Below are 57,671 nucleotides of genomic sequence, written 5' to 3'. Positions count from 1 at the left end.
TATTTGATGGGGAGCTGGCTGATCAACAATTCGCAAATGCGTTCCATGCACATTGACCGCATCATCATGAGCTCCTTCGAAATGGCTGTTCTCGATGCTCACGATCCCTCTGACACTCGATAGATGCATAAAATCAGCAAAAGCAGCACAAGTGCGGCCGGCTTCCAGTCGCGGTGCCAAGCGCAAGTGATTAAACAGCAAATTTTCGCTGAATTGCCCGACAATTCCTAAACCATGCATATAATGAATATTCAAAGAGGTTCCCTTGATGTTCGTGCTTTGATGAATAAATATGCCCACTTGATCCCGAATTCCATCGCGCATTTGAAACACGCGTCCAACTTTCGTTGCCGGCAAGCGATCATAGTGAAGCCGCAGTTTGCAAGGCTCAAGCTCCTCTATACGAATGGCTTCTGTTATCGGGTTAGGAACACGATACGTCGTATTAGTCTCAGGATCATATTCTTGTGCGGGTCCATCTGTATACCGCCAGCCTTCGCCAATCCAGCTAAGCGCTCCCGCTTTGAACTCATACCAGGAATCCGCATGGGTTCGAACGTCCAGATGCTGGCTCCCCACCGCTTCAACTGTAATCTCTGACATCGTAGGACGTTCGAAATCCGTGCTAAAATTATTTAGCGCTATATGATCGCAATCATCCAGCACGATCATCGTCATTTTCCCGTGAAATAGGAACAGCGAACCGTGCCCTTCCACCGTTAAGTGACGAATCCCCTTGAATAGCAGTCCAATTGTTTTCGTAATGTCAGGGTTTTCTTCTTCCGTTGTGGTGTTCGAAATATAGTAGGGAATTGGGGCAGCATATTGGGGGAAAAAGTCATACCGGCCTTCGGGGAACTCAAGCACGGCAGCCCCATCAACAGCTTTAACAGCATCTATCGCTTTCCTCACAGCAACAACAGCATCTTGCCCTGAATCGGGAACTGCTCCATAATCGGTAACACGGATTACCGTAGGGGTGGAACCGGTGTTAAGCTCGTGAATTGGCATTGGCATAATCCTCCCTGATCTAGATCTATTCGCTTCCTCGATGCGCAACCAAGGAAATGTCCTGCTTGAAGCTTGCAGAACATTCCCTTGGTTATCTCGTCTTCTTTATTTATTTTGCTTAGCCATTTCTGCCGTTACTTCCGTAATAGCTTGCTGTAAGCCTTTGCTGTCGTAGCCCTTCAGGATATCATGCCACATTTTGACCGGGTCGTCTTTGCCCAAAATGACTTTGGTGAAATCATCGTCGAAGTTGATCGCAGAAAGCTTATCTTTGGCTGGCGTGGACATTGTGCTAATTTCGAATGCGGTCGGAATCGGTTTCGCATTCGCCATTTGCCACTTCAACTCATTTTGAATAAACTTCACAGGCTCTTCTCCAAAGGTCGTTCTGTTCGCTGCGTTATCTTCTATCGAGCTGGCATTTCTCCAAGAAGCCAGCTGCGAGATGATATCAATCGAAGGATATTCTTTCTTCAAATCGATAAACTGGCCCTTCTCGTCTTTGGGCCGAATGACCGTATAGTTATCGCCATCCTTCGTGTAATCCTTGCCCGCAATGCCATAGTCGAACATCTCTTTGCCCGCAGGAGATAGCAGCCAATTATAAATTTGTAAAATACGATCCATTTTTTTATCGTCGACATCCGCGTTGATCATGCTTTCAGACCACCAAGAAGTTGTGGTATGACGATACACATTGCCGTCTGCGGCAGGCCATAGATGAAGAAGCTTCACATGATCAAAGAAATTTTGGCCCGGATTATTTTTCTCCCATTCAGCTTTGACCCCGCTCGACCCTTTAACCGAATCTACATTAAGCGCCAAGGCCCCTGCTTTATTCTGATAAAACTTTTGGTTCCCCTCTCCCGCTTTCTCCACCGCAAAGTCTTTATCCATCGCACCATTTGCATACAGTTTACGCGCTTGTACAACGACAGCATCCATTTGCTTGGAAGCATAAAATGGTATCCATTTCCCGTCTTCCTTCAGCCAGCTTTTATTGCCGAACTGCGGGAACGTCGGAACGAAGATTGAATTGAAATAGCCGAGCGTATTCATGACAATCCCCGTCTTGTCTTTCTTGTTGCTGCCATCCACATCCTGTTCAGCGAACGCTTTCAACATCGTTTCAAATTCATCGAAGTTTTGCGGGTCCTTGATCCCTAATTTATCCATCCAGTCCTTCCGAACATAAATCGCGCGGTCTACCGCCCATAGATCCGTATTGGGATAAGTCATACGCGGTATCGCATATAGCTTCCCGTCTCTATAAATGCCTTGAACGTCCTTCGCTTTGGCTATCGCTTGCACATTCGGATATTTGCTTAAATCATCCGGCAAGGCATGAATCAGCTTCTGTTTGATCCACTCGTTGTAAGTTGCCGGAATATCATTGGTCATACTGTGGGTAATAATATCTGGCAGTTCGCCAGCCGCAGCCCATACTTGCGATTTTTCCTTATAATTGTCCCAACCGATATCCATGGCCTTGAACGTCACATTGAAGTCCTTCTCCAGCTTTTGCAAGATTTCATCATGTTTCTCAAAGCCGACCCCAATGCCCCACCAAGAAAGAGAGATCGTTAGATGATCTTTCGAAGATCCGTCTTTGGCTGTGCCTGCTGCCGTTGAGGAGGTTGGGCTCTTGTCCGGTTTCTGACTGCAGCCGGTAACGAGCGATGTGAGCAACACCGAAACTATCGATAAGGTGCCAATCAATTTTAAATGCTTCATAGTTTTGTTATCCCCCTATTTTCCTGTTTTATAATAAAAGCTTCATGGCTTCTACTACCTACCCTTTAATCGAACCAATCATGACACCTTTTGTAAAATACTTCTGCAAGAACGGATATAAACAAACAATCGGCAGCGCGCTGACAACCAAAACAGCCATTTTGAGCATCTCGGGACGCAAGCTCGTATTCTGCGATACAACTGTGCTTGCATTGATATTGGTCAACAGCTGCTGATAGTTCGTAAGAATTTCTCGTAAAAGCGCTTGCAAAGGAAGCAAATGGACATCGGTCATGAACAACACTCCGAACCACCATTCATTCCATCGATCTACCGCGTAAAAAAGCGCGATGGTCGCCAGCATCGGTCTGGATATCGGCAAAATAATTTGATAAAGAATTTGAATATCGTTGGCACCGTCTATCTTGGCTGATTCCTCCAGCGCCGCTGGCAATGTCCGGAAAAAAGCCATACAAATAATCAGATAGAATGTATTGACTGCCACCGGCAGGATCATGACAAGCAAATTGTTGATTAAGCCATAGTTTTTCATCGTCAAGTACAGAGGAATTAACCCACCGTTGAAGAACATGGTGAAAATAATAGCCGACATGATGAATTTCTGTCCGGGAATTCCTTTTTTAGACAAAACATACGCACCAGAAACCGTAACAATCATATTGATGCAAGTGCCTACCAAGGTGACAAAAAGGGTGACATACAGCGCTTGCAGAAACCGCGGTTCGTGAAAAATATAGCTGTACGCCGAGAAATCAAAAGTCGTTGGAATTAAGTAGACAATTTGCTTCGAAACCGCAACCGAATCGCTGAACGACATCAAAATGACATTGTAGAAAGGAAAAATCATACAAAAAGTTAGAAGAATAAGAACCGCATGAATTACGATATCGGCGATATTGCCCTTTCCTCGCCTTTTGGTTGCTTGCTTGACGCTTGCAGCTGCTCTCTGTTGATCCACCGTTGTTTCCATTACAGCAGCCCCTCCCCGCCAAGCCTTCTCACCATGAAGTTAGCCGAATATAAGAGCGCAAAATTGATGACCGCTTTAAAAAGTCCAACGGCCGCTGTTACCCCGAAACTTAATCCCCCGCCAAAAGCTGAGCGATACACATACGTATCGATAATATCTCCGGTTTTGTAAACACCTGGATTATACAAATTAAAGATTTGTTCGAATCCGCCATTCATCGCATTGCCTACAGCTAATATGAGCAAGATTGCAGCAGTGCCGCGGATTGATGGCCAAGTAACGGCCCAGAGCTGCTGGTAACGGTTCGCGCCATCCACGTAAGCGGCTTCATACACTTCCGGGTTAATTCCAGCAATAGCAGCCAAATAAATAATCGCGCTCCAACCGACTTCTTTCCAAATGTTAGAAAGGAACAAAATGGGTCGGAATAAACCGGCATCTGTCAGAAAGGTATATTTCTCGAAACCCAAAGATGAAACTAGCTGATTGAGTACCCCCGAATCGCCTAAGAAGTTAAGCATGATGCCGCTTATAATCACCCAGGAGATGAAGTGTGGAAACGTATACACAGTTTGGTAAAACTTCTTAAACTTTTCTCTCGTGACCTCATTAATCAGCAAAGCAAGAATGATCGCTACCGGAAACTCGAGTACGATTCTGCCTAAACTGATAAGGATGGTATTGTTGAATGCCTGCCAGAAATCGCTCTGTATCATCAACTCATTGAAATTGGCTAAACCAACCCAAGGACTATGCAGCATGCCTGCTTTGATATGGTATTCTTTGAATGCAAGCACAACCCCATACATCGGAACATATTGAAAAAACACGTAATAAAGTAAAGTAGGAAGAAGTATCAAGTACAAATACCTACGTTTATAAATTTCCTTCCCGACTAACTTTTCCATCGCCATCCCCCTCGTAAGCGCTACCATTTAGCATGTATTTATTATCTCTGAGGGAGGCCGCAGCGTCTATGCACGCAATTTATGCCTTTTATCAGAAAATAATCCGCTCACATGACTCAACAGAAATGTTACGAGGATACTTCTATAATTCATCCATAGGAATGCTAAAATTTGTCCATACCCTTTTACACGAGCTGTTCATTGCGATATTGCGTAGGTGTTTTTCCCATTATTTTTTTGAATAAGCGAGTAAAGTAAAAATAATCATGATAGCCAATTTTTTCGGAAACCTCTTGAATAGACAAACTGCTGCCATCTAATAATTCGCAAGCATACTTGATTCGCAGCTTGGACATATACGTGGTAAATGTCTCCCCTACTTCTTTCTTGAATAGTTGGCTGATATAACTTGGATTCATATAAAATTGCTCAGATAGGTCCTGTAAAGATATGTCCTGCTGAAAGTTTTCTGTGACGAATTGGAACATCGCGTTAAAGGTTTGGTTCTTGGTCTCTGCCAATGCCAGATCAGGTGTTTTCAGATAGCGGGCAGCCAGAGATCTCAGCTCGGCCATCATATCGAATACATGATCGAACGATTGTGCCAATTGCTCGTAGCTGTACAAGATATTTTCCGTCTGGCCTAGCTTGAATAGAAAAGATACGGTCATATTGTACACTTGGAAAGCATGACGTATGGATAATACCTGCTCCCTGAACAAGTCCTCTATGCTGCTAAATACAAGCTGAGCGCTTTTGTGATCTTTATCGCGGATGGCATCGCTCATCCTAAGCATATGTTGGTTTAATTCAGCATCCTTGAACAGCTGAGGTTCATACGCGCGATTGTCCTTAGTGACAAAAAATTGATAAGCCATCACATCGGCATTGGCGATTTCACCTTTAATTCCGCTCAGTTCGCAAACTTTATTGCTTACCCCGATTCCCATCATGCCCGCCGGAAACTGAAGCGTCCATTTTGTCCGCATAGCTTCAGCTTGCCTTCCGCTTAGTAAATATGCAGTTTTGGAGGTGCCGGTTTTGAGCTTAATTACACGCTCATGAATATCTGGAAGTTCTCCTGAGCCAACAGAAACGACCATTACGATGCCATCTACAGCCACATCCGAGATACCGTGCTGCATCAATTCATCCTCGAGTTTCCGCTCGTTCGCGGCGCTTGGGTCCTCTATCCAAGGAATCAGGGATGAGTCGTCGGAAGGCTTGCCAGCTTCCAGCATTTGATTTAGTTTCATCAGAACTCCGGCTATTTCCAATTCATCAAACGGCTTCAAACAGTATGCGACCGCACCGTAATTCAACGCTTTCTGCACATAGGCAAACTCCGCGTAACCGCTGACTACTACATAATGAACCGGAAAAGGCAGTGATTTGCCTCTTTGAAGCAGCTCCAAGCCATTCATTTCCGGCATCCGTATATCTGTAAAAACTACATCCGGCTTGTACCTCCATATGGCTTCCAAAGCATCAGTTCCGTTGTAAGCTTGACCTACTACCTCGAAGCCATAGCGCTCCCAATCGATCAAATCCTTAAGACTCTCCACGACCCAGCTTTCGTCATCTACAAGCAATACTTTATGCATCCTGATCCCTCTTCTCACCGATTATCAGTTGAATGTGTGTCCCGTTTCCAAAGCTGCTTTCAATCTGTATACCGCAATCATCACCAAACATCAACTTAATCCGGTTGTTGACATTGACGAGACCGATGCTCTTCTGTTCTTCGAAATCCGCTAAGTCGGAAGCAGGCGCTGCCAGCCTGCTGCGCAGTTCTTCCAATCGCCCAGGGGCTATGCCTGTCCCATTATCCAGCACGGCTACGACCAGCCTGCCTTGATCGTCGATAGACGCTTTGATCCATAACTCGCCTTTTCTGAGCGAAGGCTCGAAGCCATGATAGATCGCATTCTCGATTATCGGCTGCAGGATCATTCTGGGAACTCTATAAGCAAGCGCTTCCTCTGTGAACTCATGATGTACCGAGAATCGATCCGCAAAGCGGATTTGCTGAATCTGCAAGTAGGCGTCAATGATCTTGGTTTCCTGTATGAGGGGCACAATGTCAGCCCCTTTAATGCTGTATCGGAAAATGCTGGATAGTGCCCGCGTCATTGTTTTGATTTTACTTTGCCCTTCTACGACAGCGAGGCCCGTAATAGCCTCCAGTGTATTGTACAAGAAGTGCGGATTGATTTGACTCCTCAGAAAGGCAAGCTCCGACTTTTTCTTTTCCAACTCGATATTATATAATCTCGTGTTTGTTTCAAGCAAAGTCTCTGTCAAATGATCAATCTCATCCAGCATGCTGTTGAACTCGGAAGCCATAATACTAATTTCCATGTAGCCTTGCAGCGAAATTCGCCGCTTGAAATGAAGAGAGTCCCCTCTTTTGAGTAAAGTCATGAAAAAAATCAATCTTTTGATCGGCCGCAAGATGTTATTAATAATGAACATGAAGGGGATCGATAAAATAAATAAACAGATGCTTAAAATAATTAATTCTTGCTTTCGGATATCGAGCAAATCCCGCAGCAACTCATTTTTGGGGACCATGCTCAAAATACTTCCACGAATATCCGGCAGCTTTTCCTCCTGCATGACGTAGGGCTCGCCCTTCCATCTGATCACCTTGCCTTCTTCAACGTGATCTTCCAAAGAAATACCCGATAATGGACTGCCTACTTGCTCATTTGTATTGCTTGTAATGACCTTTTGATCCCGATCCAATAAATAAATTTGCGTATTCGTCTGCTTTGTCGCATATTCCTGTTCGCCAACCAGCGCTTTCGGATTCACAATAAAGTACAGCGTCCCCACATGTGTATTAAACAGGTCGCCTTGTTTCAAGTAATAAATGGTTGTAGCAAAAATAATCCCTTCCGCCGTTCCATAAAGGCTGCCAAATTGTTGGATCCCTGCATAATAAGCATTCACTTTAGGCGGAATGAATTGTCTCATTTGGGATACATAACTGTGACCGCCATTCAGGTCTACCCAAGCGCCGTCATCTCCCGAGATGACAATGTCCATAATGCCTTCTTTTAGCTCTTTTTGATTGCTTAACAAACTATTTAGTTTTTTGAAGAGCTCATATTTGGCCAAGTTATTGTTTTCAACCAAAAAGCTTTGTACATCCTCGCTGTAGGATATATTTTGCATCAATCTATTAATGACATCCTTGTTGGAAGTCACATTTTTCTTGATTTCTGACACCGTTTGCTTGACGTAATCTTCATGACTTCGTGTGACCATCCCGGACATCATAGAATAAGTATGAAAGATAATACTGAGGATAACAATAATCGTTGTAATCGCCAATATCACTAATTGTGAGCGAATGGATAATTTCCTTAAAAAGGCCACTGCAGTTCATCCCCTTCTCCAACATTTACGACTTATCCCTGCTTTGATTATACGAGGAATTTATTTCTGTACACTAGCTATCCCAACATTTACATAATACTTTCAATTCCTCGCGTAGTAAAATTACCCTTAACAAAAGAGCCCGAAACCGCCATTGGGGTTTCGGGCTCTGATTCATTAACTACATCGTTTTTTCACTTTGTGCGCTAGCATAACGCTCATTTATCCGGTACGAATTCTGTAATAAGAAGAAACCGATAAAACCGCAGATCGTGATGCCAAAGCAAATTTGGTACAACACGGCTGCTCCTAGATTCTCGAACATCCAGCCGCCGAGTATCCCTGCTATGATTCCGGATATGCCTCCCCATGTCAGACCATAAACCGCTTGCCCGCTGGAACGGTATTCCCCCGGGACAAGGTGTGAAGTAAGCTGTGTCCCAACGTAGTAGTAGCCACCGAATGTTATGGCATGCAGCAATTGGATGAATATGACCTGGATAGCCGAACTCGCGACAGACATCAATAACCAGCGAGCCGAAAAGAGTAGGCTGATCACGGTCAACCAGCCCAGCATGGTGCGCGAATTTTTCTTCAAATACCGGTCCAGCAGCAAAAATACGGGCACTTCCAGAATGGCTGTGGCGAAGGCAGCCCAACCGACAACCGTATTAGTTCCGCCTAAGCCCCTAATGTAGATACTGAGAAAGGTCGTATTCATCGAGTTGGGGATCGATATAAGCACGCCCAAACAGACGAAGATCAGGAAATATTTATTTTGAAATACCGTGAAATAGCCTTTGTTTGTAAACTTCGCTTTCTGCTCCCTTTCGTTGCCGCTGGGCATCAGGAAGGTAAAGAATATGGCGAATAGCAGCATCGCATCGAATACAATCCAGAGCTTGTTAATTCCCAGCCAGCCAATGATCGGACCCGCAATGACCGCAATAAGCGCCCATCCCAGCGACCCCCACGCACGGAACTCTCCAAATTTACGATTAGTCCCCTCAATGACGTTAAGGATCAAGCTGTTGCTTTGCGTGAACAGCGGGCTTTGAAACGTGAAATAAAACAGCATCAGACTGTAAATCAATGGGTAGGATTCCGTCATAAACACAAATTGCATGACACTAAAGTTACCGATTAGGCAAATAATTAGAATGCGCTTGTTGTTGCGAAACCGATCCGCACAGTACGCCCAGAATGGATTAGCTACCAGTCCGATGAGCGGGCCACCGGCTACCAGAAGTCCGATCTGCACATTTGAAAACCCGATATCCTTCAGATATAACGCGAAGAATGTGCTATAAATAGCCAGGGCCCCATAGAGCACAAAGTTGAACACCTTCAGCATTCCAAGCATATTGCGGCTAATCGTATGATCCGGCATGTTTCCTTCATCCCTTACAATTTGACATTGGTTGACTCAGAATACGCGATGATCTCCTCTTCCGTTACTTCACGTCCCAGTCGGTCGGACAGGTACACGCCTTCGCTGATGAGCATGGTCTGCAGCGCAATCTCCGCAGTCGGCAGAAGGGGTACTCTTCCCTGCAAGGCCGCGATCCAATGATGCTGCGAGGAGCTGTACGCATCGTAGTTCGCCTTGAGCCTGCCCCAGCGGAGCTCCATGTCGTCCAGGTTCACGTTGCTGTCCATATCCATGTCCGCCATGGTCGTATGAAAGCTAAGACCACTCGTCTGAGATATGGACGAATACGAAGGAAGCCGTATTCCGCCCTTGCTGCCCATCATACTTGACCCTTCGAAACCTCCCATATGGATCGACCATGCCTCGATGAGATCAAGCGTTGCCCCGCCTTCGAATCGGATAAACCCGACACCAAGCTCTTCGACGTCGAACTCGGATTCGATTCTTCTCGCCTCGTCCATATCCATCTCTTGATAAACTTTGCCGGATACGCTCTTCACCTTCGGAAGATCCAGAAGATATAACATCTGGGCAATGTGATAGACCCCCATGTCGAGCAAGGCGCCTCCTGCTGCAGTTTCTTTCCGGTTGAAAAACTTGGTGCCATAGCCATCTACGAACGGACGTCCTCTGCGGCGGAACCCTGTTGATCTGGCATGGTACAACTTGCCCAAGCTTCCTTCTTCAATTAACGCTTTGGCTGCTTTGGTCTCTTTCTTATACAGGGTGTTCAGTTGGATTTGTAGCATCTTGTTGCAAGCTTTGGCCGTCTCCAGCATCGTATTGCCGTCATAATAGGTCCCGGCAATCGGCTTCTCGCAATAGACATGTTTCCCTGCTTCAAGAGCTTCAATGGTGACTGGAGCATGGAAATTGTTATGGAGGCAGACATCGATCGCATCAATGTCCGCCCGTTTCAGCATCTCCCTGAAATCGGTGTATACATCCTTGATTTGAAACTGGTCGGCTACATGCCGGGCGGCTTGCTCATTAATATCACAGACAGCGACAACCTCAGCATGCTCGATCTGAGCATAGTTTTTCAGATGCGTAATACCAATCAATCCTACGCCAACAATGCCAATTCGAATTTTACTCATTTGTATTCGCTCCTTTGATTTCTATTCTTTTACATGCAATAATACTTTTTTCATTGCGGCAACGGCCCACTCCACCTGAACATATTGATTGCCCGGCGCATTATCCTCAATTGCCCAATAATCTTTAAATCCTCTGTCATGCAGCGTTTGTGCAATACGAATGGCTCGATCTTCCGCAGCCAGCGTTTTGCCTCCAAAATGAACATGGCATGCCCATGGCGCGATAATGGAATCTCCATGCTCGGGATCAACCTTCCAGCGGTCAACATGCAGCAAAATACCGAAATTAGGATGGTTGACCGCCTCGGCGATCTGCTTCAGAAAATGAGGATTAAGAGAAGGCCCCATATGATTCTCCGGGCCAACCTTACTGCCGAAGTCAGCTGCGATCCGGCAATACTCTTGATATCTTTGTACGATATGCTCAAATTGTTCTTGGCTCATCTCGAAGAAATCGCCTTTGGGATCATTCGAATACGAGCCGCCTGTATCAATTCGCACCGTCTTAGCGCCTAGTATGTCTGCTGCACGCAAATGCTTTAACGCATTGTGATATTGCAGCTCGCGTTGCTCCTTGTCCAGATCCCATAAAGAAGCGGTATCGATGGCAAAGTTAACGACTGTCATTTCTTTCTCATCGAGGGCTTCACGAATTTTATGAAGATAATCATCATCGGCCAATTCCCACACAGGCTTGCTTTTGTCCACGAAGAAACCGTTATACAAATCAACCGTGTTCAGACCGTAACGATATTTCACCGTTTCCAAATAACCAAAAACGTCCATTTTACCTTGTACAAATGTGTTCTGGAACGAATACCCGCCAATAGATATCTTCATTTCGCTCATCTCCCTGACTTTTTGTTTTTTGCTGCCCATTCATCCAATTGCTTCTGCTTCTCAGCAATGACCTTATCTATCCCTGCCGCATGTAGCGCAGCATTGAATTTAGGAAGATTGACTTCTGGATCCAGAGCGCCATTCTCTAGACCGCTTTGGTATTGACGAACAACGTTTGTAATCGCTGCCAACTCCGTTTTTACCGGCGATGGGTTGTAGCTGAAACCAAGGGCTGCAGACTTTTTGGATTCTCGATTGTATTGATCCATCTCGTTCCACAGATCAGGATTGTCTGTTATCCAAGTGTGCGATAGAAGCTGATTGCCAAACATCCACCCTTGCCGCATGTTGTAGCCGCTGTTTGTAGCATTGACGCCAGGCGGGAAATCAATTGATTTGCCAACCTTTACATAGTGCTTGCCCTCAATCCCCCAGTCGATGAGATTAATCAAATCTCTATCCGAGTTGAGCAAGTTCAAAAACATCATGGCCCGCTTCGGATCTTTGGAATTGGCAGGGATACCGAGCATAATAGCTGTAATATTGGTTGTACTTGTGACTTGCTTGCCGATATTGACCAGCTCAAGCTTCGTATTCGTACGCGTTTCCGTCTGGGCCAGCGCACCCGGCTTGCCTTTTTGAATGACGCCGAAACCGACGTTAGCCTTGATTAAATCGACTGCTGTTTCTTTGCTTGTCGAAGCATCTTTGCTAATATAACCTGCTTCATACCAGCGTCTAACCGTTTTTAACAGCTTCGCGTACTCCGGCGTCTCAAATAAATTGACGACCTTGAGATCATCTAAACTATTTAATACGCCAATATTGTCACCCAGAATGTCCCAGCTGCTTTCCAATATACGATTTAAGATAGGTGCAGAAGCACCTGGCTTGCCAAGCGGAGTTATCGTAGGCTCATTCTTCCGAATCGTCTCCAGAATCGGATCCAAATCGTCAAACGTTTTCACCTTGCTTGCATCCAGTTGATATTTTTCCAGTAGATCCTTGCGCATCATAACGTTGGTATTGGAGGCAAAGTCTCTAATACTTGGAATGGCATAAATTTTCCCATCAACTTTGGTTGCTTCCAATATCTCCGGTTGGAGGGCTTTAAGAATGTCTTGCCCTTGGGATTTAAGCAAATCGTCAAGCGGCAGCAATTGTTTTTGCGCTACTTGCCTTGAAAATTCCGTGCCTCCTGTTACGATTAGATCGACTTGTTCATTTCCGGTGAGCATAAGTATGGTTTGCTGATCCCAAGCGGCTGGTTCAATTCTTTCCAATTTAACTGTCGCATTGATTTTTTTGAGCGTGATTTGGCTCATCTCTTTTTCAACCAACTCCAAATCCTTCTGAGCCGGTCCATAAAATACTAACTTAACCTCATATGGCGGCAGCTTCTCATCACCGGCTTTAATCGTTCCCTTATCTCCCTCAACCACAGTAGACTTAGTCGATTCTTTGCTGCAACCTGCCAGTATCATCGACAACAATGTCATGATCAAAAGCATAATATTTACCCTATTACGCATAGTAGATCCTCCCATTCTAATAGTTGCGACCCTCTTGGAACTCATTATTGCTTTATCCTTTGACTGCACCTACGGTAAGTCCCTTTGCAAAATACTTTTGAAAGAATGGGTAGGTCACTAGGATAGGAATCACGCCGATGGCGGCAATCGCCATTTTCAAACCATTATTAGGAATGCCGTCTGGTGTCCCCATGTCAGCAACAAAATGCGAGTTACTGGCCAAGTATTGCGCATTCAAGAGAATGGTGTTGAGCAATACTTGAATACTGTACAGCTTGCTGTCCGTTATATAGATGAGCCCATTAAACCAGTCATTCCAATAATTGATCAATTGAAATAGGCCAACCGCTCCCAATACCGGGGTAGACAACGGCAGAACGATTCGAGCAAAAATTGTGAATTCGCTGGCGCCATCCATATAAGCTGACTCGATTACCTCGTTTGGAATATTCATGGTGAAAAATGTGCGAATCAGAATCACAAAGAATGCGCTTACAAGTAATCCAGGAATCAGCAGGGCGAATAGCGTATTTTTGATCTGGAACACATTCGAATACATTAAGTAGGTAGGAACAAGTCCTCCATGAAACAGCATGGTGAAGAAGATAAAGAAAGAAATTGCGTTTCGTAGCGGCATATCTTTTCGAGAAATCGGATAAGCAAGCAGCGTCATCACGATCAAACTAGTAACTGTCCCGATTACGGTTACGAAAATCGAGATGCCATATGCCCGAATCAGCATAGCCGGCTCCTTGAACAAGTATTTGTAGCTCTCCAGACTGAATTCTGTCGGAAACAACGTGTAACCGTTCTTGATAATCGAATTCTCGCTTGATATCGATGATGCAACAAGCAGGATGAAGGGGATTAAACAAAGCAAGGAGATTGCGATAAAGATACCATGCATCACCCACTGTTCCGTTTTCCTAGGCATCATTTCATCTCACTCCTTTTTTAGAACAGTGAATTATCCGGATTAATTTTCTTAACGACATAGTTCGAAATCAGGATGATGATAAACCCAACAATCGATTGATATACCCCTGCCGCAGATGACATGCCGATGTCTCCGTTTTTGAGCAGAGCCCGATAAACATAAGTATCGATAACATTGGTTGTTGGCATCAGAACACCGGAGTCAAGCGGGACTTGATAGAACAGACCGAAGTCTGAATAAAAAATACGGCCAATTTGGAGTAAGGTCATGATGATAATAACTGGCATAATCAGGGGAATTGTAATTTTAAAAATTTGCTGCAGTTTACTGGCGCCATCGAGCGTTGATGCCTCATAATACTCCTGATCAATACCAACTACAGCCGCGAAATAAACGACACTCAAGTACCCTGCTGTACTCCATACTTTGACCAATGTCAAAATGTATGGCCAATACTTGGGATCGTTGTACCACATGATTCCATCATGGCCCAAGAGCGGAAGGATCGTGTTGTTAATGAGTCCCGTTTCCATACTGAGCAACGAATAGACGAGATAACCAATAATGACCGAAGACATTAAATAAGGAAGCAATAGGATACTTTGATAAAACCGGGGTAAGAAACGATTTTTCAATTCATTCAATAATACGGCCAATGCGACTGCGACAGCCAAATTAAGGGCAATAAAGACCAGGTTGTACAAAATTGTATTCCTTGTAATGATGTAAGCATCTTCTGTTTTGAACAAATACTCAAAATTTTTGAACCCGACCCACTCGCTGTTCATAATGCCCTTGGCGAAGTTAACATCCTTAAAGGCAATCGTTACCCCGAACATGGGAACGTAATTATTGATGAGCAAATAGAAGACTCCCGGTATTAACATAAGATAAAGCATTTTGTATTTCTTCATCTTCTTTAAGCTCGCATTGCTTACCCATGATGACATGGTTGTGGTCCTCCTTTCCGCAATGTACTGGTGATTTCATCGCTTGATTACATTGTAATCTTGGAGTCCCCTGCCGGGCCACTACTAAACTGACATGTTAATAATACAATTCTGACCTTTGGGATTTACGATACTCATTTGGATTCATGTGCACCCCATGCTTAAATATCTTTGAGAAATAAGAAAAATTCGAATAGCCCACACTTAATGCGATGTCGCTTACGGACATATTGGTGGTCACGAGCAGCTCCTTAGCCATCGCAATTTTCTCTTCCACTATAAACTCCACAAGGGATTTGCCCGTCTCTTTTTTGAATCGTCTGGACAAATAGTCCGGATGCCAATTGACATGCCTTGCAATATCCTCTCTAGAGATGGCCTCGTCAAGATGCTGCTTAATAAAGGTTAAGATTCTATCCATGATCGATTGGGTATCCTCCGTTACATAACAAAACTTGATCGTCTGATCCAGCGCATACTTCACCCAGATCTGCAGATCAGTCACAGAGCGTATAGCCTGCGACATTTGCTCGATCGCTATCGCTTCCCCAAGAACCTGATAGGCTTGCCATTCTTTGAATTGAATAAAAGAATAAATCATCTGCAAGAAATTTTGGAAAAATTGTTCCAGAACCTCTGCTTTCAATCCAACGACTTCCTTAAGCGAGTTCAAATAGCGCTCTGCTTCGGAAAGAATGGCGTCATAGGCGCCTTGCTCGAGCATCTTTAACCAGACGTTCATTTGCAGGACATCGATCGATTCCGAGCTCTTCAAATCCTCGCTTAAGAAGAAAACGTGATTACTCCGATTCAGGTTGCTATCCTTCATACAGATCAAGCTGTTATATCGGATCGCCATCTCATGGATCCATCCCTGCTCGCCCACATAACACGAAAGATCGCAGCGGAAATATTTGTTGCACGACTCGATGTACATTTCACACAGCTGTCTCATATCCTCCATAAGATTCTCGGTCTGTTCACGTACAGGAAGGATCGCTACAAACACGTCACTGCTCATGCGTACCAATTGGCCATGTTCATCGCCGCGAAAGATCATATGGTCCGCGGCATTCAGAAGCGCATATTCCATAAGCTTCTTATCTTGAGCATTCAACTTCTCCGCCCAGCGCTGAACGAAGATCAGGATCGGCAGGAAGGATTCCGTCTCTCGGATTGGCAGGTTCTTTCTGTGCAGAACATCCCGTATCCGCTCCGGACTCGATAGGCTCTGATCCATCACTTCCTGCCAGAACCTCTCCATCAAAACAGATCGGTTCGTATGCCATAGATTGGCGAAATATTGGTTCTCTATCATGCTGATGTGCTGTTCTCTTTTTTCACTAATCATCTCTATCCCTTTTAGAACAACTGCTCTCAGTTCATTGAACTTAACAGGCTTGAGCATATAGTCAAGGCTTCCCAATTGGAGAGCTTCCTGCGCGTAGGCAAAGCTTGAATGGCAGGTTAGAAATATGGATTGCGTTAACGAATGTTGCTCTCTTACCCATGACAACAATTCAAGTCCGCTGCTCTGAGGCATCTCAATGTCGCAAATCATAATGTCAATGAGATGTTCACCAAATATCCTCATCGCTTGCTTCGTACTATGAGCCACATGAATATGGGAGATCGACAATTCTGCCCAATTCACTCCAGCTTGAACGGCTCTCACCGCATGGATCTCATCGTCAACGATCAGTAATTGATACATAGTATCCCTCCTCAATTCTCATTTTTAAGAACGAATGGGAGCCTCACCGCTACCCTTGCACCCCCATCCGGATGATTGGATATTGTCAGTTGAGCCCTACTTTGGTAGATCAACCGTAATCGACGTCTGGAATTCCATATGCCAATATACCCGTTGTTCTCATCCGCCAAGTCAACTTCAGATTGCCACTTCACCAACGCCTCTTCTGAGAATCCTCTCCCGGTGTCTTGGATTACGATGCATAGATAAGGCTCCTGCTCCCCGCAAAGCTCCATGTCCACGGTTAACCGAATCGGTTCCTCCATCGTAATGGCATGTTTAATCGTGTTCTCTACGAAAGTTTGTATGATCAGCGGAGGAATCAATGCCTGAGAAAGCGAATCGTCACCGTTAATCTGATAAGTAAACCCATCCTGAAACCTCATTGCCTGGATCTGCAAGTAGTTGCGGGTGTGAGCGATTTCATCTTCCAATTTGACGAACTCCAGGTTGTTCTGAAACATGAATCTCATATAGTTGATTAAGTACTCTGACATATCCTGTATTAATTGATAGTTTTGAAATTGGGCAAGGTTATAAATTGTATTCAGTGCGTTCAGAAAAAAGTGCGGATTGATTTGCAGTTGCAAATATTTAAGCTCCGCTTTCTGAATAAACAGCTGCTCTTCATAGACGGTAATTTTTAATGCTTTGATCTCCGAAACCATGCTGTTAAACACATCATTCATCAGTTCAAACTCAAAGGAAACAGGATATTGCTTGACCCGTTGGTCCAGATTGCCGTCGCGCACTCGTCTCATTACCTCTACGATCCGGTTAATGGGGAGTAAGATAATATGCCGCAGGAAGATATAAAAAATCGGCAAAATGATCAGGGCTCCTAAGATCACTAGATACCAAAGGCGCTGAAGAAAAGGGAGATGTTCCAAGATGACGCTATAAGGGATCAAGAACAACAGGGAGAAATTACCTTGCTTGGAATGTGTACTGACTTCTAAGTAGTCATTCTTGTTAGCTATGGCAGCATTGTCACTCATCGGTTTGAGATTTTCTGTGACAAGCAAAGATTTCCCTTCAGGCCCCATATCCAGCAAGCCAAAAGGAATCATCAACTTCGATGCTTTCACCCATGCGCCGACATACACATCCCCAATTTTTTGTATTTTAACGATATAGTATTCTTCGTTAATTTGGTACGGAAACCATTTGGCGAAGTCCTGCTTCTGGAAATCTTCCCTTTCCCGAAGCATCCGAATTATCCCTGACTGAATCGTTTTCAGTTGTTCCATCGTCGCGTCGGACGGCTGATTCGTGATAAGTTCTTTATTAACCGATGAATAAATGAATAGATAATCCATCTCTTTGTAAGTATGGATATCTCTTTCCAATTTATTGAATAGATTGATCTTCGCCAAGAAATAATCGTCGCTATTCACTTTTGCAGATATATCCAACTTAATTAAATCGTTCTCAAAAGCGACCATCGTTCGTAAATACTTATCGATCTCCTCCAAATTCCGGTCAATTTGATCCATGTATAACGCTACCAAATGGCGATTGGAATTGGCTACTTGCTCGCGAACAACTTTCATCCCGTAGTAATTATCGAAAATAAGCAGAAGCTGCAGAGGAATGACAAGCAGAAGAAAGCCCACGATCAGCTTGAATCGAATGGACTTATTCGAGAGTCTATGTATGAATGTCATGATTCATTAACCTCCTAAGGCAAAGCGCCCATATTCCAGAATTCGGAATATATTCGATACAAGCGTCTGTTTACCTTCCAAGAGATTAATAAAATACAATGAAAGGTCTGCACATCTTTGACGGAATTATAACTCTAATTAACGTAAGAGGTTGTCCCTTAAGCCAGATTTAGTAGGTAAGCGTCGATAGATGACGGGGCTTCCAGATCAGATCAGATCAGATCAGATCAGACCAGACTAGACCACCCAAGCGTAAAAGCCTGCAAAATTACAGGAATTTCCGGGCAAATTGGGTTAAAAAGTGGAAATGCCTGCAATTGTGCAGGCATTTTTAACTTTTTCAGCTGATCATCCAAAAAAAGCCTCAAAAACCTGCACAAACGCAGGAATTTAATAGCTGAGGCTATTCCAAGAGCAAAAAAGATGTATAATTGCAGGTTTAGAGAAAGCAACTGGAGCAAAGACACTTATGGGGCAGCCCCTTAGCGGTACACTTGCCCGCCTGAGACTTCGTTCCAGATAGGATGACCTGAAGAGCTGCGCAGCATGAGAAAGATATTCAGGCAAGTGACGGCGCTGCATGATCGCTCCGCAGCCAATGAGTCCTACTTTCAACACTTTCTTCATCGCGCGCTCCCCTCAGCTTTCTTCCCCAAGTCGAGTCCAATCAAAAAGCACACCCATCGCTGAGCTTCGATTGTGAATGAGTAAATCGTACGCCTGAGGTGCATCCCATGGTGAGAAGAGGTGTGTCATTAACGGTGTGACATCCATTCTTCCTTGCATGAGATAGGTTAAAAACAGATCCGCCATCTCCGGATGGTGCCATCCTTTATAATTCATTTGCGCATGAATGCCTAAGATGGAGATGGAGTTAGAAACAACATTACGCCCCATTCCCTGTGCGGATGGCGTAGCCGTATCTCCCAACAAAATGACGCGCCCCAGAGGTTTAACCAACTGCGTAGCTTGTGCTAATACAGCTGGATGCCCGGTAATGTCAAACACAACATCCAGCATCTTGCCCTTGGTCTGCTCTGCGATTTGCGCCTTCGCCGTACCCGCATCCATCGCCAGCCGGTGAATGCCCGGCTTATCCTGCACAAGCTGGACGCGGCTCTGCGCAGGGTCCATGGCGTAGATTTCTTTGGTGCCAGACAGATGCAGATATTGCGTCACCAGTTGCCCAAGAAGCCCGAGCCCGATCACGCCAACCGTTTCCCCGAGAAACAGCTCCGCTCTCCTCACGCCAAGCTGTGTCGTTTTGGACAGATTGATCCACACGCCTTGTTCCGGGCTGATCTCCTTTGGCAGAAGTACAGCATGAGCTGCCTCGGCTTTGAAGAATTGCGTGTGAGCATTCTCCACAAAGACGCGGTCACCTTTTTGAATGTGCTGAACGGCCGCCCCCACTTCCATCACTTCAGCAACCATGGAATAGCCGGGATGGAACGGATACTGCACCCAGCTTGACCAATTAGTATCAGAATCAAAGACGCCTCTCAAGCACTGAAGCTCTGTCCCTGTGCTGATTAAAGAACGAATCGCGGCGCATAAAATCTCTGTCTCGCCAAGCGCCGCGTCAAAGGTTATCTTGCTGACCTCCACCTTTTGCTTTTCTGAAAAAATAATACTGACAGTTTCCATCGACTTACCTCCTTAGGTGGGAATGACTTCCCTTGAGATAAGTGTAGATGCGACTGCTACTAGAAAACAGAACAATCGTTTGTTGAAGTTTAACACTTTTACAGGTCATATCCTTGAGTTATCCGCTTGAAAATGTCGGGAGAAATGTAAAGCCATAGAGCATGCAGCGCGAACGATCGTCTTCCTCATGCTCGGCAGCTAACCCGACAACAACTTTATTCCACTAAACCCAAAAAAGCCGCGATTTACGCGGCACTTAATGAGATAAAATTGTGACAAGTCAAGTTAGAGATCCTGAGCTCATCACGTGAATAAAATCAAAAAGTATTATATACATTTTCACATTCTTTCGCGGTCGGTTCATAAAAACAGTGCTTCTTCCAACGTCCTGCAAGCGGCTGATTATACCAAGTTGATGGACATGGTCCGGGATTATCAAACGTTCCTGGACGGAAATACCATAGGGAGAATTTCCCTGGCCAATCCCGCTCCCCATTCACAGTCCGTTGGGCCAGACGGCGTTCCCTCTCTCTTGCGTTTTGATAGTACGTACCATGTTGCAATGCTTCGAACGCATGCGGCTGGTTAATCATTTGGGGAATTGTGCGGATTCCTTTAAAATCGGAGCAATTCGCTCTTATTCGGTTAATGCCAACATTTCCAACAAGGAGCATACCCTTTTCACCTTCGGTCTCAGCTTCAGCTCGAAGCAACCTTGCCAACATATCAATATCCTGTTTCCTGGCTTTTACGACTGCCATTGACTCACCTCTTTAGATTTCTATACACATCATATTGTAGGTGGGGCGGATGTGTTACTCTGGCAAATATATTCTTGAACAACTGAATTCGGGAGGAAGCCCCAAAAATATAAAACCGCTACTGACACACTGTTGTCAGTAGCGGTTTTATATAATCGGGATAAATAATCGTAAAGGAGTGGAAGATAAGTGCAAAGGATTTTGACTCAAAAGGATATGATACGGTATTGTATCATTTATTATAGGAAGGATGGTATCTCGTGAATTTTGCTTCTGTACGCATCATTACAGACGACGTGGATCGTCTCGTTCAGTTCTATGAGAAAGTCATGGGTGTTTCGGCGGAACGCCCCGCGCCGGTCTTTGCCGAGCTCGTTGTGCCATCGTGCACTCTCGCGATCGGCCACTCCCAGACGGTGCAACTGTTCGGCGTTGGTTCCGCAGAGGCGGCCAGCAATCGCACTGTTATCATCGAGTTCCGCGTCCACGATGTGGATGCCGAATATGAGCGCTTAAAGCCGTTTATCGACGAGTGGGTAAAGGAACCAACCACGATGCCGTGGGGGAACCGTGCTGTGCTGTTTCGTGATCCCGACGGCAACCTGGTTAACCTCTTCACGCCGGTAACCGAGGAAGCGATCAAACGGTTCAGCGGTAGGCGTTGACGGACAGTTGAAGTGAGTGAGGATAAAAAGAGACCAATAGAAAGAGACCATAGCAACGAGCTATGGTCTCTTCATTTTATCTAGGTTATTCATTATTAAATGACCGTACCGAAGGTATGTCGAATTTCAGATGGGAGTGTGGAATTTCCGTGTGCATGGTGCCGATCGGATTGCCTTTCAAGGGAGTTTCGGAAAATCAAGCAGTGCAGCCTAAGTCCCAAATGTGAAATTACCAGAAGTCATACTCATGCGATTCTTGTTAATTCACTGTTAATTACCCGATGTGCGGCGACATAACGATCTTTCGGACTAATCCCAAACGAGGCAAATTGCACCTTCAATTGATTGGTAATGAATTGGACTTCATACTGCTTGGCATTTCCCACAAAAAGGCTATTGTATGTGGATGCATTCGGTTTCACTATAAACGCAACATTATGAATCAATTTCTTCTTTCCGTTTAATGCATACACTTTGATTCTTACTTTGGCATTCTTATGTTGATGCTGGTTTAGCGAGTTCACAACAATATCTTTGGATACAGTCTTGTCTTTCTCCGTTAGGTTATTCAGAGGTCCCGTCGTATATTTACGAATCATACATATTCCCCTCTCATCAATAAGATATTACGAAAATGTCATGTCACTGTAATATCTTATTCATTCAAGGGTTTATCTGATTGGACGAAGCCATCTTCTTTAATCTCCAAAACCAGAGATCCAGCCAATTTTTGATAACAGGCTCATTGGCACCATCATCCGAGTACTCGCCAACCTGGTCCAGAATACATACGTTATCTCCCTTTTGTTTATCTATCATATTGATTTGCTTATTCTCTAGCAACCACTCCGGTTTAATGTTAATAACGACAACGCCATCCGGCTTAGCCACAGATTGTGCGAATTAATGTAAACAATCTTACCACGAAACATGAATCGTTCCCGTTATGCCGACAAGTAGCAGCCGATTGTCTTCCTGCAAACCGCTCCAATCCAAAATGCTGCTATCTCCTCGCTTGATTTCAATAGCTCCCGATTCTAGCATCTCTAAAGGCGGATAAATGGTCACTTCTGCGTCCAGCAAATTACTGATACTGAACGTGCGGACCATTCGCTTCATCTTCGACGGAGTTGGCTGGTTCTCGCGGCACGATACCCGGCTGCGTTCCCGTTGGTTCACGAAAACGCGGCACTCATCTCGAAAGGTTCGGTCTAGCGAATACAGCCCCGCTTCACCGTCGCCAAGAACGACCGTTTGGCCTGGGAACAGCGGTACGCCATCAGGGAACCGCAACTTAAGCTGTACCGACGAATCCTGCTTGCAGCCGGTCATGATGAAACCATTCTGATGCCGCGAAACGAATAGAAGGGCAGATTGGGATTCCGAATCTTGCTTTACTTGCTGCAGCGAAAGGCCGAAGTCCTGAAGCATATACCTTAGTAAAATGGACGTATCCATCCATTCGCTATCCTGCCCAACTGGCAGATGGGTGACGCCTGCCTTAACGAAAGGCAGCGAACCTCGTACCCAGCCAATGCGCCCGCCTTTCCATTCAGGCAGCGAACGAGAAAGGGCGAAGATCCGTTCTTCACCATCCTGTGCAGCGACTGCACCGATCCGTGTCCCGGCTTCTTCTTTATTGCGCAGTGCAACACCCAGTGTGCCGTCACCGATGTCGGCGCGATGCCGCAGCTTGCGTTCACCTCTATCACCGTAAACCTGATCTTCCTCGAATGAAAGCTCGAGGGCCAAATCCCCCTCTAGTCCGCCTCCTTCGGCAGTTTGCAAATTTAACAGCTCCAGCAGCCCAGGCTGCCGCACATCACCGTACAGCAGCACCTTGCCGCCACCTTGGACGATGTCTGCCAGCTCGGCGATCCGTTCGTCGTCCAGCCACATTGACGATACGAACAGTATCGTTCCGTTGAGCTTACGCCGAGCTTCGGCTGACATCGCACGGAACGTGTCTGTGCCGAGTACTGTGTTGACTGGGAAGCCGTGATTGATTGCGCAGCGCACGAACCAATCATGGAAAAACACGCGGCCTGAAGCTTCGTTGTCTCCTTGCACCGTCTCATGAAGCTCACGGAACGGATACAGCCAAGTGACGAGCCCCGGTTCATCGGGTGCTTCGCGGAACGCTTTTTGGATATGGGGAATCACCTCGGCAGGTCCGTCCCCCCACAACTCACCCTTCTCCGTATCAATCGTCAGAATTTCTACGATACCAGGCATCTGGAGCGCTCCGCCCACATTGACGCGCGCGACCGACAACGGACCGTAAATGTCGTGCGGCTCACGATCATAGTAGTCCCACCACGGATTTTGCCAAAACCAGGGATCATTCACATAAAAACGATAAGGATACGTTTCCCCCGGCAGCTCGGCAATTCTGGACATGTATCCTGTCAGCTCCAACCCAAAATCGTAATTAAGCGCTCCCCAAGGGGAGTTCGGCGGCGGGAAGTCGAGGTACTTCTTCTCATATAGCTCAAGCAATGGAATGTAATCTTTGGCAAGGTCCATACCGGTCCCGTAATTGGTTCCTCGCACCTCTGTCCTCACACCCGGACATTCCCGCTTGAACAGGTCCCAGAATGACATGATTTTGGAGGAAACCTCGCTATAGTCAGCTAATGGCAGATCTGTCCCATTATAATTAGCACCTAAGTAAGTCCATGGGAAATAGGACAAGGCGAAGCCATTCGAGAACCAGATATAATCGAAGCCGATCGCGGGAAGAAAACTTGCGCATTGGCGCCCAAGGAACTCCCCGAACGGAGTGCCCTCTGGAATACCGCCGGGATAAGCTGCATAAGCCGAACTATCCGCATTCAACTTGGACCAGGAACAGACGACGGTATAATCCGCCTTCAGAGATACGTATGTACCGCCAAGCTCCGCGCGATTGATTTCCGGATGATCCTTATACTTGAAATCGGAGTAAGCAAACTCCGGGCCCGCATCGAAAGGAATGCCTACCTCTAGGTGAACGCCGAACTGCTCCTCCGCAATTCGTTTGAAGGAATCGACAACTCGGCGCAAATCACCATAGGTGAATCGAACTGGATTCTCTGTATACAGACGGGCAATATGAGGATCGCTCTTGTCCTGAACATGACTGAACATCTCTTCGTTTGCAAAACCGATATACCGAGCCCACTCGAATTCGTCTTCATACTGATCGTTCCAGGTCAAAATCTCACTGCCGTCCGATACCCACAGCAGAAGCGAAGCCGATTCAGCCATGCCGATAAGCGGCTGCCATTGCCGTAGTGCTTCCATGCAGACTTCCTCAATCGCAGACTGTTCGAGACTCTTGAACGGCTTAAGACTCATTTCCAGCGTAGCCCGTTTCAACTGCTTGCCACTGCCACTTGTCTTTTGTGTCACCTTATTCATGCGAGTTCACTCTCCCTTAAACGATTTGCAGTTCGATGCCCAGCACTTTGGCAACGTTGCGGATTTTCGGGGCGACATGCCCGACGCCCAGCGCGAAATGGTGAGTCGGGCCAGCCGAGCACCATTTTTCAACGAACTCGGCAACCGAGCAACCGAAGCTGCAGCGCGTGTTCGTGTTGCCGGTTTGGGGAATTTCACCCTTGATCGACTCGCCTTCTGTAGCGATCATCTTGAATTTGCCGTCTGCCGTTTGTGAGATCCCTAGCAAGGTAACCGGACCTGACTTGATGCTGAACTCAACACCGATGCCAGAGCCGCGCTTGCCGTGGAACAAATCCAGCCCACGAATAATCGGTCGGCCATCGCTGATTTTAATGTTATGCGGTCCATCATGACCCACCAGCACGATGTCGTCTACGAAGTCGCATGGATGAAGCTCCGCGAACGAGCCTCCTGCGTCGAGCCTGTCCATAATTAGCATCGCTGCGCATGTCTTGAGATCCGCTTCGCCCGCAAGCGGAATCCCTTTGCCTGTAAGTAGTGAATTGCCGAGCACCAAATTCGAACCGATCCGCTCGTATTCATTACCATCCACACCTCGGTAATAATACGCAAGTCCAGTTAAACCATTCTCCGCCACGAGTTTGTCGAGCCCCACAGCAACCTTTGCCGACCACTCCAAGTCTTCTTGCTTTATTGGTCTCGTTACAGGATCAATAAACGGATCGGCGATCGTAAATACACTCTTGATCTCGTCGATTTTGTCCGCAGTTTCGGCAGCGCTTACACCGTTCACCAGCTTAGCCAAATCGCACATTTCCAGCATCTGCACATGGGAGCCGAATGCGGCGGTGAATGCCGTCGGGTCCGAATTCATGTCGTACATTCCTTCGTAAGTGTGACCCAAGTAGCCAATTCGTGCATGCTTGAAAGCACGACGCGCGTTCGCGACCTGACACCATGACCTCAGCTCGTTCGCAGCCCGCGGATCGTCATGCAGCGTACCAACGATCATGCCGGCGGCAGGTTTTCCCGCACGGATCAACACCCCGCCGATTTCCGGAAGCGAACAAATATTATCGTTGGCAAGCTGCATGTACGTTGTCGTGTTGCGGTAGTCAAGCCGTTGTCTTGGCTGAAGCGCAACCAGAACAGTTGGCACGCCAACGTTCAGAATGGCGGTAGCTGCCGATGATGAGGTTACATATGTGCTCAAAAAACAAAACAGAAAATCGATATCTTGACGTTTCAGATACGAAGCCGCCGCGAATGATTTGTCGACATTGTCTACAAAGCCAGCGGAAATGACCTCGACCTCATTCGCCGCCAACATCGCTTCGAATTCCTTACCGTAGCCGATCAGTTCTTCCCGAAGCCCGGGAAATTGCTCCCAATAGGGCTCATGCCCTACCGTTATTACGCCTACGCGCGCTGATGCACGTTTGAATGATACACTCATTTTCAGTTCTCCCTCCGTTGTTAAAGAATACATTAATAGATTAATAAATATGAGGTTTCCAAACAATGAACGGTGCAATAATAATTAGTAAAATTCTACGAATCCTTGGCATATGAAAAACAACCAACCTATCTCTAGGCTGGTTGTTTGGTGTTCCCCCTTTACCCCGCGTCAATTTGAAAACTGAGCGTCTTGCTTACTTCAACATTTCCGACGCCATCCTTTGACCGATAACTAACCACATACTGGCCAGGATATGCAAACGTGATCGGTCCCATATAAGGCTGCCAGGTCGTCCCGTTATCCAGACTATACGCTGTCGCAGCTACACCCGTCTTGACATCCGTTGCAGTCAGGGTGACGGTAACTGGACTGACATACGCCCCATTCGATCCGTCCGGCTGATCCGGCGATAAGGATGCCGTTGTCTCCGGCGCTTGCTGATCCCATTCAATTTTGCCGAAGAGACTTGTATCCTTTGCATTGCCAATCCCGCTTGCCCACTCTAACCAGCCGAGTCGTCCAGCGCCATCATTATCATTCACGAGGAGCGAGATATACATTGGTTTCGTTACATCTGCAATATAAGGATATAGTTCAGACCATGCGACATGAATCTTATAGGTTCTCTTTCCGCTTTGCGTACTATCGACAAGCAAGCTGCCGTTCTGTACGAGTTGACCTGCCGGTGTCCAGTTTGACGGCAAATCCCCGCCAATATACGGAGAAGAACCCTTATACAACTTAGGACCGCCTGCGGTGAGTGCTGCCTGAAACTCCACTTGAGCTCCAGCTAAACCTATACCTGACGTATCCAAGGCGAATTGGACACTGTCACCCATCCAATAATTCCCAACCGACTCATTTTGCACAAACGTTGGATCCGACACGTCGATGACCAGATCGAGTCCGTCATTCGCAGCGCCAACCGCAGCTCGAGCAGCAAACCCGGAAGGTTGCGAAGAATTAATAGTAACGAAATTCCAATTCTGATCGATCCAATGAATATCCGTGCTCAATTCACCCGTCGTACGGTTGAATAACATCCCTGCTTTCCCTGAATCAGAGGCTGTCACATTTTGTCTGGCTTTCTCGTAATCCGACAAAAGTACATTCATGGTAGGTGTCAAACCGGCAAGATAGGTCGCGTTTACATGGCTGATAAAGTACATCTTCTGAGGCTTTAACTGCATGTTGGACAAGGAAGACTCTGTTCCCCCCGTCCAATCGCGTACAACGGTTCCACTCGTGAAAGCTCCAGAAAGAGCAGAAGCAATCGGAGCAGTATTCGCATCCTCAGACCATACAACGAGAAGAGGCGCCCCGTCACTTTCAAAATACACGGCTTTCTGGTTTCCGCTAAAGGAGTATTCCCCTTTGTACACAACATTCTTCCCTAACGTCTCTATAAATCGATGCATGACGACGGATTCCAGCCTTGGCTCGATTTGCGGTGTTTTTCTGAACAATCCGGCCGCCTGCGTGAACCAGCCCTCTGCATGAGCGAAAGGAATGGCCTCACGTTCTGTTAAATTCAGCATATCGAAGTAGGCAATCTGCTGAACGCCATGCTTCATTTGGAACATGTAATCAAGCAGCATCGTTCTTGCAATCTCAGGATCAGAAGGAAGAACCTTTAAGTCGGAAGCATTTAAGAGCCCTGCATGGCTTTCCGAAGTCACCCATGGTTTCGACGCTACGCCATACATTTGATCATACTTTGCATAATCTCTTGGATCCGGAAACTTGCCATGCAGCGATAGCTTATCGAAATATTGGTCTCCACCGAGACGCAGCAGCTCATTGTAAAATGGCAAATAGCGGAAGCCACCCATGCCGCCAATCCAAATTTCCGAGTCGGGCTGGATACTTTTAATCGTCTCATAGCCCGTCTTTAACAGTTCAACGAATTTCTCCGGCGTATCATTCCAGAAAATGCTTCCCCCTTTGAGATGGGGTTCATTCCATATCTCCCATTTCTTAATCCGATCTCCATAGCGTGTCACGAGTGCCTGCAGAAAAACAGCAAAATCGTTCATATCCACGGGGGCGTAAGATGCATACCCTGGAACAGCAATATAGATCGTTGTATCTTCCGGATGCGGAGAAGCCCATTGCGGCGTGAATACAATATTGCCGATCATTTCCATGCCATAGCTTTGCAGCTTATTAATGTGCTCATCAAATGCCGTCCAGTTGAATGTACCGCGACTTGGCTCCAGCGCTAAACTGGCATCACCAAATTGCGTCCCCCATGGAACCGTGTGAATTCTCGCAAAATCAAAACCTACCATATCCGCGAGTTGCATGGATTTATCTCCATCAAGACCGTAACTAAAGCCAAACAATGGATTTCGATCCGCCTTGCTTTTGGATTGGCTTTCAACGACGGCTACCGCGTATCGATCACGAACAAATTCGGCCGGCGTTCTTTTCGGGTTAGATAAGATGCGATAAGATTGCTGAAGCGGTAATGAGCCGGGAACCCCTTTTTTGGTGTAGTCGAAAGCGACTTCATAATAGCCTTCGCGATCCGGTGTCCAAGCCCAACCAGCCGTTAGTAACGTTTGACGATCCACCGTTATTTGCGTAACAGCCTGATTATCCGAATCGTATACCGTACCGGTTACTGTTTGTACGGCAGCTGGCAGTTGTCCTTCAACTCCCTTAAACACAACGTTCTGGCCAAGCTTCCACCAGTTAGCGAACGTATTCGCCTGAAGCGGAAAGGATTCAACAGCTTCCATTGTGGCGTCGTCATAGTAAATCGTTCCTTGATTACTGACACCGCTCACTTTGGATGTAGCCAAATTCAACTGAATTTGATTCGTGCCTGCCGGAAACTGACTATTATTAATCGTAAACGCAATGTCAGTCCAATCATTGCTGCTCAAATTAGGAGGGTTAGCCGCAGCCGTTCCCAAGAATGCCCCATCTTTAAAATAGCTAATGAACACCCACGGCCCATTGCCAGCGTAATCGACCGATTTTTTGGCTTTTACGGACGTTTTGATCGTTTGTATGCCGCTGTCAATCGGTATAATCTTGGAAGACCAACCCGCTCCGCCCATACCCGTGGCGTTAATATAGAGGCCGTTGGCGCCACTGAATTTGGTTGCGGTCGTTATCCCCATATCCACGTTCTGCGCTCCACTCCACAAAGAAGAACTCCAGTTGAGAGGCACCAGCTTCGAATTGCTCAGCTTCGTTTCTTCAAATCCCGGATTCACTAAATCATAATACCGAGAAGTGAGCACACTAACTTCATTACTTGGAGCTGAAAGATTACCCGAACCATCTCTAGCTCTGACTGTAAAGGTATATCCACTATAGGACTCAAGACCGTTCACTGTATACGTAACCCCAGTAACCGTCGCTACTTGAATCGAATCTTGAAAAATGTCGTAGCCCGTCACACCGCCATTGTCTGTCGATGCATCCCATGATAGCGTGACACTTTTCATCTTAATGGCGGAGCCGGTTAGATTAGCTGGTATTGTAGGCGCTTCCATATCATTGGTGACGAAGGCATTGCTGGCTGCCGATTCGTTCCCGGAGGCATCGAATGCTTTCACTGTAAAAATATCACTGCTATTGGAATTCAGTCCACTTGCGGTAAAGGCAAGCCCTGTCACAGTGCCCACTAACGTCGTTCCTTTGTAAATATGGTAACCGGCCACAGCAATATTGTCGGTAGAGGCATTCCAAGCCAAATCAACGCTTTCAAGGGTTTGACCTGTTGCATGGAGATTCGTTGGCGTAGTGGGCGCTTGCGTATCTGGCAGCACTTCCATTGTTACATCATCATAATAGATTGTACCTTGGTAAAGTGCGCCACCAGCTAACGTAGCAAGATTCAACCAGATCATATTCGTTCCAACCGGAAACTGGTTGCTAGTAATCGTCAAGGTTATTTCAGTCCATGCACTGCTACTTACGCTGACAGCCGGCGCACTTGTAGTACCAAGAAAAGTCCCATTATTTCCATAACTGATGAATACCCAAGGACTGTTTCCGGTATAATCACTTGACTTTCTTACCTTTACTGTACTCTTGATGGCAGGCATACTACTGTCAATTGCAATGGATTTAGAGACCCAACCGGCGGCACCGGAATCCGCTGCACGGATATAAAGAGATTTGGTACCGCTGCTGTAGACATCTGTCGTGACACTACTGTCGACAGCAACTGTTCTCGACCATAGGGCAGACGTCCAATTCACGGGCATTAGCTTTGATTGACTTGTCGTTGTTTCTTCAAATCCAGGATTGAGTATGTTGATCATGGCAGCTGCTTGCGCATGCGCTGACACGGTGGGAATAAACGTGATCATCAGGGTGCAAATCATCAGCCAGATCACCGTTTTCTTCATTCATTAATCCCTCCTTTATAAGCTTGTGATGTTGGTTGACTAACATTTCTACTGTCTGTAGTCTATGGCCTACTCCTTCACACTACCCAACACAATCCCTTTCGTGAAATACCGTTGAAGAAATGGATAGACAATCAAGATTGGCAACGCCCCAAGAAAGATTTGCGCTGCGCGGGCCGTTCTATCGGAAACGAGCGCGATCACCTCCAGATCGATATTACTCTTAACCAAGGTATCGAGCCCGACCACCACCGTGTATAAATAACTTTGCAAAGGATAGTGTGTCGGCGAATTCATGAAAAGGATGCCGTCAAACCAAGCATTCCAATGCGAGACAATGGCAAATAGCGTAAGCGTCGCTAAAGAAGGCGTCGAGAGCGGTACATAAATACGCCACAGAATGCGCCAATGTCCGGCGCCGTCCATCAAAGCGGCTTCCTCCAATTCCTTGGGCAAACTGCGGAAGAAATTGAGCAGAATTACAACGTTGAATACCGAAACAGCGTTATGTAGTACGAGTGCCCAGACAGAGTCAAGCAGCCCAAGCGAGCGTATCGTCATATAGAGCGGAATAATGCCACCGCTGAACAGCATGGTAAAAACGAATAGCCAGACGTAAACCGTTCGCCCTTTCAGCGCAGCCCCTTCTTTCGAGAGCGGATACGCGACCATGATCGTCAATACCATATTCAGCGTCACGCCGAGTGCCACCCTCTGAAGGGTGACGATTAAAGATTTCAGAAATTCCGGTTTACTTAAAATAAAATCGTATGATTTCCAGGTGAAATCAACCGGCCAAAATCTTACTTCGCCTGCTGCGACGGCGTTATTCGAACTGAGCGACAACGAAAGCAGATGGATCAGCGGCAAGATACATAAGATGGATAAGCCCAAAAGAACCGTGTAGTTCGAGATAACGAACACTTTTCGCGGCCAGGATGTAGAATCGAGCATCACGAGTCCTCCTTTTAAAAGATACGGTAGTTTGCAAATCGGTAGGCTAAGAAGTACGAAGTAGAGATGAGGATCAACGATACGAGTGACTTGAATAGCCCCACTGCCGTTGCGACGCCGTACTGCGCATCAATCATCCCGATGCGATATACAAAGGTGTCGATGATATCCCCACTCTGGTAAACGATAGGGCTGTATAAATTAAATACTTGCTCGAAGCCGGCATTAAGTACGTTGCCAATGCTGAGCGTAGCTAACAACACGATGATCGGCGCCATGCCGGGCAATGTAATGTGAAGTGTTTGCTTCCAGCGGCCTGCCCCATCAACCCTTGCGGCTTCGTACAAAGCCGGATTGATCCCGAGGATAGCAGCTAAATAGACAATCGTGGAGAAACCAAATTCTTTCCACTCATTGGAGATGACCAGCGTGAACGGAAACCAACGGTTGTCGCCAAGGAAAAAAATAGGTTCAATTCCGAGACCCTGAAGCCCCGCGTTCACGATCCCCGTTTTCGGTGAGAGCACATCGAGTAGAATGCCGCTCAGGATGACCCATGATAAGAAATGCGGCAAATAAATGAGCGTTTGCATGAACCGTTTCATTGCTTCTTTGCGGATTTCATTCAGTAAGAGTGCTACGACGATCGGTATGACGAGTCCGGCGAGAATTTTCATAATGGCGATATAGACCGTATTCCAAAGCACCTGATAAAAATCCGGAAGCTCCATGACATAGCGGAAATTGTCCAGTCCAATCCATTTCGAATGAAATAACCCTTTTGTCGGAATAAACTTTTGAAACGCAATGGCCGCTCCTGCCATTGGGTAGTAACTAAATATCAAGATAGCTGCCAGGCCCGGAATCAACATGGCATGCAGGGGGATCTGGATTCTCCACGTTCTGCTCTTCAATCTGTCATCCCTCCGTATTTTGTAATAAAGACGCAAAGGGACAGAGCTTGAGCTCCGCCCCCAGTTGTTTCCTATTTGTTCTTGTTGTACCAATCGTTCACTTCTTTCTCGATCGTTTCGCCGCCCAGCTTCTTAAACTCGTCTGCGAATTTGTCAAAATCATCGATGGGCGCGTCGCCCATAATGATTTTCGTATACGTCTCGTATACCTTTTTCTTCAGTGTAGGCAGCTTCTCCGACATCGCAGGGGTAGCGGAACCAAGGAACAGATTATATTGACCAATTTTAGCTTGGTCGTACTTATTGATCACGCTGTAGGTACCATCGGCACCCATGACCATATTCGAAAACCACATGGTATCGTCACCAGCTTTAAACTTTGACATGCGATCGTAGTGAATGTTCGCTGGAAAATCGAGCTTACTTCCGTCGCCTTTCTTGAGGGCTTCCTGTACTTTGCGGAACGCATCGAGATTCGTATTAAGCGGATCGATCACGACTGGTGCGTACTTACCCGGGAATATCCCCGTTTTGCTGTCTGAAACGAACGGATTCGGATTAGGCGCATAGGACGTTTCGTAAAAACGATTCAAATAAATATTAGCCAGCTGGATGACGGCCTCCGGATGCTTCGAGCCTTTCTTCACCACATAGAACGTGTTGGCCGTATCCCAAAGCTGAGGATTGGCGGGCTTCGCATCAATGGAGAAGAGTGGATACACTTTCCACTGCGCCTTCGGATCCTTCGTATGGTTTTCTTTTTGAATAAATCCTCCGTCAGCGACAGTTCCAAATGCAAGCCCTACACGTCCCGCTGCCACATCCTCTTGAATTTTCGACGTCGGTTTTACCCCGAACTCCTTGTCAAGCACGCCGTCCTTATAAAGCTCCTGCAGCTTTTTAAGAGGTTCCTTCATCTCTTTCTGAACGCTGCTGTATACGAGCTTGCCTGCCGAGTCCTTGACGAAAATATCTACGTAGGCATGATATCCGTTAAAGAATCCATTTAGTGAGCCGTGACCTCCATCCATGAAGTCCTTGTTCAGCGCAAGACCGATTGTGTCTGCCTTGCCGTTGCCATCTGGATCCTGTTTAGCAAATGCCGTTGCTGTTTTGAACAGATCATCCATTGTTTTCGGCTCTGGTAAGTTCAACTTTTGCAACCAATCGGTTCTTACATAGAGCATCGGCGCTGTACTGATACCACCGTTGGCATATGTCTTGGGAATGCCGAGAAGTTTGCCGCCGATCGTTGCAGCTTTGAACCCTACGCCTGCATCCTGATTTAACACGTTCTTTAAATATGGTGATGCCGCTTGTTCCCATACTTTCGTGAGATCCTCCAGCATGTCAGCATCAGCGAGCCGTTTCATCTCTTCCTTGTTGACCTCCAGGAAGTCGGGGATATCCCCAGATGCAACCGAGACGTTCAGCTTCTGATGATATTGCGAAGCATCGACTGACCATACGTTTTTCACTTTTATTCCGTATTCGTTTTCAAAAATTTTCGTCCAAATGTTGCTGTCAATCGAATCACCTTCTGCGTATTTAAACGTTGCGTCGACAGAGCGAACTGTGGAAACCTCGATTGACGGACTGTATTTGCTTAGCGGCTGAGCGCTTGTCGCCGGCGAAGACAACGGACTTGTCGATGCACTGCTCGTTGCAGCAGGCTGATCTTCTGACTTGCTGCAGGCGCTTGCGACGAGCGATAAGGCGAGGAACGCCCCCAGTGAAGCAGCTCCAACCTTTTTATTTCCGATGTTCATTTCCGTTTCCCCCTATTTGGAAAATCGTTTCTATTCGGTACAACTTTATTATAAAATCAAATGAGCCGTCTTCGAAACGGGACATTTTTGCGGCAATTGACTTTTTTTAACTAGTTTCTTGAAGCTTCTCAGAGAAATCATGAAAAAAGGCGGCCAAGAATTTGGTCGCCAATAACCGACTATTTAACTGTGGATTCGCGGTATTCCTGTGGAGTTACCCCCGTCTCCTTCTTGAAGAGTCTTGTGAAATAAGCCGCAGAATCTAGTCCGACAAGTGCAGCAATATCTTGAATTTTGTGATCACTTGTCCTAAGCAGCTGCTTACTTCTGTTCATCCTAACTTCCGTCACATATTCAAGTAATCCTTGTCCCGTTGTCTGCTTATACATGCGCGACAAATAAGGAGAACTCAGATGGACTAGCTCGGAAATCTTCGTCAACGATAGTTCCTCATTCAGGAATTCGTTGACATATTGCCTTATACGTCCAATTAAGTCAGTCGTCCGCTCAGCCTGCTTCCGTCCATTATATTCCGCCAGTGAGTCGGCTATTGCAGCCAGATGCCGTACGGTCAAACTTAGATCAGCTTGCACAGGCAGCTGAATCAACGCTTCTAGACTAAAAGCCGCGCCAATCAGCGAAGCTAAACGCCGCTTATTTATGTAAGTAATAAAAAAGGCCGTCATTGTGGTGATTAACTCCAGTTTAAGCAATTCGCCTTCTTGACCGTCCGGCAGAACAGACCCCTTTACCGCGAGTTCGGCAAACAAGTTGCGACAAGCTTCCCTCTCGCCATTGTCAAGATAGGTTTCGAGCAAGTCGAGATTACGAAGGTACGCCCGCATGTCGTTTTCCGCGAAGAAGTCTCGACTTGACCTTTGCTCTTCCCCTGCGGCATCGGAAAGTTCCCTCATCAAAACTTCCGAATCATGATAAGCTCCGCCAGCCAGCTGAATTTTGAGCATATCAATACGGGGGGACAAGTCTTCCCACATGTATGGTGTAGAAGCAAGTATGAGTGAAATGGGGACTTTAAGTAAGCTTTTTGTGGCATTTTGAATAATCTCTGCGTTACCCGCAAGCAATTTGTATGCCTGTTCATCAGCAACCGTCCGTTCTTCTACTGCACGGCATTGAACAAGCCATACAAATCTGCCACGGTCATAAGGGAAAGCTGCAAAGTTCAGCGATTCTTTCAAATATTCTTCCGCTATATTTTGGATAGAGTAATACAAAAGTGCTTTATCACCCGGCAGGACGAAGGAGCCCCACTCGTCGATACGCCCCAAGGCAATCTGCACCGGCCGCCTAGCGTCCAGCCCAATCTCAAGCTCATCGAATCGCCGTATGCGTGCATCGAGCGAATCCACTTCCCCTTGTGCGAGCTGCAGCAAATAATCACGCTGCAGCGACGGCACAGCTAGATGCAGTTGTTCGCGAGATCTCTTTAATATTTCTTCACTGTCAATCTCCCTTGCGATATCGTCAAGTGCCTTTCGAATCGCACTTATGATCGCTTCGTCCCCCTCCGTCTTGAGTACATAGTCGATGCCTCCCTTGCGGATAGCTGACTGGGCATAACCGAAATCATCATATCCGGTTAAGAAAATGACGCGACAGCGAGGCCACCTTTCACGTGCAAGGTCCGCCAGTTCCATCCCACTCATGCCGGGCATTCGAATATCTGTAAGCAGTAAGTCGATTTTCCCCTCCTCAAACTTATGAAGAGCTTCCCTTCCGGAATATGCCTTTATCATCTCGGCATCCAACCAATCCAGCTCCATCAAGGCATCCGCCAAATATTTGACGGCAAAAGGTTCATCATCTACAATCATTAACCTAATCACTCGTTAACCCTCCCTTTCTTTTGGAATTGATGCGGGAAGCGGAATCACAATCGACACACTAAGCCCTCCACTTGGTCTCGATGCAATGCGAACACCCGCTAGGTCACCGTATTTTAGCCGGAGCCTTCGGTGAACATTCAGCACGCCTGTGATTTCAGTTGGTTGCTCTTTGCCATTCAGCCAACCTTGCCAATGTTCGAGTTCATCTGCCATCATCCCTTTTCCGTTGTCCTCCACGCTAACGAATAATAGTACGCTACCGCTATCGTGAGTGACGGTCGTGAACCGAATTTTCACATGCCGATTCTCATGTTCGAATTCAAAGCCGTGTTGGTAGGCATTCTCGACAAGCGGCTGCAGAATGAGGCGGGGAACCATGAAGGTCTTGAACACTTCTTCCAGTTGATCGATCGAGAATGTAATATGCCCGGAGAACCGAATCGTTTGAATTTCACAGAGTGCACGAACATGCTGCAGTTCCAGCTCCAGCGGTACCTCTTCCACTCCATTTCGCGTGACATATTGGAAATAATCGCCCAAATATTTGGAAAATCGGGTTGAATTATCGAAGTCGTTCGCCTTCGTCATCCGGTAGAGCAAGTAGAAACTGTTATATAAAAAATGCGGATTAATCTGCGATTGGAGCTGCTTTAGCTCCGATTGCTGTACGCGGATTTTTTGTTCATAAACTTCAAACACAAGCTTATTGAGATGGGTCACCATATAATTGAATTGTTCGTATAAATCATGAAATTCATCGCTGCTTTTATAAGCCAGTGCGACCTGTAGATCACCGGATTCCACCTTTCGGAAAGCGCGAATAAGCTTTTGGAGCGGTCTGTGGATCAACCGATACATATATAGCGAAAAGAGCACAACAACCACAATTGCGACGAGCGTAATCAGCCACATGTATAACCGATATCTGTCAAGCGCTCCCATAACAGCGTTTTCAGGAACAAAAGCAAGCAGCGTTACCCCGAGTGCAGGCGAATAAGCCGAAACCGTTAAGAATTGCTGCTTCTCGATGGAAACAGTCCTCATTTCAGCTGGCGAATCCGTCGTTCCGGCTTTCTCCAATTGTAAGGATTGCTCGCGCAGCGGACTGCTGATGGAAGCATACGCTTCTTCGTTGCTCGTACTCACGATCTCCCAATCCGGGTGGATAACCGCAGCTCCTCCAAGCTTACTATCTGACATTTGGGACAAATATTGTTTGATCTTCGGAATAGACAGCTCTAGCTCCAATACGAACATCGGGTCGCGTCCCTCTGCTGCTTGCGTCGTAGGGTAATACTCCCGCAGCAGCACCTTTTCCCCATCATGATAAAAGAGTCCGCGGTGCGGAACCGCAGCGTCTTTCTTCAACTGCGACAACTTATCCTGAAGCAAATTGCCGGACAGTTCGTCCGTCGAAATGGTCCTGCCGATTGGCGGTATATAGGCGCTTGCCCTAGCCACGTAAAGGCTCGACTGTTTCATCACATTCAATCTGGCCTGAAACCGCTTAATAGAGGCAAGCTTCTGATAGTCCGTTAAGCTTTCGCTTGTAATACTGAGCGATTCCAAATCTTCGTCGTTCACGTACTCACGCTGCAGGCGCAGCAATCGATCGACTTCATTTTCTAGCGACGTTCGATAGAAGAGAAGCTGGAACTGGAGCGATTTGAAAATTTCTTTGCGTACGAGTGTAGATCCCCAATCGTTAATCTGCGTACCTACGACATACATGGGCGAGATGACGATCAAAAACGTTACAATTAATTTACTCAGAATCGAGAACCTTCTATTTCCCCATCCGTTTCGCACAGATTCACCGCATCTTTCTTTTCTTTTTATTATATAGGAGACTAGGTCTATCGAATACTGTTGGATTCCTTTCAGCATAATCATATCCACTCCAATCTGGCTAGGAAAATGACAATGATTATTGGAGGCAGGCTACGATTTTGTTATAATCAGCTAGACTTCCAATGATAGAGCATGTAAGGAGGATTGCACGATGATTCATCCGATCGCCATTTACTTCGAGCATTGTGAACCGGACTGGCATGTCCCTCTCGCGGCTGCCAATAATCATATATTAATTTTGATGACTGGCGGTGAGATTACGTATTCCGTTGGCGACCAATCGTTTACCTTGAAAAAAGGTGATCTTCTGTTCGTACCGGAAGGACACATTCGAAGCGCGCTCAACCATTCCAAGCGAGTCCACGACATGTATGTCGCGCATTTCCGCTATGCGGGAACCGGGGACGGCTTGCCGCTGCTTGCCGAACCCGCTTGTCGGCTCACAAGACCGCACAACTTCGATTACATCAAGCAGCGTTTCTCTTCGCTCACCCAGTACTGGCTTCAAAAATCGACCTACACGCAAACGCTTTGCCACAGCGTACTTCTTGAAATCATTGCGATTATAAACGAAGAAGCCAATACAGGAGCGATATCGCACCCGAAAGCTCATGGGATTACCATGCAGCTGAAGGACTATATTTTGCATCATTACCGCGGGCAGATCGATATGAAAGAAATGGCGAATTATATCGGTCGAACGCCGAACTATATCAGCTCCGTCTTCCGCGAAACAACTGGTCAAACGATCACAGAATATATCCAACAAATACGAATCGCTGCCGCATGCGATCTCTTGACCGGCTCGCAGATGAGCATCGGAGAAATCTCTGATTTCCTCGGATTTTGTGAGCAGTCCTACTTTAATAAAGTATTCAAGAAAGTCACAGGTACGATGCCCTCCGCCTACGTAAAAGAGCGTTTGAAGGTGTGGCAGTAAGCCCACGCAGTTCATAATCCAAATTTTCAAAAATCGTAGAATTACTCCAAAAAGCATCCCAGCGTTCATTGTTTCTACTACTTTTTTTTCCTACAATGAGAAGTATTCAGATCGACAACCTTCCCATTGACTGGAGGAATCATCAAATGGAAACAACCGCTAATTCTAATCAAAACCTTGACGTGAACCTGCAGCCGGATGCCCCCCGCTCTGACCAGTGGGAATGGCATTCGCCGCTTGCCGCCCCTTTCCGCATAACCGGGCTGCCATGGCTTGAGCAGGATGGACTTTATCGAAGATTACCGCTGCATCCTAGCCACCCTATTCGATCCGAAGTGGATCGTCTTGCCAATTTCACAACCGGCGTTCAAGTTCGATTTCAAACGGACTCCCCGAAACTTGCAGTTAGAATCGCACTGGCGGACAAAGCCACGATGTATCAGATGCCCGCTACGGCGCAATGCGGCGTAGATTGTTATATCGGCTCGGCAGGGGAGCAGCAATATATAAACACCACACGCTTCGAGCTTGCGCAAGCTGAATATGAGAGCGTTCTCTTCGAAGCTTTTTCGATGGAAATGCGGGAAGTTACACTCAACCTCCCCCTCTATCAAGGTGTCAAGGAGCTTTGGATCGGAACTGCGCCTCATTCTTCGGTAGCTGAATTCCAAGGATTCTCCTCCGATAAAAAGGTACTTCTTTACGGTACTTCCATCACCCACGGCGCTTGTGCATCCCGTCCCGGTATGGCTTATCCGAATCAATTAAGTCGAATGTTTCCACTTGAGTTTGTAAGTCTCGGTTTCTCAGGAAACGCACAAGGGGAGCCCGAGTTGGCTTATCTTATCCGTCAAATCAACGATCCTGCGATGCTTGTACTCGACTATGAAGGGAATACGCCAAGCACAGACCATCTGGCACAATCCTTGCCGACCTTCATTCGGATCTATCGCGAAGTTCATCCGAACATCCCCATTCTCGTAATCTCCCAAATCCGTTTTGCCAAGGAAGCCTTCGACGACGAGCTGCGTCAGCGCCGGGAAGCACGAAAAGCACTTCAACGTGGAATCGTAGAGCGCCTGATTCAAGAGGGAGATGCCCCTATTTACTTCTGTGACGGTTCGGAGCTGTTAGGTCCGGACTATCAAGAATGTACGACCGACGGGATCCATCCTTCGGATTTGGGCTATAAGCATATGGCAGAAAGACTTAGGCCCGTTTTTATGCAGCTTTTGCAAATATAAGATGTAAACATCCAATTAGAAAACTCCGCGTTCACTCCAAAAACATTTAAGCGCGATGCTTACGCCCCCTTGCTCCGATATTGTAGGAACACGTTAGCCAACATGAAATGCTTCATTTCATGTTTAAACCAAAAAAAAGCAACCCAAGCTGCAAGCGCTGGGATTGCTTTTTTTGGGAGCAGAATCGCTCAGATTAATCTGCTTGCCACGCCCGATCATCGCCCGTCAGAACAGCAGCAGTCGTCCCCACAGAGACTTCTCCTTCAACGAATCGGATAACCCCAAAGCCAGAAGTGTCCACCCAACCCATGTCCGTCAAATTGTTCCATATTGCCACACTGTTTCTTGTTCCAATGCCAGGATCATCATTAACCTGAACATCGAATCCCATAACATGACCTGCCTTAGGGGTAATCGTATTCCATCTGATTGCAGCTTCCACCCGATATCCAAGGATGTTATGGTCTTCTCCATATACCGTCTTAGTAACAGATCGCAGCTGATCTCTAAGGAATGTCCCTCTAGAGCTGATTTGATTTAAGTAATTGAAGCGAATTTGCGCATCATCGTTCTCGTACAAACTGCTTTTGTGATTATTCTCATCAATAAATAATTCTACAGAATCCTGCAAATGGGCTTGGGCATTCGTTGCGCTTAATAGCGGGTCATCCACTTCAACCAATACGTATAAATACTGATCATCCCACAGGGTGCGGAACTTCCCTTTAGCCCCTTGAGCTGGTGAAGTTGCTAAGTAGCGATCCGTGCTATTCATACTGCTCTCATTCCAGATAGTGTCTACCTCCCCGTCGATGACAGGTGTACCTTTCTTTGCTTCCGTATACAAAGAAGCCTGGGTAAATTTCAACAAACCGACATTGGCCATCGTGACAGCTTGCTGGCCCGTTATGTCATTCCAATGGATGGTTTCCGTGCCATTGGTAACGCTAACATCAAATCCGATATTTTTCCCTACAGCAGGCAAGGTGGTATCCAATGGCAATCGGAATATGCCTTTATAGCCGCCTGCTTCCTCCTGCATATAGCTGCCTTCGCTTCCTTGTGACTGCAGCCTGCTGTACGTATAAGCATGATCATCCTGATCATATGCCGGCGTTCTGCGGTTGTTTCCATCGACGAATAACTTTATGGCATCCATGGCGTCTACAGTGCCATCTTTCACTTCTACTTTGACATACAGCGAGTTGTCATGCCATAGCGTCTTGAATGAAGCGGTTGTGTACGTGCTTCCAGTAACGGATACTGGCGTCATATAATCCCACACAGGGTTCTCTAGTCCGGCAGCATCGATCGTCAAAGCCCCGCTTTGCTCGGAATGTATCGTTTGAATGCGTACTGGAAGCTTACTTGGGTCTACCAACGCCCAATACGCCGACTTTGCTTTTAAAGATTCATCGAAGAGAAGCGGGAGATCTTTTCTGCTTACTGGCGTGCTGTCTAGCCAAGTGCGATCATCAGCTAATCCCCAAAAAGTAACACCTGTAATATGCGCTTTATATTTGTTGAAAACTTCGAACATATCTTTGTATTGATACGCTTGCTGAACCAACAGAGCGTCCACAATCTGCTTATCGGTAATGGCATCATACTTTTCAGTGGCATTTTTGTAGATGGACATATCCATCTCTGTAATCTGAATATCCAGGCCAAGTGCTGCTAGCTTCGCCAGGGTACGATCTACCGTATCCTTATCCGGAATATAAATCGTATTGTGCGTTTGCACGCCGATTCCATGAATAGGAACTCCCTTTGCTATCAGGTTCTGAATCATACTAATGGTGAAATCAAGCTTGGCAGGTGATTCAAATAAGCCAAAATCATTGTAAAACAGCTTGGCGTCCGGGTCTGCTTCATGTGCATACTGGAACGCTTTCTCAATAAACTGCGGCATCGCCGCAAATGGACACGACCACCAGAACACAAAAAGCAAAGGAGCAAGCAGCTTGCGGCTGCCCGACTCCTTTGCTCGCTTTTAAAATTCATTTTTCATGAAAATGAGCCATATCCCTTGCTTCTCTAACCTTTGGGACATCATCCCCGTTTTGCGCGTAGTTCGTTTACTTGGCATTTTTATTATCAATCAGTTTCGCCGTTTTCAGCAGTCGCTGAACGATGGCTGCCGTCTCCGCCCGGGTAATGTCGCTTGTCGGCTGCAATCCTTGATCCGAGCCGCTGACTATTCCGCTCTTCACCACAGTCGCCACCGCCTGCTTCGCCCATGCGGATACCACCCCGTCTGCAAACTTGCCGAGCACCGCTTCCGCTTCCGGGCCGCTGATGCCAGCGTCAATCCCCGCCAGCTTCATCGCCCGCGCGATTATCGCCATCGATTCTTCCCTGCTAATCGTCTTCGCTGGGCCAAACGTTCCGTTCTTGTACCCTTCAATGATGCCATACTCCTGCGCTTTCGCCACCGCTCCCATGTACCAGTCGCCGGTTTTTACATCGCTGTAAGCAGATGTACTCCCTTTATCGGCCAGCCCCAGTGCGCGCACGATCATCGCTGCGAACTCGGCGCGGGTAATCGCTGCATTCGGGCTAAAGTGCGTCACATCGACGCCGTTTACGACCATCCGCGACGCCATGTCGTTCACCGCTTCTTTGGCCCAATGTCCCTCCATATCCACGAATGTCACGGGGTGCCAGATCAACGCATATGTGCTGTTCGTCAAGCTGTTTACGACCGCGTAATATTTCCCGTCGTAGGCAGCAATGTACGTCGGCACATGATACACCTTACCGTCCGCTGCAAGCACCGTAGCCGTTGTCACCTTGCTTGGGGCAACACCATCCGGAAGCGGAATGTCACGCTCTACGTATGTGCTGAACTTGTCCACTTCCACCGTTTGTCCATTGTACGAAGCGGTTACTGCAAAATCGACCGGCGGCGCAATGACGCTTAATTTTCCTTGCTCCGCTGCATTTGCCGCAAGCTTCGCCTGCGCATCGTCGCTCTTTACGATGTCCACATGGACGACGATGTCGGACAATTTCACCTGACTACCTAGCTGCGACGCCAAGCGGTCAATCACGATTTGCGCTGCGGGCAGCTTGTAGTTGCCGTTAGCCGTCTGCACTTCCAGTACAGCCTGCTTGCCTTCCATAGCTTTCACCGCGTCCCCTGTCAGCTCCACCGTCACCTTATCCGAGCTCACAGTCGAAGCAGGGATCACGATAACCGGCTTGTCTCCCTCTTGCGCAAGCTGCGCCGCTAGCCTAGCGGCGTCTACCTTCGCCGTCAGCACGGTCCGTTTGTTCTCTTGCGTCATCGCTCCCGTCGCAATCTGATCCAGCGTCTTACCGTCAATGATCACTCGGAAACCGATTTGGCCGCTTCCCACGGATGAGCTGGGCGAATCGCCTCCGGAAGATGATCCGCTGTTTGAAGCAGCTCTCGTTGCCGTAATCGTATACGTTTTCGTTGCTCCGCTTTGTGCAGTCACGACTACCGTAATGGTGTTGCTGCCCACGCTCAGGCTGATCGGGCCGCTCGCTTGACCGCTTGCTACACCCACTCCGTTCACCGTCACCGTCGCAGCCGGGTCATATACGGATGCCGTCACAGTCAAGCTGCTCACGCTGTTTGCCACATTCGCCGCATAGCTTGTTGTACTCGCATCGAACGCAGGGCTCAGCGCTGCGTTCGATAAGCTCAAGCCACTCAAATTCGCATTGTCGGATATCGTCCCCGCTCCCGCTTGCGGTGTCGCGCTCGCTTCATTGGAGTTGCTGCTGCTGCCACCCGCATTGCTCGCCTTGACCACGAAGTAATACGTCGTGCCGTTCACCAGGCCCTCTGCGGTGTAACTGTATATTACACCGGACACGGTCGCAATGGAGGTTGACCCATAGGAACCGGAAACCGTTCCTTGGTAGACGCTATACGTCACGGCTCCGGAAACACCGCTCCAACTGAGCGACACTTGACCATTGCCGGCAGTCGCTGTAAGCGCCGTCGGCGCTGAAAGCGTGGTATCGCTCACCGTGACAGTCAGCGTCGGGTTCGTTCCACCGCTCATCACGAACGTGAACACTTGTGCACCTGTTCCCAAGCTAGCTAAATACTCCTTTTTGATCGTCACCATACTGCCGCTTACCAAGAAATTCGCCTGTCCGATGCTAGCTCCATTCCATTGAATATCCGTCAGCGTGTTGCCGTTCAGCGTCATCGTCGTCGTCACGTCAGCCTGCGCCGATATAAGCTTGTCGAAGCTTCCAGTCGCCGGATTGATCGTGCTGTTTGGCACCGCTGTCCACTTCGCATAAATCGTGGTGTCCCCCGTAATCGCCATGTTTGCGAAATCAAATACAGTTGCATACGTGCCATCCATGTACCAACCTGCAAAATTGTAGCCGGGTTTCGTTGGATCGCTCGTCGGCTTCACGGCGTACTCGTTATGCGGCACCGTTTGGCTGGCTGCTGCCGAACCGCCGTTTACGTTAAAGCTAACCATATACTTGTTGAGCGTCCACTTCGCATAAAGCGTCGCATTAGACATGCCGAGCTTAAATGTACTTCCTTCGGCGTAACTCGTTCCTTTGCCGTCCGCCATCGTATTCCACCCTGCGAACGTATAGCCTGTCTTCACCAAATTCCCCGTGTTACCCGGCACCTTAATGCTCTCGCCTCGTGCATACTCATTATTGTCCGTAGGCGCAGTTCCTCCGTCCGCCCCGTTGCTATTGTAGGTGATTGTACAAAGCTGCAGTAATACGGGGTATCCATTGTTAGCCGACGAACTCAGGATCCAAACAGTAGTGAAGTCCCAGCCGCTGTAAGTGGATTGGGTCTTCATCTCGGTCGTGGTTTTGGGAACTCCAAGTTTTGTGTCCGAACGTCCTGTCGTATTTTTATCGTAGAAGAGGTTGCTAGTGGGAGCGCTTGGGGTATGTTTCCCGACTAATCCGCCCAAATTGCTGCCTGTGCCGCTGACGCTGCCAGTCGCATACGCGTTACTAATGGCGCCGCCAAAGTTATCCCCTATCAACCCGCCGACACTATCAGTGCCACGGGCACTTCCAGTCGCATATGCGTTTCTAATGACGCTATACGCGGAGTTGTTGAACCCCACTAGTCCACCGACGCCAGTAGTGCCGCTGACGCTTCCAGTCGCGAAGACGTCGCTGATCGTACCGACGTTATCCCCTACTAGTCCGCCGACATAGGTACCTCCACCACTGACGTATCCGGTTGCATACGCATTACTGATCGTGCTGCTGTTATACCCCACCAGCCCGCCGACCATCGTACCACCGCTGACCGTGACGGCCGCGTAAGCGTTGCTAATCGTACCGCTGCTTTCATTATACCCCGCCAGTCCACCGACATAACCGCCCATGCCACCGCCGCTTACGCTGCTGGTAGTCACATAAACGTTACTGATCGTGCCGCCAGCGTTATCTCCTACTAAGCCGCCGAGATAGTTATTGCCTCTGACGTTAATGCTTTCAAGCCCAATATTGCGCACCACACCGCGGCTGGCAACTTTACCAAACAAGCCTAAATAGTCGGTAGCTGGGCGGTTAATTCTAAGCCCGATGATCTTATTCCCTCCACCATCCAATGCGCCGGTAAAAGCAGCGCTACTTGTGCCAATAGGAACCCAACCCGCTCCGCTATTGTAAAAAAGTCCAGCCGAATTTTGCGTATCATTGGTTACATCAATGTCGCTCCCTAGCTTGTAATAGGCCGACAAATTGTTGCGCACAGCATCCAACTGCGCGGGAGTCGTGATGATCCACGGATCTTGGGTTGTCCCGCTTCCTCCCGAGAAGGGGCCGGCCGCTTGAACCTTCCCGTATTGAAGCGGCAACAGACCGCCGATCACTATAACGAGCAGACAAGCAACAATTTTTCGTATCATGTTTTTAATCATTCTTCTTTCCTCTCCCATATAAAATCGATTTTAATGCGGAGTCATAACATCTAGTTCCATTTCCACTTCATGTGTTGACTCCTCTCAATCTTTAATTGCAGCAATTTCTATTTTACCGAAGCATTCTCACAAAATTCTCACAAAAACGGTATATGAAATAACTCCTTATTGGGAGAAGGCAGTCAGCGTCTGATTGCCTTCAAATCGTCGTTCGAGTGCAAAAAAAGAAGACCAGAGCGGCAGCCCTGATCCTCTTGGGAATCTTGCAAATGACTATTTGACTTAATGTATCCGATTTTTTAGTGCTTCAACTTCCGTTTCAGACAAGCCTGTTACTTTAGCAATCAGTGAAACCGGCAAGCCTTCCTGCAGCATATTCGCGGCCACCTCGGCCTTCCCTTTCGCTTCACCTCTGGACTCCACGTAGTCCAAGGCAGACTGTTCATCCAGAAGCGCCCTTTTGCGTGCCTCATACAGCATCCGCGCTTCTTTGTCCTGACTCAAAAACTCCAGCGTCGTCATCGCTTTTTTCAAGCCTGGTGTGTCCATCGCTAATTCCTCCCATTGGTCTTGATTGGTGCCGTTAATGAACATCAGCCAATTTACAAGTCGGCTGTCCATTTCGTGAGCTTTGATTCCCAGCTTCGACAGCTCCATAAAATGAATTTCAATATCGTCGATCAGTAGCTCGCCTGTATGGTCTTCCCTCATGTGAAAAATGTTATGAAAACGGTCATTTGGAATGTAGTTGTAGGTCAAGATGTTGATTGAAATAACTTTTTGCAAGGTCGTGTAGGGCTTTCCTTCCTCCAGTTGCTCCTCGTACATTTTGGCCGAGTAATATAGGCTACGCTTTGCCATATCGTGCTTGTTGGTGACCTGGATTTCCAGATTCACCTGTTTACCATCCTCGGTTTTAGCACGGACATCGAGGATGGATTGCTTGTCGTCCACGGCATTTTTATCGATATTTGGATTCAATATCGTCAGGCTGACAAATGGCTTTGGCTCGGTTTCCCGCAACGCTTCATTCAGGAAATTGAGCAGCACTTCGTCTTTATTCTCTTCACTGCCGAATATTTTTTTGAACACAAAATCGACAAACGGCTTTAATAGTTGCTCAGTCATCGTTTCAACTCCAAACGGCTTACGATTTCCAGCGATTTCACTATTTCCATTATACCACAAAAAGGGTATGTCCTAGACGAGAACAATGCCTACTACTTGTCGCGCCGCGCAGGCAGACAGCCCAATTTTGATGCCTTTGTCGCGGCATATGTGCCGCTGTGGCGCGCAGTCAAGCAGCAGGATGTGTCCGGCTGATTAAACTTCCTCGCTATTAATCGTCTTCCGAGCTAAATTGTTTTGTAATTTGTTAGCAACTGGGTATTCAAAACATCTATCGCTTTCAAGTATTTTTGCTATTCTCTTTTTTGTGAAGGAATCTAGCGCCTGAAACTCTTTACCGCAATAATACCACATTTTGGATAATTCTTATCTTTCTCGTCGAAAACGATTCGATCGCTTTGATCAACCTGATCGTCCCGATAGAGATCAAATCCTCCAGATCTTCTCCAATGTTATCGAATTTCTAAACGATATAAAATAAAAAAGCAGATGCTAATCATTAAGTAAAAATGATAAGCACTGCTTTTTCTTTACTAAACTGTTATGTTGTACTAAGAACTAGCTTTACTTCAATAAAAATTCGTTAATTAGAAAATAAAAAACACCTGAAAAAACTAAAAGAAAGAAAATAATTGTTAATGGGAGAAGTCCATCCAATTTTTGTTCGTAATTGTCTCTATGTGAATTATTCATTTTCATTCTCTCCTTCATTTCATTTCTAGACTCTATATTTCATAGTGGTTAATCCTTTTAATAGGAATTATTAATCTTTACTATTTGCTCATATCAAGCTCATCTTTACGGATGAGAATAGCTCCCCCTATAGCGATAATCAAAGGACTTGCTACAAGTGCACAGCAAAGCAAAATAAAAGATATCAAAGCTGCCAACTGGTCCATCTCCTTCCACCGTATATGACATCAACCATAATACTAATTAATATCATAGAATTGAAGCGGATGAATGTAACCAACCAATCAATCAGTTTTTTATGCCATCCACTAACAATAAGCCGAGGTGAACGATGAGATTAGTCCATTAATCCATTCATGTTCACAGAATGCTAAATGATAATGACGAAAACATCGATTATTTCTCGTAGATAAGTGGTATTATAAACTTAAAATTTATGTGGTTTGATTGATTATTCGAGGGGATTTTAAGATGTGGAAACCTGAACGCAATACTAAAAAAGCTCTTTACGAACAAATTGCCGATCATCTCGAGCAAAGAATTTCCTATGGGGAGTTTCCTCCGGGTAGTTTGCTGCCCTCTGAGCGGAAACTTGCTGAACAATTTGATGTGAACCGCAGCACCGTCATTTCTGCATTCGCCGAACTCCGATCCCTTGGGATTATCGAAAGCCGTACGGGTAGCGGGACTCGGGTAAGTACATCCAAATGGGGGGCCACTCCGAAGCATACTCCAAACTGGAGTCGTTTTGCCGAAGGAGGAAATTTTCTTCCGAACCTGCCCTTTTTGCGAAGGATCCGCGAAGCGTTAGCTCAAAATCCATCGCTGATTGATTTTGCGAGCCCTGAACTATCTGCTGATTTAGCACCCACAGATGAAATAGCTACATTAATGAGTAGAAACGCATATACGTCCTATATGGGTTACGATAACCCTCAAGGTTCGACTCTATTAAGAGAGGCTTTAGTAGAATTTCTGAACAAATATCGAAGCATTCGGACAACGGAATCCTCCATTCTTATCACATCGGGATCCCAGCAATCGTTATATTTAATCACGCAATGTCTGCTGTCACCTGGTGATGCCGTTGCTATTGAAGATCCTTCCTACTGCTATTCGCTGCCTATGTTTCAATCAGCTGGTCTTCGTTTGTTCCGCCTGCCGGTCGACAATCATGGTATACAGCCAGAAGATATTCGCACTTTATACAAGAAACATCGAATTAAGATGGTCTTCTTAAATCCGAACTACCAGAACCCGACGGGGACGGTACTAAGTAATGAAAGACGCAAACGTCTTCTTGATGTCATTAGTGAATTAGGACTTCCTGTTGTGGAAGATGATCCATACAGCTTAACTTCTTATGATGGCGTTCCTCCTTTACCACTCAAATCAATGGATACTATGGGTTCAATTCTATATATTGGCTCATTCTCCAAGATCGCAGCCTCCGGCTTACGGATAGGATGGATGGTAGCGCCTCGTTCCATTGTGGAACGACTAGCCGATGCTAGACAACAGATGGACTTTGGATTAAGCATCATTCCTCAGCTGGTAGCGGGACAATTTTTGCAGTCATCTTTTTTAGATCCCCATTTGGAGCGATTGCGTATCCAGCTTCAATTTAAACGGGATTTACTCATCGAATCCTTGGAGAAAGAGCTTTCAGGTCTGATTGAATACGTCGCACCAGAAGGGGGATTGCATTTTTGGTGCAAATTGATCCCGAATATTCCGGACGCTAAATTGTTGGAAGAATCCATTAAGAAAGGAATTATATTTGTACCAGGGAGTGTGTATGGTTCTGATTCGGGTTACGTGCGGTTTACATTCGCCAGAACCAAGCCTGAGGATATTGAACTGGGGATAGCCAGATTTGCTAGGGCAATACGTGAGTTGATTAAATGAAGACTTTTGCAAAACGCACTCAAGCAATCCTTAAGCGGAATAGAAAATTCAACATCTATACCGCTTTCTTCCTTTGTTTCCCTTATCGCTGCATCTTTCAATGATTTCCCCTCTTCAACCTGCCCATCCAGCCCTCCTATCGGCATCTCTAACGAAAAATCATCCAAAGTTCGAAACGTTTCCCCTCCATTACTTGATCCCAAATAAATGAAAGTATGCGATTTATCAAATTATCGCACGAATATTCGTGTATACATATTCCATTTTTGGATATTATACCAATACATACTATGATCCTTTTTCCGGGGGGAAGCGATGGAGTCAACTTTTTCAAGACGGCAGATCCTGTTCATGCTGCTGCTGTCGCTTGGCATCTCGAATCATGTGTTTATTATTCCTCATCTTATCCAAGCGGCAGGACGGGACTCCTGGTTCAGTATCCTGCTTGGGTATGTGGTTTTGTTAGGCTGGAGTTTGATTTTGTATCTGGTTTTAAAATCCATGCGCGCTACAACAATTAACGATTGGCTTAAAGATAGGATCGGAAAATTTGGAAGCTGGCTCGTATGCGGCGTAATGGTCTTATACCTCCTGATCTTAGGGATATTGATCATTTTCGATACAACAAGAAACATAAACATCTACTTGCTTCCCAGAACACCGAACGCCGTAGTCGTTCTCAGTTTTGTGCTTGTTTCTTACAGCGCGGCAAGATCGGGACTCAAAACGATTGTCTATATGTCTACCGTTTTATTGCCGATCGTATGGTTGCTGGGTATCGGAATATCCATATTTACCATGAATAGCAAGGATTATGGCATCATTCATCCCTTCTTTGTGGAAGGATTAGGGCCGAACCTGCACGGAGGGATGATTGTGTTCGGAGGAAGTATAGAGTTGCTGGTCTTGCTGCTTCTGCAGCATAAAATGAGCAAACCTATTAATTACGGAACGCTTTTTGTGCTGCTAACCTTGCTGATAGGCCTTGTTGCCGGACCTACCTTAGGGTCCTTATCGGCGTTTGGTCCTGCAGAAGCCGGTAATATGCGATTTCCTGCCTTCGAACAGTGGCGGTTGGTCATGATCGGAGACTACATCTCTCATGTCGACTTTTTGGCTGTATTTCAACTGATGGCCGGCAGTATTACAAGATCAGCTCTTCTTTTGCATTTGCTGTCCGAACTGATTACAAGCCGATTCCCGAAGTATCGCCAAACCGTACTAGGCTGCTGTACGGCTCTTGTTTCCATACCTTCTCTAATGCAAATCAGCGACATTAAGATGCAGGAAGCCACCCACCGCTACTTCTATACGTTTGCTTTCATTTTCGGAATCGCAATGTTGGCTGCTCTTTATATATTTTCCTTTATACCGAAAAAGAAGGGAGGATATTGAATGAATCAAGCCCCTGAGGAAGTTACGCTCTTTGCGGAGTTGGACTATAATCTGAGCCATGGAACTTTACAGAAGGAAGCAATGATCCAAGTCTTCTCTCAATATTCCGACATCTATTTTCCTCCGCTGCCGCAACCGGAGTTGTCGGACAAAATAACGGTTCTCTATTGCGAAGGTATGATTGATAAAAATCAACTAAATGAGTATTTCGCCAACGTGTGCCTATATGCAAGCCATGCAGCCGTGCATCCAGGCGCAGCTTCGGACCAAACGGAAAAATTGCCTCTATTCGCCATAAAAAAAACGATCAGAGAAATGGTTGCGGGCCTTTTTAGCGGCCAACTGATCCTTTATTACGCTGGAAATACCGACTTTTGGGTGGTGGATATTTCCAACATTCCGAAACGTGCCTTACAAGAATCCAGTACGGAAATTTCGATTAAAGGACCGAAGGATGCTTTCACGGAAGAACTGTTTACGAATATGGCTCTGATTCGGAAGCATTTGCAAACGGGAATGTTATTCAGCGAAATGTTCGTCATCGGCGATTTGAGCAAAACCCGCGTATCGCTGCTCTATCTAAGCCACAAAGCGAATCTGGACATGATTGCCGAGGTGCGCCAACGATTGGAATCTATTCAAACGGAAAGCGTTCTGAGCAGCGGGCAGCTCGAACAGTGGCTGTCGAATCGGACTTACTCGCTGTTTCCCTTGATTGATTATATCGGTCGGCCCGATTATGTGATAGAAACTTTGTTGCGTGGAAGATTCGCCATTATTGTAGACGGATCTCCCATGGTGCTCATCGGGCCGAGCAATTTTCTGGAGCTGCTAAAAACGCCTGAAGACGTTCATTTTCCTTATTATTACGTTATGTTTCAACGGATGCTCCGAATCATCGGCTTGATTCTAAGCATTTATTTACCAGGATTCTGGATGGCGATTGCGACCGTGAATCTGGATCAGATTCCACTAGCTTTATTATCGACGGTCGTCCTTTCCCGCGATGGACTGCCGTTTCCTATGATCCTTGAATCGCTGGTACTGCTTTTTTTGTTCGAATTGCTTCGGGAAGCCGGCGTCAGGATGCCTAAGGCAGTCGGACAGACGATCGGAATTGTCGGCGGCCTGATCATCGGAGACTCTCTCATCCGGGCAGGCCTTGCTTCTCCCACGCTGCTCGTCGTTATCGCCATTTCGGCAGTGGCTACATTTTCATTGGTCAATCAATCCTTGTCCGGCACAGTCAGCATTCTCAGGATTTTCATTACTTTGGCATCCGCTTTCCTCGGCGTTTACGGATTCATCATGGCTATGTTCGTCATCCTGATTTACTTGTGCAAGCTCGAAAGCTTCGGATTGGCCTTTCTTGAGCCGATAGCCTCTTTGCGATTTAAAGAGTGGTTGGCTGCTTTTTTGGTCAATCCGTTCAAAAGATCTCGTTTCTCGACTCCGATGTTAAAAAAACAAAAAAAGTGAGAAGACTGATGCGCAAATCCATATGTACACTTGTCTTGATCGTTGAATTGTTAATCGGTTCAGGGTGCGAAACCGATATGAAAAATATTGAAAAATTGAATTACGCGAACGCCATAGGCGTCGATTACAAGGATGGAAAGTATTACGCATATATACAATTCATCGATTTCCAGAACGTTGCGAAAACTACCGACGGACAGAAAGGGCCAGCGAGAATATGGATAGGCGAAGGGGTTGGATACACCTTCGAAGAGGCGCTTTTCCAAACTTATGAAACAGCTCAGGAAAGAATCATTTGGGGGCACGTGACAGTTCTTTTGATTAGCGAAAGCGCATTTAAAGAAGGGATTAAAGGAATTTATGACAGTTTTAGTCGTTATCATGAATATCGTCTGACGCCGTGGGTATATGCCACGAGAGAATCGGTAAAAGATATTTTTTCAGTACCCGGATTTTACCAACGGTCTCCGCTCAGCACCATTCTTCACGAGCCGAAAGGGATACACTCCCAGACTTCCTACGTAACTTCGATAAAGCTTCAACAATTGATGAGACAGATCAATGAGCCGGGATTTACTTCGTGCATCCCGACGTTGGCCGTTAACAAAACACAATGGTCGGAAAAAAATAAGCCAGAGCCCAAACTGATGATTGACGGGGCGATATTTCTTAAAAGAGATTCGTACAGAAGTTATTTCCCCTTGAAAGAATTATCAGGACTTCGTTGGGTTAAGCCAGGTACAATACGCGCTGGCATCCCCGTACCGGATCGTAAAGATCCATCGGTTCAAATCGTCGTCGACAATCCGAAAGCGAGCCTTACCTATATGAATAGCGGGGATCGGCCGCAATATGACGTCAAAATGAAAGCGACAGGATACATAGTCAGCCGGACCAAAGATGACCTGCTGAATTTCCAACAATTAACCGACGAGACGGAGAAAGCGATCGAAGTTGAAATCCGAAGTTTGTTCCAAACGGGGATTGCTAAAAAGACGGATGTCTTGAATCTGGAGTATAACTTATTCCGGTATCATTATGGTGAATGGAAAGCCATGTCCCCAGCAGAAGATAGCTTGCTTACCGACGATGCCCTCCATGATATCCATATTGACCTCAATATTACACATACTAGTTCGGAGAAAAATAAAAGCGTTCAAGGAACCGGTCGTCACTGAAAATTGCCCGTCCTGAAAATACACAACCCGCTTCGCCTGCTGCGCAAACTCCAAATGGGATCATGCAAGGATACATCTTTGCGTGTTTTCTTCAACGAGTGCAGATGCGTCAGGATCTCGTTCTATTTACAACGAGCCGCGAAAGTCGCGAGCTCCGTGCTCTTGTTCGGAGGTTTATTCGTTATTAATTTTATGCAGGTCGCACGACACGCGCCCCCTGCATCTTTTAATAAAACACACTTTCTTTCCCTAGGGAAACTTTTTGTTGCAAAGGCAATTTTTTTGATGTAGGATATTAATGTAAATACTAGGAAATACATATTTTTTTGCCCCAAATGTTGCCCAACAACAAAAATATTGCGCAAAGGAAAGAAGGTTGTCCAATGGAATCGGTTGTTCAAGAATCAAAACCTCAATCCTCCCCAGAATCAGGGTGGAGGCGAAGAAGAGTCGCAAACAGCTTGCCCGAAGTTTACAAAACGCTCCCTATCCCTACAAAAGGAAGCTTCTTCCGGAAGCTCCTGGCCTTCGCAGGTCCCGGTTATCTGGTTGCCGTAGGTTATATGGATCCTGGGAACTGGGCGACTAGTATAGCTGGGGGATCCGTATACAACTATCAATTATTGTCCGTCATCCTAATTTCTAACTTAATGGCTATTGTATTGCAGTCCTTAACGGCTCGATTAGGCATCGCGACAGGTAGAGATCTTGCGCAAGCATGCCGTGATCATTATAGTAAACCTGTCAATTTCGGACTCTGGGTTTTATGTGAATTGGCAATAGCTGCTTGTGACCTGGCCGAAGTGATCGGCTCGGCAATTGCCCTAAATCTATTGTTCGGACTTCCGCTGCTGTATGGCGTATTAATTACTTCGTTCGATGTCATCCTGGTTCTCATGCTGCAAAATAAAGGCTTCCGCTATATCGAAGCCATTGTCATTTCCTTAATCGTTACCATCTTTGTATGTTTCGGCATTGAAATGATTCTTTCCAAGCCGGATATCGTTGGTATTATGGGTGGTTTTGTGCCAAGCACCGAAATCATTAAAAATCCGGCAATGCTTTACATTGCTCTTGGAATTTTGGGTGCAACCGTCATGCCGCACAACCTATACCTGCACTCTGCTATCGTTCAAACAAGAAAATACGAGGAGACGTCCGAAGGAAAACGTTCTGCAATTAAATTTGCTACGATCGATTCAACCGTCGCATTAATGTTAGCTCTATTCGTAAATGCAGCTATACTAATCCTGGCTGCAGCCGCGTTTCATACATCCGGCCATACGGAAGTAGCCGAAATTGAAGATGCCTATCAACTGCTGACTCCTTTGCTCGGTACTAGCATCGCGAGTGTACTGTTTGCGGTCGCCCTACTGGCCTCAGGGCAAAACTCTACCCTGACAGGAACTTTGGCCGGGCAAATTGTTATGGAAGGCTTTTTGAATATCCGACTGAAACCATGGATAAGGAGATTGATTACCCGACTGATCGCCATAGTACCGGCTGTTATCGTGATTGGTCTATACGGTGAAAAAGGAACCGGTGATCTCTTGATTTTAAGCCAGGTCATTCTTTCCCTACAGTTGTCATTTGCTGTCATTCCTCTGGTGATGTTCACATCCGACAAAAGGAAAATGGGAGAATTTGTTGCTCCGAAATGGCTGTCTAGGATGTCTTGGGTTATAGCAGTTATTATAGCCGTTTTAAATGTATACCTGCTTTATGGCACTATCTTTGGTTGAAAACACATCATTTTTCATCATGTTAGGATTCAAGTCTGATGCCAATTTGTATAAAATTAATGCTACTGTCCAAAAAAACCAGTCCATCACTAGATTACAGTGCCAGACTGGTTTTCCATTTACCACATGCTGGTCATCAGATAGCGAGACAAGGACAAAAAACAGGAACGTTATTTATCTGCCTCCAACACATACCGGCGAATCGCCTGCGCCACTCCGTCCTCCCTGTTGCTGCCCGTGACGGCATTCGCCAATTGCTTCACCTCGTCCTGAGCGTTGCCCATAGCTACACCTATACCGGCTTCAAGAAGCATTGCTTTATCATTCAAGCTGTCGCCCACAGCCATCACCTCCTCCATAGATAATGCCAACAGATCGCATACCTCGCGTATTCCGCTCGCTTTGGAAATACCCGATGGATTGAGCTCGATGTTGCTCGAATGGGAATTGGTGATCTCGAATAGCCCTACCTCTTCTGTCTTTGCCCGAACCCGTGCCAGTTGGTTCCGGTTTTCCGAGGAGTAACAGAACTTTAGCCATTGGGACTCTGTGGTAGTTCCGCTCCAATTGTCAGCATCAATCATTCCTTCTGTCGTATAGCCATAGAACCAACAATCTTCATCAACGGCAATTTTATGAAGCGCCATAACAGTTTCGACATTTAACCTTTGTCGCATATGCAGCTCGCCGGAAGACTTCCACACTTCGCTTCCATTAACAGTCACCATCGGAGATTCCAGACTCAGCTCTTGCCAATAAGGCTTGGCAGTCTGTACCTCCCGCCCCGTTGCCACAATGACGGTAACTCCTTGAGAGCGCGCTTCAGCGATCGCTTTCCGGTTTTCTTCAGATACTTGGGAGTCCTCATTCAGCAGCGTCCCGTCCAAGTCAAGTGCAATCAATTTTATCCTGCTCATGTAGTTGCCTCCGTATTTGATTAAACTATCCTTTTAATCCGCCTAATGTGATCCCTTGTACCAGCTGCTTTTGGAATATGATAAAGACCAAAACGGAAGGAATAAGGATGACGGTTACTCCAGCCATAATAGGACCGTAAATAATACTTTCGGAAGATTGAAGCATCGTAATTCCAACCTGCACCGTTCTCATATTCTCTGAATTGGTAACTATCAGCGGCCACAAGTAGGCGTTCCACAAACCGATAAAAGATGCAATAAAAATGGATGACAATATGGATTTCGACATGGGTACCAATAGGCTTGTAAAGAACCGGAAATCGCCGCAACCATCGATAAAAGCTGCATCCCTATATTCTTTTGATATGCTCAAGAAATGCTGCCGCAGTATGAACATATAAGTTGCGGATGCCATCATGACAATGATGACTCCGGAATAAGTGTTTATTAATTTCATGTTTGCCACTGTAATATAATTGGTTATAAAAAGCATGTCTCCAGGAATCATCATCGTGCCGAGAATTACTAAGAACCATATTTTCTTTCCTTTAAATTCTAGGAATGAAAATGCGTATGCGGCCAGGCTGCTCGTAATTAATCTGCCAACGGTTCCAATAATCGCAATCAAAAAAGAGTTCCATATAAATCGGAGAAGCGGCGTTGAAGTAAATACGATCTCATAATTTTTTAGAAATAATCGGCTTGGAATAAATTTAGGCGGATATGAGCTTAAATCGCCAGAACTCATAAAACTGGCACTTACACAATAAATAACCGGGGATATGACGATCAAACCAATGATGATACACATCGTACTGAATAGAAAGTCGCGCATTTGCATGGCAGTCTTCATGAATAATGCACTCCTTTCTTTTCATACGCAAAGGTAACTAAAGTAAATAACATAACAATGATGAAGATCATAATACCAACTGCACTGCCATATCCGTATTTGCCATTCTCGAATGCTTCGATGTACATTCGGTATATCATCGTTTCGGTAGACCCCATAGGGCCACCTTTTGTCAAAACCATGATCGGACCGAAAACCATCAGTGAATGAATAATATCCGTAACGATCAGAAAAAAGAGAGTTGGGGACATCAATGGAAGCTTAATATGAATCAGAGATTGAAAATAACTGCTTCCCTCCATATCCGCCGCCTCCAGCAATTCTCCGGGGACATTGCGGATAGCTGCCAAAAGAAACAAGAAGCTGAATCCAATGCCCATCCAGATGCAAACAATAGCAATGCCAACCATCGCATA

The 57,671-nt window shown here is 46.4% G+C and carries 42 protein-coding genes and 2 pseudogenes (2 of these 44 running past the window's edge); 9 read left to right on the top strand and 35 right to left on the bottom strand.

Features of this window, described 5'->3' with window-relative positions:
- From BC351_RS40845 to BC351_RS40765, 16 genes are all read right to left on the bottom strand, one after another.
- Positions 1–1,011, bottom strand: the 5' portion of a protein-coding gene (locus tag BC351_RS40845) for a right-handed parallel beta-helix repeat-containing protein (protein ID WP_079421420.1). It extends 774 nt beyond the left edge of the window; 1,011 of the gene's 1,785 nt are visible here — the first part of the coding sequence; its start codon is at positions 1,009–1,011; the stop codon falls past the left edge of the window.
- Between the two features lie 105 nt (positions 1,012–1,116).
- On the bottom strand, positions 1,117–2,745 hold the full coding sequence (locus BC351_RS40840; protein WP_079421419.1) for a type 2 periplasmic-binding domain-containing protein: 1,629 nt from the start codon (positions 2,743–2,745) through the stop codon (positions 1,117–1,119).
- 58 nt (positions 2,746–2,803) lie between these two features.
- Entirely contained in the window at positions 2,804–3,736 is a 933-nt protein-coding gene (locus tag BC351_RS40835; RefSeq protein ID WP_079421418.1) for a carbohydrate ABC transporter permease, read from the bottom strand.
- The gene (locus BC351_RS40830) at positions 3,736–4,644 is read right to left on the bottom strand and encodes an ABC transporter permease (protein ID WP_079421417.1); all 909 of its coding nucleotides are present in this window, start codon (positions 4,642–4,644) and stop codon (positions 3,736–3,738) included. Before BC351_RS40830 ends, BC351_RS40835 begins: the two co-directional genes overlap by 1 nt.
- Positions 4,645–4,829: 185 nt before the next feature.
- A complete protein-coding gene (locus BC351_RS40825; protein ID WP_079421416.1) occupies positions 4,830–6,248 on the bottom strand; it encodes a response regulator transcription factor in 1,419 nt (472 codons plus the stop codon).
- A complete protein-coding gene (locus BC351_RS40820) occupies positions 6,241–8,028 on the bottom strand; it encodes a sensor histidine kinase (RefSeq protein ID WP_079421415.1) in 1,788 nt (595 codons plus the stop codon). Before BC351_RS40820 ends, BC351_RS40825 begins: the two co-directional genes overlap by 8 nt.
- A 181-nt stretch (positions 8,029–8,209) precedes the next feature.
- Positions 8,210–9,418, bottom strand: coding sequence for an MFS transporter (locus tag BC351_RS40815; RefSeq protein WP_079421414.1), 1,209 nt, complete (start codon positions 9,416–9,418; stop codon positions 8,210–8,212).
- 14 nt (positions 9,419–9,432) lie between these two features.
- Complete coding sequence (locus BC351_RS40810) at positions 9,433–10,560, bottom strand: Gfo/Idh/MocA family protein (RefSeq protein ID WP_079421413.1); 1,128 nt, start codon at positions 10,558–10,560, stop codon at positions 9,433–9,435.
- A gap of 21 nt (positions 10,561–10,581) precedes the next feature.
- A complete protein-coding gene (locus tag BC351_RS40805) occupies positions 10,582–11,400 on the bottom strand; it encodes a sugar phosphate isomerase/epimerase family protein (RefSeq protein ID WP_079421412.1) in 819 nt (272 codons plus the stop codon).
- 5 nt (positions 11,401–11,405) lie between these two features.
- Positions 11,406–12,932, bottom strand: a complete 1,527-nt coding sequence (locus BC351_RS40800) for an ABC transporter substrate-binding protein (protein ID WP_158082399.1) — start codon at positions 12,930–12,932, stop codon at positions 11,406–11,408.
- 52 nt (positions 12,933–12,984) lie between these two features.
- Positions 12,985–13,869, bottom strand: coding sequence for a carbohydrate ABC transporter permease (locus BC351_RS40795; protein WP_425270971.1), 885 nt, complete (start codon positions 13,867–13,869; stop codon positions 12,985–12,987).
- Between the two features lie 17 nt (positions 13,870–13,886).
- Positions 13,887–14,819, bottom strand: a complete 933-nt coding sequence (locus BC351_RS40790) for an ABC transporter permease (protein ID WP_244209355.1) — start codon at positions 14,817–14,819, stop codon at positions 13,887–13,889.
- 97 nt (positions 14,820–14,916) lie between these two features.
- Positions 14,917–16,533, bottom strand: a complete 1,617-nt coding sequence (locus BC351_RS40785) for a response regulator transcription factor (RefSeq protein ID WP_079421410.1) — start codon at positions 16,531–16,533, stop codon at positions 14,917–14,919.
- An 11-nt stretch (positions 16,534–16,544) separates the two neighbouring features.
- Entirely contained in the window at positions 16,545–18,239 is a 1,695-nt protein-coding gene (locus BC351_RS40780; protein ID WP_079421409.1) for a sensor histidine kinase, read from the bottom strand.
- A 639-nt stretch (positions 18,240–18,878) separates the two neighbouring features.
- Positions 18,879–19,886 carry a zinc-dependent alcohol dehydrogenase gene (locus tag BC351_RS40770; protein WP_079421407.1) on the bottom strand — a complete coding sequence of 336 codons (1,008 nt, stop codon included), beginning with the start codon at positions 19,884–19,886 and terminating at the stop codon, positions 18,879–18,881.
- 317 nt (positions 19,887–20,203) lie between these two features.
- A complete protein-coding gene (locus tag BC351_RS40765; RefSeq protein ID WP_079421406.1) occupies positions 20,204–20,647 on the bottom strand; it encodes a cell wall hydrolase in 444 nt (147 codons plus the stop codon).
- Between the two features lie 260 nt (positions 20,648–20,907).
- On the opposite strand from BC351_RS40765, the gene BC351_RS40760 reads away from it, so the two are divergent.
- Entirely contained in the window at positions 20,908–21,312 is a 405-nt protein-coding gene (locus BC351_RS40760) for a VOC family protein (protein WP_079421405.1), read from the top strand.
- 85 nt (positions 21,313–21,397) lie between these two features.
- Here BC351_RS40760 and BC351_RS43760 read toward each other — a convergent pair whose 3' ends face one another.
- The 11 genes from BC351_RS43760 to BC351_RS40710 form a co-directional block, all read right to left on the bottom strand.
- A complete protein-coding gene (locus BC351_RS43760) occupies positions 21,398–21,493 on the bottom strand; it encodes a DUF6022 family protein (protein ID WP_279628418.1) in 96 nt (31 codons plus the stop codon).
- Between the two features lie 64 nt (positions 21,494–21,557).
- Positions 21,558–21,911, bottom strand: a complete 354-nt coding sequence (locus tag BC351_RS40755) for a hypothetical protein (protein ID WP_079421404.1) — start codon at positions 21,909–21,911, stop codon at positions 21,558–21,560.
- A gap of 64 nt (positions 21,912–21,975) precedes the next feature.
- Positions 21,976–22,203 carry a hypothetical protein gene (locus tag BC351_RS40750; RefSeq protein WP_079421403.1) on the bottom strand — a complete coding sequence of 76 codons (228 nt, stop codon included), beginning with the start codon at positions 22,201–22,203 and terminating at the stop codon, positions 21,976–21,978.
- A gap of 27 nt (positions 22,204–22,230) precedes the next feature.
- Entirely contained in the window at positions 22,231–24,714 is a 2,484-nt protein-coding gene (locus BC351_RS40745; protein ID WP_079421402.1) for a hypothetical protein, read from the bottom strand.
- Between the two features lie 16 nt (positions 24,715–24,730).
- Positions 24,731–26,173 carry an L-fucose/L-arabinose isomerase family protein gene (locus BC351_RS40740; protein ID WP_079421401.1) on the bottom strand — a complete coding sequence of 481 codons (1,443 nt, stop codon included), beginning with the start codon at positions 26,171–26,173 and terminating at the stop codon, positions 24,731–24,733.
- A gap of 161 nt (positions 26,174–26,334) precedes the next feature.
- Positions 26,335–30,546, bottom strand: a complete 4,212-nt coding sequence (locus BC351_RS40735) for an OmpL47-type beta-barrel domain-containing protein (RefSeq protein ID WP_079421400.1) — start codon at positions 30,544–30,546, stop codon at positions 26,335–26,337.
- Between the two features lie 69 nt (positions 30,547–30,615).
- Entirely contained in the window at positions 30,616–31,500 is an 885-nt protein-coding gene (locus tag BC351_RS40730; protein ID WP_079421399.1) for a carbohydrate ABC transporter permease, read from the bottom strand.
- A 14-nt stretch (positions 31,501–31,514) separates the two neighbouring features.
- The gene (locus BC351_RS40725; protein WP_208629929.1) at positions 31,515–32,372 is read right to left on the bottom strand and encodes an ABC transporter permease; all 858 of its coding nucleotides are present in this window, start codon (positions 32,370–32,372) and stop codon (positions 31,515–31,517) included.
- Between the two features lie 113 nt (positions 32,373–32,485).
- Positions 32,486–34,183 (bottom strand): type 2 periplasmic-binding domain-containing protein, encoded by a 1,698-nt coding sequence (locus BC351_RS40720; RefSeq protein ID WP_079421397.1) that lies wholly within the window; start codon positions 34,181–34,183, stop codon positions 32,486–32,488.
- A 179-nt stretch (positions 34,184–34,362) separates the two neighbouring features.
- Entirely contained in the window at positions 34,363–36,030 is a 1,668-nt protein-coding gene (locus tag BC351_RS40715) for a response regulator transcription factor (protein WP_079421396.1), read from the bottom strand.
- 3 nt (positions 36,031–36,033) lie between these two features.
- On the bottom strand, positions 36,034–37,917 hold the full coding sequence (locus BC351_RS40710) for a histidine kinase (RefSeq protein ID WP_158082398.1): 1,884 nt from the start codon (positions 37,915–37,917) through the stop codon (positions 36,034–36,036).
- 115 nt (positions 37,918–38,032) lie between these two features.
- On the opposite strand from BC351_RS40710, the gene BC351_RS40705 reads away from it, so the two are divergent.
- Positions 38,033–38,821: an AraC family transcriptional regulator gene (locus tag BC351_RS40705; protein ID WP_079421394.1), complete on the top strand. Its 789-nt coding sequence runs from the start codon at positions 38,033–38,035 to the stop codon at positions 38,819–38,821.
- Positions 38,822–38,967: 146 nt separating this feature from the next.
- A complete protein-coding gene (locus BC351_RS40700; protein ID WP_079421393.1) occupies positions 38,968–40,065 on the top strand; it encodes an SGNH/GDSL hydrolase family protein in 1,098 nt (365 codons plus the stop codon).
- A 193-nt stretch (positions 40,066–40,258) separates the two neighbouring features.
- On the opposite strand, the gene BC351_RS40695 is transcribed toward BC351_RS40700, so the two are convergent.
- The 3 genes from BC351_RS40695 to BC351_RS40685 all read right to left on the bottom strand — a co-directional run bounded on the left by BC351_RS40695 (position 40,259) and on the right by BC351_RS40685 (position 47,090).
- Positions 40,259–42,007 (bottom strand): sugar-binding protein, encoded by a 1,749-nt coding sequence (locus BC351_RS40695; protein ID WP_244209361.1) that lies wholly within the window; start codon positions 42,005–42,007, stop codon positions 40,259–40,261.
- Between the two features lie 136 nt (positions 42,008–42,143).
- A complete protein-coding gene (locus BC351_RS40690) occupies positions 42,144–45,962 on the bottom strand; it encodes an S-layer homology domain-containing protein (protein ID WP_158082397.1) in 3,819 nt (1,272 codons plus the stop codon).
- 282 nt (positions 45,963–46,244) lie between these two features.
- Complete coding sequence (locus BC351_RS40685) at positions 46,245–47,090, bottom strand: Rpn family recombination-promoting nuclease/putative transposase (protein WP_079421390.1); 846 nt, start codon at positions 47,088–47,090, stop codon at positions 46,245–46,247.
- Between BC351_RS40685 and BC351_RS41950 the strand changes: the two genes are divergently transcribed.
- Both BC351_RS41950 and pdxR read left to right on the top strand, forming a co-directional pair.
- Positions 47,079–47,285: a hypothetical protein gene (locus BC351_RS41950; RefSeq protein ID WP_144028704.1), complete on the top strand. Its 207-nt coding sequence runs from the start codon at positions 47,079–47,081 to the stop codon at positions 47,283–47,285. The genes BC351_RS40685 and BC351_RS41950 overlap by 12 nt on opposite strands.
- A 969-nt stretch (positions 47,286–48,254) precedes the next feature.
- A complete protein-coding gene (gene pdxR / locus BC351_RS40675; RefSeq protein ID WP_079421389.1) occupies positions 48,255–49,691 on the top strand; it encodes a MocR-like pyridoxine biosynthesis transcription factor PdxR in 1,437 nt (478 codons plus the stop codon).
- Between the two features lie 47 nt (positions 49,692–49,738).
- Here pdxR and BC351_RS41940 read toward each other — a convergent pair.
- Positions 49,739–49,819, bottom strand: a pseudogene (locus BC351_RS41940) (NUDIX domain-containing protein); the annotation flags it as partial.
- Positions 49,820–50,006: 187 nt separating this feature from the next.
- Here BC351_RS41940 and BC351_RS40665 point away from each other — a divergent pair.
- Genes BC351_RS40665 through BC351_RS40655 form a run of 3 tightly spaced genes read left to right on the top strand, consistent with a single transcriptional unit; the run spans position 50,007 to position 53,743 of the window.
- A complete protein-coding gene (locus BC351_RS40665; RefSeq protein WP_079421387.1) occupies positions 50,007–51,086 on the top strand; it encodes an endospore germination permease in 1,080 nt (359 codons plus the stop codon).
- Positions 51,087–52,565, top strand: a complete 1,479-nt coding sequence (locus BC351_RS40660; RefSeq protein WP_079421386.1) for a spore germination protein — start codon at positions 51,087–51,089, stop codon at positions 52,563–52,565.
- 8 nt (positions 52,566–52,573) lie between these two features.
- The gene (locus BC351_RS40655; RefSeq protein ID WP_079421385.1) at positions 52,574–53,743 is read left to right on the top strand and encodes a Ger(x)C family spore germination protein; all 1,170 of its coding nucleotides are present in this window, start codon (positions 52,574–52,576) and stop codon (positions 53,741–53,743) included.
- Positions 53,744–53,796: 53 nt separating this feature from the next.
- Here the strand turns inward: BC351_RS40655 and BC351_RS44590 are convergent.
- Positions 53,797–53,913 (bottom strand): annotated as a pseudogene (locus BC351_RS44590) (RNA polymerase subunit sigma-70); the annotation flags it as partial.
- Positions 53,914–54,126: 213 nt separating this feature from the next.
- On the opposite strand from BC351_RS44590, the gene BC351_RS40645 reads away from it, so the two are divergent.
- Complete coding sequence (locus BC351_RS40645) at positions 54,127–55,485, top strand: Nramp family divalent metal transporter (RefSeq protein ID WP_079421384.1); 1,359 nt, start codon at positions 54,127–54,129, stop codon at positions 55,483–55,485.
- A 170-nt stretch (positions 55,486–55,655) separates the two neighbouring features.
- On the opposite strand, the gene BC351_RS40640 is transcribed toward BC351_RS40645, so the two are convergent.
- The 3 genes in view from BC351_RS40640 to BC351_RS40630 are tightly spaced (at most 25 nt apart) and all read right to left on the bottom strand, a layout consistent with a single transcriptional unit that may run on beyond the window.
- Positions 55,656–56,402 carry a Cof-type HAD-IIB family hydrolase gene (locus BC351_RS40640; protein WP_079421383.1) on the bottom strand — a complete coding sequence of 249 codons (747 nt, stop codon included), beginning with the start codon at positions 56,400–56,402 and terminating at the stop codon, positions 55,656–55,658.
- Between the two features lie 25 nt (positions 56,403–56,427).
- Complete coding sequence (locus BC351_RS40635; RefSeq protein ID WP_079421382.1) at positions 56,428–57,255, bottom strand: carbohydrate ABC transporter permease; 828 nt, start codon at positions 57,253–57,255, stop codon at positions 56,428–56,430.
- A protein-coding gene (locus tag BC351_RS40630; protein ID WP_244209353.1) for a carbohydrate ABC transporter permease crosses the window boundary here: on the bottom strand, positions 57,252–57,671 show its end. 501 nt of this gene lie beyond the right edge of the window; 420 of the gene's 921 nt are visible here — the last part of the coding sequence; the start codon falls outside the window, past its right edge — the gene reads right to left on this strand; it ends in the stop codon at positions 57,252–57,254. Before BC351_RS40630 ends, BC351_RS40635 begins: the two co-directional genes overlap by 4 nt.

Origin of the sequence: Paenibacillus ferrarius (genome assembly GCF_002027705.1) — a bacterium.
Classification (GTDB): domain Bacteria; phylum Bacillota; class Bacilli; order Paenibacillales; family NBRC-103111; genus Paenibacillus_E; species Paenibacillus_E ferrarius.
Note: the sequence above shows the minus strand (reverse complement) of the source record. Positions and strands in the feature narration are given on the sequence as shown.

Excerpts from the sequence above, each read along its gene's own strand:
- BC351_RS40790 (WP_244209355.1), bottom strand. The coding sequence starts at position 14,819 with ATGTCATCATGGGTAAGCAATGCGAGCTTAAAGAAGATGAAGAAATAC.
- BC351_RS40735 (WP_079421400.1), bottom strand. The coding sequence starts at position 30,546 with ATGAAGAAAACGGTGATCTGGCTGATGATTTGCACCCTGATGATCACG.
- BC351_RS40810 (WP_079421413.1), bottom strand. The coding sequence starts at position 10,560 with ATGAGTAAAATTCGAATTGGCATTGTTGGCGTAGGATTGATTGGTATT.
- BC351_RS40780 (WP_079421409.1), bottom strand. The coding sequence starts at position 18,239 with ATGACATTCATACATAGACTCTCGAATAAGTCCATTCGATTCAAGCTG.
- BC351_RS40690 (WP_158082397.1), bottom strand. The coding sequence starts at position 45,962 with ATGATTAAAAACATGATACGAAAAATTGTTGCTTGTCTGCTCGTTATA.
- BC351_RS40755 (WP_079421404.1), bottom strand. The coding sequence starts at position 21,911 with ATGATTCGTAAATATACGACGGGACCTCTGAATAACCTAACGGAGAAA.
- BC351_RS40785 (WP_079421410.1), bottom strand. The coding sequence starts at position 16,533 with ATGTATCAATTACTGATCGTTGACGATGAGATCCATGCGGTGAGAGCC.
- BC351_RS40745 (WP_079421402.1), bottom strand. The coding sequence starts at position 24,714 with ATGAATAAGGTGACACAAAAGACAAGTGGCAGTGGCAAGCAGTTGAAA.
- BC351_RS40835 (WP_079421418.1), bottom strand. The coding sequence starts at position 3,736 with ATGGAAACAACGGTGGATCAACAGAGAGCAGCTGCAAGCGTCAAGCAA.
- BC351_RS40645 (WP_079421384.1), top strand. The coding sequence starts at position 54,127 with ATGGAATCGGTTGTTCAAGAATCAAAACCTCAATCCTCCCCAGAATCA.
- BC351_RS40830 (WP_079421417.1), bottom strand. The coding sequence starts at position 4,644 with ATGGAAAAGTTAGTCGGGAAGGAAATTTATAAACGTAGGTATTTGTAC.
- BC351_RS40655 (WP_079421385.1), top strand. The coding sequence starts at position 52,574 with ATGCGCAAATCCATATGTACACTTGTCTTGATCGTTGAATTGTTAATC.
- BC351_RS40635 (WP_079421382.1), bottom strand. The coding sequence starts at position 57,255 with ATGAAGACTGCCATGCAAATGCGCGACTTTCTATTCAGTACGATGTGT.
- BC351_RS40725 (WP_208629929.1), bottom strand. The coding sequence starts at position 32,372 with ATGTTGATTCCGGGCCTGGCAGCTATCTTGATATTTAGTTACTACCCA.
- pdxR (WP_079421389.1), top strand. The coding sequence starts at position 48,255 with ATGTGGAAACCTGAACGCAATACTAAAAAAGCTCTTTACGAACAAATT.
- BC351_RS40805 (WP_079421412.1), bottom strand. The coding sequence starts at position 11,400 with ATGAAGATATCTATTGGCGGGTATTCGTTCCAGAACACATTTGTACAA.
- BC351_RS40795 (WP_425270971.1), bottom strand. The coding sequence starts at position 13,869 with ATGATGCCTAGGAAAACGGAACAGTGGGTGATGCATGGTATCTTTATC.
- BC351_RS40730 (WP_079421399.1), bottom strand. The coding sequence starts at position 31,500 with ATGCTCGATTCTACATCCTGGCCGCGAAAAGTGTTCGTTATCTCGAAC.
- BC351_RS40720 (WP_079421397.1), bottom strand. The coding sequence starts at position 34,183 with ATGAACATCGGAAATAAAAAGGTTGGAGCTGCTTCACTGGGGGCGTTC.
- BC351_RS40705 (WP_079421394.1), top strand. The coding sequence starts at position 38,033 with ATGATTCATCCGATCGCCATTTACTTCGAGCATTGTGAACCGGACTGG.
- BC351_RS40665 (WP_079421387.1), top strand. The coding sequence starts at position 50,007 with ATGGAGTCAACTTTTTCAAGACGGCAGATCCTGTTCATGCTGCTGCTG.
- BC351_RS40700 (WP_079421393.1), top strand. The coding sequence starts at position 38,968 with ATGGAAACAACCGCTAATTCTAATCAAAACCTTGACGTGAACCTGCAG.
- BC351_RS40765 (WP_079421406.1), bottom strand. The coding sequence starts at position 20,647 with ATGGCAGTCGTAAAAGCCAGGAAACAGGATATTGATATGTTGGCAAGG.
- BC351_RS40815 (WP_079421414.1), bottom strand. The coding sequence starts at position 9,418 with ATGCCGGATCATACGATTAGCCGCAATATGCTTGGAATGCTGAAGGTG.
- BC351_RS40740 (WP_079421401.1), bottom strand. The coding sequence starts at position 26,173 with ATGAGTGTATCATTCAAACGTGCATCAGCGCGCGTAGGCGTAATAACG.
- BC351_RS40825 (WP_079421416.1), bottom strand. The coding sequence starts at position 6,248 with ATGCATAAAGTATTGCTTGTAGATGACGAAAGCTGGGTCGTGGAGAGT.
- BC351_RS40640 (WP_079421383.1), bottom strand. The coding sequence starts at position 56,402 with ATGAGCAGGATAAAATTGATTGCACTTGACTTGGACGGGACGCTGCTG.
- BC351_RS40660 (WP_079421386.1), top strand. The coding sequence starts at position 51,087 with ATGAATCAAGCCCCTGAGGAAGTTACGCTCTTTGCGGAGTTGGACTAT.
- BC351_RS40800 (WP_158082399.1), bottom strand. The coding sequence starts at position 12,932 with ATGCGTAATAGGGTAAATATTATGCTTTTGATCATGACATTGTTGTCG.
- BC351_RS40685 (WP_079421390.1), bottom strand. The coding sequence starts at position 47,090 with ATGACTGAGCAACTATTAAAGCCGTTTGTCGATTTTGTGTTCAAAAAA.
- BC351_RS40710 (WP_158082398.1), bottom strand. The coding sequence starts at position 37,917 with ATGCTGAAAGGAATCCAACAGTATTCGATAGACCTAGTCTCCTATATA.
- BC351_RS40770 (WP_079421407.1), bottom strand. The coding sequence starts at position 19,886 with ATGGAAACTGTCAGTATTATTTTTTCAGAAAAGCAAAAGGTGGAGGTC.
- BC351_RS40840 (WP_079421419.1), bottom strand. The coding sequence starts at position 2,745 with ATGAAGCATTTAAAATTGATTGGCACCTTATCGATAGTTTCGGTGTTG.